This window comes from Pedobacter xixiisoli, from assembly GCF_900215335.1.
Lineage (GTDB): Bacteria > Bacteroidota > Bacteroidia > Sphingobacteriales > Sphingobacteriaceae > Pedobacter > Pedobacter xixiisoli.
Map to the genome: position 1 here is coordinate 1211099 of NZ_OCMT01000001.1, position 57422 is coordinate 1268520.

Genomic DNA, 57422 nt, shown 5'->3' on the forward strand with positions numbered 1-57422 from the left:
TATTCTGGCTGGGGATTTAACCAACTGGAAGATGAACTAGCTACCAATACTTGGATAGTTTCGGACCAATACCATCCAGATACCATTTTCTCTAACAACGAAGAGGAACTATGGAAAGAGGTAATTATCAATCTAGGACCTAAGTATGCTCATGTGAGCAATTTTCCGATAGACCCTAACTTGAATTGACAACCTTTCGTTTTCAAAAAAATATTTGTGATTTACGTTAAAATTGTATTTTCGTTTGATGATTAAATTGCTCCGAAGAATACATTTAATTTACAGCCTAGCCTGTATTCTATTTTTCTTCATACTTTTTTTACCGCTGTATTACTGGTTTACCCGCCATCCTAGGTATTACGGAATTCTTAATAAATTTAGAACCGCACATGCTTACCTTTCAGCCACATTTGCTGGTATTTTTTTTCGTTTTGAGTTTGAAAAGAAGTTGGATAAAAACCAAACGTATATTTTTTGCGCTAATCACACTTCAAATTTGGATATCATTATTATGTGTGCGTTAGCAAGAGGTAGATATCATTTTATGGGTAAGGAAGAATTGACCAAGAATCCAGTGTTGGGAATCTTCTTTAAAACAATTGATGTTGCCGTATCTAGGGCTAGTAAAATATCGTCTTTTAGAGCATTTAAGAAGGTAGGCGAAAATTTAGAGAACGGAATGAGCTTAATTATTTTTCCGGAAGGTAAGATTGATGATATTTATCCGCCAGTATTGCAAGATTTTAAAAGTGGCCCATTCCGTCTAGCTATAGAAAAAAACATTCCTATTGTACCCGTAAGTATTACCAACGTTTGGAAAATAATGTGGGACGACGGTATGAAGCACGGCAGTAGACCAGGTATTATAGATGTTTATGTGCACGAACCAATTTTAACAAGTATCTTAGCGGTAGAAAACGATGAGGTTTTAAAAAACGAAGTTTACAGTAAGATTAATAGTAAATTGTAGGTTAAAGGTTGTACGTAATAAGTTTAAGTTGTGCGTTTTGGATGCGCATTTACCAAACTTAAAACGTAAAACTTATCACAAATAAGAATGGTAATAGATAAAAACACAGTTTATAAAGTAGCTGATTTAGCTAGGATTGAAATAAAGGATACCGAGGTTGATGCTTTAACGCAGGAAATGAACAAAATATTAACCTTTATGGAGAAGCTGAACGAGCTAGATACAGAAGGTGTAAAACCTTTGGTGTATATGAATGAGGAAGCCAATGTTTGGCGTGAAGATGTGGCTAAGAACGAAATCAGTGTGGAAGATGGCCTAAAAAACTCGGCTGTACATAACGAAAGTTTCTTTATGGTACCGAAGATTATCGAGAAGTAGTTATCAGTTTTAAAACGATTAAACAGTTAAACCGATAATCATTCTTAAATTAGTTTGTAACATTGTCACCAAAGCGGTCGTCTAAACAAACAAAAAAAAGCAATGCAGAAAGAACTCATTACCATTAAAGATATTGGCCGAAAGTACGTAATTGGTACAGAGGTAATCCATGCGCTTAAATCTGTAAGTTTAACTATTAACGAAGGAGAGTTTGTAGCCTTAATGGGTCCATCTGGTTCAGGCAAATCTACTTTGATGAATATTCTTGGCTGTTTAGATACCCCAACAAAAGGAGATTACATCTTAAATGGCACCAATGTAAGTCATATGACCGACAACCAGTTGGCTGAAGTTAGAAATAAAGAAATTGGGTTCGTGTTTCAAACCTTTAACTTATTGCCTCGTTCTACTTCTTTAGATAACGTAGCGCTGCCATTAATTTACGCTGGAGCTAGTAAAAAAGAACGCGATAAAAGAGCTCAAGCAGCTTTAGAAAACGTAGGTTTAGGAAACAGGGTAACGCATAAGCCTAACGAGCTATCTGGTGGTCAGCGCCAACGTGTAGCCGTTGCAAGAGCACTAATTAACAATCCATCTATCATATTGGCCGATGAGCCTACAGGTAACTTAGATACCAAAACTTCTATCGAAATCATGGGGCTTCTGGAGGAAATCCACAGTAAAGGCAACACTATTATTTTAGTTACCCACGAAGAAGATATCGCTCAGCATGCACATCGTATTGTACGTATGCGTGATGGTTTGATAGAAAAGGACTACGTTAACGAAGATGTAATATTTGTTTCGCCACGCTTAAAAGCAATACAAGAAAGTGGTAATGATTTTGAGAATATTGTTTAATTAGATACGAGATATGAGAAGCTAGATATGAGATAAACTCATCTCAAATCTCAAATCTCAATACTCAAATCTTAAAATGAAAATTTACACCAAAACCGGAGATAAAGGGCTAACTTCGTTAATAGGAGGTACCCGAGTAGCCAAACATCATATTCGTATTGAAAGTTATGGTACGGTAGATGAGCTAAATTCTTACATTGGCTTAATAGGTTGTCAGGAAATTGACCCGCATCATCAAACAGTTTTAAAAGAAATTCAAGATAGATTATTCACGATTGGCGCTTCTTTGGCTGCCGACCCAGAAAAGTCTAAAATGAAAATCCCTGACTTATTGGAAAGTGATATCACACTTTTGGAGACTGAAATTGACCAAATGAATGATGCTTTACCTGCTTTGAAACATTTCGTTTTACCTGGCGGGAATACAACAGTATCTTATTGCCATATAGCAAGATGTGTTTGCAGAAGAGCGGAACGGTTAACCGTAGCGCTAGCTGAAGGCAGTTTTGTTGACAATAAAGTTACAGTTTACTTAAACAGATTGAGCGATTATTTGTTCATTTTAGGTCGAAAATTAGCACAAGACGCAAACGCTGAAGAGAATATTTGGCTACCACGTGTGAATAGTTGAAAAAAATATTTGCATAGCTCATTTTTTTTCACATGCTTTGCGCAAATAGAACATAGAACGAATTAATAATTATTTAAGATATGTATTGGACCTTAGAATTAGCATCGCATTTGGAAGACGCACCATGGCCTGCAACTAAAGATGAATTAATTGACTACGCTATCCGTTCTGGAGCGCCTGTAGAAGTTATTGAAAACCTACAAGCTTTAGAGGATGATGGCGAGCCTTATGAAACTATCGAAGAGATTTGGCCAGATTATCCTACCAAGGATGATTTCTTCTTTAACGAAGACGAATATTAAAAATATAAAGCCTCAATAAAAATTGAGGCTTTTGTTTTGTTAGTGCAATCGTTATTTCGACGAAGAAGAAGGAGAAATCTAACAGTTACTCATCCTGCTGTTCGGAATTTGAAATCCCGAACGCTATAACATCGGATTTGCAATCCGAAAAACTATTAAGTTACTCTTAAGAAAGATTGCTTTACAAAGCTCGCAATAACGAAAAACTCACGGAAAGCGGAGCTAAATTAGTAATACTGTACAATATTTGTCTTAAACACTACGTACTGCTGCTGCACTTGAGTGAAGACATAGAAAGTTTCTTGGTTTGGTTTTACCTTTAGCTTTTTAACCAAGTTTTCCGCCCGCTCAGGAAAGTTTCTAACAATGACGTTGCCTTGCAATGACTTTTTCTTTTTAAGTTCGTTAGGAGCCAAATTTGTTTCTATTTTAAAAACTCGGCCAATAAAGGATTTATCGAACTCCTCAGAAAAATATAAATGACTTTGTTTCCCGAGTTTCTTCAATTCGAATTGATTAGCAATTGCATTAAAAGCACCACTTTTCATTAGTGCAACATCTGGTTCGTACAAAAAACCTCCTTTCAATTCGATAGTTATATAACTCGTTCGATGGTCGTCATATAAAGGCAGCTCAATCTGCTTAATCTCGGTATTTAATGTAGTACAAACAATTTTCGGTTGTCCTGTAAATTCCTTATCAATAACCCATAATAGTTCCTTGCACTCATTCTTTACACTTACAATATGAATTTCCGAAACGTGTTTTAATTCTGTTAGACCAGCTTGAAGGTCCAAAAGAGGAGAGGTTTTAATGATGATTCTTTCGGCTTTTTTTAGCAATAAATCTAAATGCTCCACCACATTTGGCGTACAATCTGCCAGTTTGAATACTTTGCCACTTGTATTTCTTCTAGCTGGGTCTATGTATATCGTACCAAATGACTTATCTACGCTTTGCAGGTAATCCAATCCATTTACTGCTAAACAACGAATATTGGCCGCCCCTAATACTTTGGCGTTATGAGCTGAAATTGCCGATAGCTCGGTATTAATTTCGCAGCTGTAAACTTCATTTAACACTTGTGCAAAATAAAAGCTATCTACCCCAAAACCAGCGGTAATATCGATTAAAGAACTTCCTTTTACTAATTGTTGCTTATAAGTGGCTGTATCTTCAGACGAAGTTTGCTCTACGGATAAAGTGCTCGGATAAACGATATTTTCTTGATTAAACCAAGTAGGCAACTTCTTTTCCGATTTCTTCTTAGCAACAATCTGATTAGCCAACTCTGCAGCACTCAATCCATCAAAAGGAGACTTAGATAGTGCAATCTTACTCACCTCAGCATTTAAGTTGCTGTTAATATAGGCTTGCACTTCCTTTGATAATAGGGAATTGATCATAAATAGGTACTAGTGGTCAGGTATCAGTAATCAGTTTACAATTTGGATTAACCAGTTAACTAATTCAAACAGTTAACCAATTAAACAACTTCTACAATTAACCAATGTTTTTCATCACCATTTGGCAAGTATTTCTACTCTTCACTTCCAGCCAAACTTTCTTGCCTACAGTCACTCTATCAATAGTTTCTTGGTTGTAATAACGTATGGTTACCAATTCCATATCCTTATTGTATTTCACTTTAAAATCGGCAGAGAGATCATTAATTAAACTTTCAATCTTTTGCTCGTCGTTATCAATACTTATCGAAAAGCTAATAGCAGAGTTTAACATCGTATTTACTTTTACTCGGTTTCGATGGAAAATAGCGAAGATATGGCTTAAGTTTTCTTCAATAATAAAAGAGAAATCTTTTGGAGAGATGGACAACAATACCTGATTTACCTTGAAAATAAACGACGGTACGGGAAGGGTAGTAGCCTCGGCACTAATTTCTGTTCCAACTTCTTCTGGATGAATGAACGACCTTACATACAACGGTATCCCTTTGTTTTGTATAGGTTTGATGGTTTTAGGGTGGATTACTGTAGCTCCATAATAGGTAAGTTCAATCGCATCGTGATAAGATAATTGCGGAATTTTCTCTGTTTCATCAAACCACTTCGGATCTGCGTTTAAAACTCCAGGCACATCCTTCCAAATCGTCATTTTCTCTGCATCTAAGACAGCACTAAAAATAGCAGCGGAATAATCAGATCCTTCACGACCTAATGTGGAGGTAAAGTTTTCGCTAGTGTTGCCAATAAAGCCTTGCGTAAGTAAAATACCTTGTTCTAAATAACTTGGCAAATGTTTCTGTATCTCTTTGGTAGTCTTATCCCATTGTACATTGGCTTCGCGGTAATTGTTATCCGTTTGGATGTAGTTACGGGCATCTTGCCAAATACAAAAAGTACCTTGCTGATTGATATAGGCAGCCACGATTTTAGAAGAAACCAATTCGCCGATAGATACAATTTGGTCATAAAGATAATCAGCTGTATCTTCTGCATCTTCTTCTAATAACCATTCTATTTCTACAAAAGTATTAGCTACATCGTTGTAAACAGGGTTTCTGGTATCGGTAAATAATTTACTAATGATATCAAAATGGAAATCCTTTACACTTTCCAATAGTTGGTGTTTACGCTCGTCGCCGTTGATATGTGCAAAAGCCAATTCTTGCAATCTATCAGTGGTTTTATCTATGGCAGAAACTACTACAAGTAGGTTTTTAGCGCCAAAAGACTGTATAATTTGAGTAACGTTTTTTATTCCTTCAATATTTTTGATGGACGCGCCACCAAACTTGTATACTTGCATTTATTCGGTTGGAGTTAAGATAGTTTGCGGTTTAGCGATGCCGCTAAGTTCGGAAAAAGGAATTATTAATTCGGTAGTACCGTCTGCATAAGATTTAATTTCGTAAGCGTTATATAAAAATACTAAGCCTTTATCGCTTACATAAAAAGTTTTGGGTAAGGTAAACCTGCCGTTAGTAAAGAAATATCTTTTATCCAAGGGTTCGGTTGAGCTGATTTTTTCGTTGCTTCTAAAAATACGTTCACCGATTTTCAATAGTTCAGCTTTCTTTTCTGGCAAAATCAAAGAATCTAAGGTAACAGCCTTATTAGTTTTAGGATTGAAATTAATATACGAAATTATCGTATTACCGTGTGCACCACCTGCATAATCTGAATGGATATATTTTAATGCTACGTAATTGTGCAGTTGTCTAATCACCTTAATATCAATTAGTAAATACCACCATTGCGCTGTACCTGGATTTGCTACGTAAAACTCGTTATAGCCTCTGATAAAACTACCGGCAATATCATCAAATGCAGTAGGTACTTCTTCATCTCCAAAATAATGGAACACCTGGCTTTTAATGTAACTATTTAAACTATCGTTTTCAAAAACTGGATATTTTACCACTGCTTTAGCTGTATCTGCCAGTTGGTTTACCTCAGGTTTGACAAAGTTGTTACTTACCACTTTTACCGAATCATAACGATAGGTTAGGGTATCATTTTCGGCAGTAATGACGTGAGCTACTTTCTTCTCTTGATTATCACTTGTACAAGCCCACAAAAGACTGATAGCAAATAGCGGCAGGATGATTTTTTTCATAATTAATTATTTAAAGCACACTTAACTGTTCTTTGGTAAACGATGCATTTAACCATTCGCTTTCATAAGTCGCATTGTATTTATCGTAGAAATTAATGGCTGGTGCATTCCAATCTAACACTTGCCAGTTCATTCCGTTAAAGTTTTTTTCTTTGGCTTCTTGTACTACACGGTCAAATAAAAGCTTTCCGATTCCCTTTCCTCTGTACTGTTCAGTAACCAAAAAATCTTCTAAATATAAACGACAACCTTTCCAAGTTGAGTATCTCACATAAAACAAAGCCAAGCCAACAATGGTTTGCCCATCTACCGCCACAAAAGATTTCCAAACCGGATTTTCCCCGAAACCAGCTGTAACAAACTCTTCTAATGTTACCGTAACCTCCTGAGGTGCATTTTCATAAATGGCTAATTCGGTAATTAATTCTAGTAGGCGAGGGCAATCTTCAGCTATTGCTGTTCTTAACTGGATATTCATTTGTAGTTGTTTCATTTTTTGGAAATTGAATATTGGTTATTTTATTCCTGATTCTTCCAGTGCTTAATCACTCTTTTACCAAAAATATTACTGCCAATCCTTACTATGGTGCTGCCTTCTTCAATGGCTAATTTGTAATCAGCAGACATGCCCATTGAAATTTCCCTAAAGAAGTCGTCCTTTCTAAAGTAGCTTAACTTAATACCGTCAAATAAAACTTTTAGCTCGTTAAATTCGATACTGGTTTGTTTTTCTTGGGCTGTGTTAGTAGCAATGCCCATCAATCCAACAATCCTAACGTTTTTCAAAGCAGTAAATTCTTCCGAACGCAGTAGCTCGATTGCTTCATCAAAGGCTAAACCAAACTTTGTTTCTTCGTCGGCAATATAAATTTGCAACAAACAATCTATCACACGGTTGTGCTTAGCAGCTTGTTTATCAATTTCTTTAAGCAGTTTTAAACTATCTACAGATTCAATCAGTTTTACAAAAGGAGCAATGTATTTTACCTTATTGGTTTGCAAATGACCAATTAAATGCCATTCGATATCATCAGGTGTTTGCGCCTGTTTTTCCACCATTTCTTGCACTAGGTTCTCTCCAAAAACTCTCTGACCAGCTTCATAAGCTTCCATTAAAGCCTCCACTGGATGGTTTTTAGAAACAGCTACCAATTTTACACCGTCACTTTCAATTTCGTTTTTATATTTTAATAAGTTATCAGCAATGCTCATTTATCAGTATTTTTGGACGTAAAATTAATTATTACGGATGAAACCACCTAGATACATCGAATTTTTAACTGATGTATAAAAAGTTAAATCCTATTTTACGAATAAAGCCACATCTATTTTAGAACAAAACGATGCGGTTTAAGAAATAACATTTGATATATAGAAATGACTAGATTTTTGTTGCTTTTGCTAAGTGTTTTAAGCATAGCAGCCTGTAAACCAGGCATACCCAAGGATATTGTACAACCTAATGAAATGGAAAAAGTGCTGTTTGATATTCATTTAGTTGACGGTTATATCGCCAATATTCCTACTCAAGATAGTGCTAGAAAAGTAGGTGCACCGATATATAAAGGCATCTTTAAAAAATATGGTATCGATTCTGCTATGCATGCAAAAAGTATGGCGTACTATTATAATCATCCAGATTTGTTATCAAAAATGTACGACAGAATTAGCGAGAAAATGGGTAAGACCAGAGATGAGGAAGCTAAGAAGCGAGAGAAAGAAGAAAAGTTAAAAGCTGAAAAAGAACTGAAAAAGCAAAAAGCTGCTGAGGCTAAAAGAACAGATTCACTTAAAAAATTAAAGAAAGCGAACCAAATAGATACATCTAGGAAAGTTCGTAAACCGTTAAAAGCACTAATTAGCGCTCCAAAATCTACAAAAAAATAATATGTTGTACCCCGATAATTGCGAAGAGAGATTAGGATTTAACGAAGTTAGGCAATTGGTACGTCAGCATTGCCTAAGTACAATGGGACAAAACTTGGTTGACAAAATGCAAGTCATGTCTAAGTACGACCAAATTGACAAGTTTCTAAGGCAAACAAAAGAATTCAAGAGCATTCTCGAAAATCAGGAGCCGCTACAAATTAATGCCTTTTTCGATATAAAAATACTAGCAGAAAAAATTAGGGTAGAAGGTACTTATTTAGTTGAAGAAGAACTTTTTAAGATCTATACTTCGCTACAAACCGTTTTTTTTGTCATCCGTTTTTTTGATGAAAGGAAAGAGCTTTATCCAAGCTTGGAAGCTTTGTTTGAACACCTTCCGATAGAAAGAGATATCCTTCGGAAAATAGAAACTGTGTTAGATGCAAAAGGAAAAATCAAACCTAATGCATCTAAAGAACTGCTTGAAATTACAACTTCCATTGCCAAAGGCGAACAGGAAGTACGCCGTAAGATGGATGCCATCTACAAAAATGCAGTGGCAAGTAATTGGGTAGCTGACGGCAGTTTAACGGTACGTGACGGGCGAATTTGTATTCCCATTTTAGCAGAAAACAAACGTAAACTGAAAGGTTTTATTCACGATGAATCTGCTAGCGGACAAACCGTTTATTTAGAACCGGAAGAGGTTTTTACGCTCAACAACAAGCTTCGGGATTTGGAGTTTGATAGAAGAAGGGAAATCATCCGTATTCTCATTGCCACCACAGATGAACTGAGACCTTACACTCCAATTCTATTATCATACCATGGTTTCTTAACCAAATTGGATTTTGTAAGGGCAAAAGCTTTGTTTGCTATTCAGGTGGGAGGGCAAATGCCTTTGTTACTCAAAGAGCCAAAAACAAAGTTGATTAATGCTCGCCATCCTCTATTAGTACTATCGTTTGCTAACGAGCAGAATGGTAAGAGCGTGGTTCCTTTGAACATTCACATGAACGATGGAATGCGTATTGTACTGGTTTCTGGACCAAATGCAGGTGGAAAATCGGTTTGTATGAAAACCGTTGGTTTGTTGCAGATGATGCTACAAACTGGCTTGTTAGTTCCCGTGGATGAACATAGTGAAATGGGTATCTTCCATCAGATTTTTGCGGACATTGGTGATGACCAGTCTATAGAATCGGATTTGAGTACTTACAGTGCCCATTTGAACAAAATGCGTTATTTCGTAGCTCATGCCAACCCGAAAACTTTAGTACTGATTGATGAGTTTGGTACTGGAACCGATCCTCAATTTGGAGGCCCAATGGCGGAAGCCGTTTTAGAAGTGCTGAACAATAAGAAAGTTAGAGGCGTAATTACCACACACTATTCTAACTTAAAACTTTTTGCTGGTGATACCGATGGCTTAGAAAATGCTTCGATGTTGTTTGATAACAGCAAAATGAAACCTCTTTACATTTTGGATATTGGCAAGCCAGGAAGTTCATATGCTTTTGAAATTGCACAAAATATCGGATTACAAAAAGAGGTTCTAGAACTGGCTAGGCAAAAAATCGGCACTAATCAAAACAGCATTGATAGTTTGTTAGTGAATCTAGAAAAGGAGAAACGTCAGGTTCACGAAACCAAGGTGAAATTAGCTAATCAGCAGAATAAGCTAAACCAGCTCCTGTCTGAAAACGAAAAGCAGAAATCCTTTCTAGAAGAAAACAAAAAAGTACTTATTAAGGATGCCAAAGTACAAGCTCAAAACATCATTAAGGATGCCAACAGATTGGTAGAGAATACCATTGCCGAGATTAAGAAGAAACAAGCAGATAAAGAAGCTACCAGAGAAATCAGGCAAAACCTACAAAAAGGATTAGCCAAAAATGAAGTTAAAATTGAAGAGCCTAAACCTGTAATTGAGTTTGATGATAGTGAGCTAGAAATTAATGATTGGATTCAGTTACGTGGTACGGAAAGTACAGGTCAGGTATTGGAAATCAACAAGAACGATTTGGTGGTGGCTTTCGGAGACCTGCGCTCGGTTGTAAAGAGAAATAGAGTACAGAAGATTAGCAATAGGCAGGTGAAGAAATTAGTGCAACGCAGTTCTTACACTAGCAGCTTAAATGATGCAGTTAGCAGTTTTAGAGCCGAACTGGATTTACGTGGAATGCGTGGCGAAGTAGCTTTGCAGGAACTGGAAAACTACATGGACAAAGCCATTATGTTGGGCTTCCCATCAATTAAAATTATTCATGGTAAAGGCGATGGTATTTTACGCAAATTGATTAGGACGCATTTGAAATCATATAAACAGGTAGATAGAATGGAGGATGAACATTTAGATAGAGGCGGGGATGGAATTACTTATGTTCATATGAAATAGTTTGTTAACCACAGATTCACAGTTTAATTTTTAAAATAAAATTTCTGCGTATCTGTGGTTTTTAAAAAAGTATCTAGTATAAACCATGAGCATTACCGATGAAAATAAGTTACTATATCTCGATAATTTAAAAACTTATTTATCAAGCTATTCTGTCATTAGCCAAACTTCATTCGAGCTCATCAAAAGCTTGATTAAATTTCAACAATTATCAAAAAATGAAATTCTAATAGTAGAAGGAGAAATTGCAAGAAACATTTATTTCTTAGCAATTGGTGCTATCAGAGCATATTCTAGTGATGCAGATGGGCACACATATAATAAAAACCTCTTCCTAAAAAACAGAATGGTAGGTTCAATGGTGTCTTCGTTATTACAAAAGCCATCCACTTTTACCTTGCAAGCTTTAGATGAATGTACGTTACTCAGTATCAACTTTAGTAATTTTAAACAACTCATTAACCAAAATGAAGACCTAAAAAACTATTACATCGCCTATTTAGAAAAGGATTGGGTGATCGCAAAAGAACAACGAGAAGTTTCTTTAGTAATGGACAATGCAGCTATTAGATATCATAAATTGCAAGCAGAACATCCAGATATTGACCAACAAATTTCATTGCATCACATTGCTTCGCATTTGGGCATCACACCAACGCAGCTCAGCCGAATTAGAAAAGCTTTAAAAGCTCAGCAAAATCAACATATGTAAATGTTTTAAACTTACAAATGTGAGAACTTTGTCGACATGAAAATATCAACGAATTAAACATAAATAACCTTACTGCCTTATGGACAAAAGTTGCTGAGTTAACTGGCAACTACACCAAAGATAAATCACTTGAAATCAGTGCAGTAAAACATTCAGAATGGCCAAACAAAATATGGATAAAAGAAGCTTTGAATAAAGAGTTGACAAACAATTTGGCAAAGCAAATGACTTCATCTGATATCAGTTTAGTATTTCCTCATTGGGATATTTATTCGAATGAGACTTCTGAAATAATCCCAGCTATTTTCAGTCAAAAATCTGAGCAAACGGGAATGTCGCTTCAATTGAATCAACTATTTGAACTGTCAAACTTGTTAGAATTTAAACGTGTGTCTACCATAGACGACGTGACACTTTGGAGTTCCATTTATCCAAAATGTTTTGGCTACGTAATTTCGGAAGATATACTATCTAAAACCAAAGATGACATAGCTTATTATCTATTTTATTCTGACGAAGAAATTGTAGGCACAGCTATCTATTATCCGAGCCAGCAAGTTGTAGGTCTACACGGCGTAGGCATTGTTCCTAAAATGAGGAAAAAAGGTTTTGCTGAGGAAATTATGCGAATTCTTTTGAATAAAGCAATAGAAGAAGGTTTTACCCATGCTGTTTTACAAGCATCCCCATTAGGTAAAGGAATTTACAAAAGATTAGGTTTTACAGAAGATTTTATGATTAGAAATTATGGTTTAAAATCAATTTAGCTGTGTTTTATTCGTAATCACATTTTGGCTAAATTGGATTACAAATCCAAGGTTAGAGAATCGGGATTGCAAATCCAGACTAGCAATAAATCTATTTTTTGGGTACTTCAACAATTATTGGCTTACTATAGAAAACAGTAACTTTACCGTCATAATCTATTTGGTCAAGTTTAACATAATATGATTTGACCACTTTTGAAGGTGTAGTTTCCTTTTTTGAACAAGAAATAAGTACTATTGCAAATGTTGTAAAAAAAGCAAATCTTAAAAATCTATTTCGAACATTAGGTATAAGTAAAAACATTAAGAAGGGAAACATAACTGCTAAATTTATTGAAGCTACGTTATGGATTATAAATTGATACTCTTTCAATGTAGAACTATTATTGGAACCTATAACTCGACCTATCTTAACAAAATTTCGACTATCTTTTTCAGCGATATAAAGATCAAAGTGAGAATTATTTGCTTCGCTTGAAGTGCTCCAGTTTACCGTAATCTTATTCGGTTCTTCGCTTTTTAAAGCTATACTTATAAGTGAAATTGGTAAAATCTGATTTCCTCTATTTTCCGAAACACTATTATTAGGAACTTGAGCGTATCCATTTAATAGAAAGACTAAAAAAAATAAAGAAATGATTGCCTTTTTTAATAAGTTGGTATTTTTCATCGGCGCTAATTTTATCAAAAATAAAATCTTTATACAATATACTTTAATTATTTAGAACTAAAAGCTTCAGTGGTTGTTTTTCAGTAAATGTGATGGGTATGAAGAAATTACTACTAGCTGCAGGCATTTTGCTATTCATTATGGCTTGCAAAAAAGACAGGAATGATGAAGATTTGACTCCTGTAGATTTGAAAACCAAAGTGCTAGTGTCTAACCTTAACTTGCCTTGGGAAATTATTTACGGCCCTGATAACTTGATTTGGTTTACTGAAAAGGCTGGTAAGATTAGTAGGATAAATCCAAGCAACAATCAGGTTATAGCTTTGCACACCATTTCTGATGTTAGGGTACAAGGTGAGGGTGGTTTGCTAGGGATGGCTTTGCATCCAAACTTCAACACTAGTCCGTTTGTATATGTATTTTATGGTTATGGAAATCCTTATAAAAATAAATTGGTCAGGTTCAATTATGCCAATAATGCTTTAAGTAATCCACAAACTTTATTAGATAATATTCCAGCTTCTTCTAATCACAACGGTTCGAGATTATTAATTTCTGGCGACAAGTTATTTGTAACCACGGGTGATGCTGAAGACCTGAATACACCCCAAAATGTAAATTCGTTAGCTGGCAAAGTATTACGTTTAAATTTAGACGGCAGCATTCCTGCAGATAATCCTTTTCCGAACAATCCAGTTTGGTCGTACGGACATCGTAATGCGCAAGGTTTAGCAATGGTTGGAAACAAGCTATTTTCTTCTGAACATGGTCCATCTACAGATGATGAAGTTAACATCATAGAAAAAGGTAGAAATTACGGCTGGCCAACAGTGACAGGAAAATGTAATGCTAGTGGCGAAACGGCCTTCTGTAACCAAAATAATGTCGCAGAATCTATCATAGAATGGACACCGACCATTGCACCTAGTGGAATGACATATTACAATTCTAATTACATACCTCAGTTTAAAAACTCATTATTATTAGCATTTTTAAAAGGGAATAAATTAATGCAATTGAAGCTGAACGATGCACAAACTGCAATTGTTGAAACCGAAGATTTTTATGTAGGAGAATTTAGAAGGATTAGAGCTGTGACTCAATCTCCAGAAGGCAAAATTTATATCTGCACTAGCAATGGTGGTAATGCAGATCAAATTGTAGAGATATCGAAGTAGCATTATGCACAGATGCACAGATTCCAAATTTAAGTTAAGAAATCTGTGTATCTGTGGTTTCTAAAAACACAACCTCTTAGTGTAGTTTTTACAACACTTAGAACTAAATTTTGCTTTTGTAAAGCAATAAAGAAATCCTATTTTAGCCAGCACTTGCCCCGAACATTCGGGGAATACACCAAATATGATTAATAAAGTAGTAGCAAATGCTGATGAGGCAATAGCTGATATTACAGACGGAAAAACTTTAATGCTTGGCGGTTTCGGCTTGTGTGGGATTCCTGAGAACTGTATTTCTGCCTTGGTTAAAAAGGGGGTTAAAGATCTAACCTGTATTTCTAATAATGCCGGAGTTGATGATTTCGGTATAGGCTTGATGTTAAAACAACGTCAGGTAAAAAAAATGATTTCTTCTTATGTGGGCGAAAATGCCGAGTTCGAACGCCAGTTATTGAGCGGCGAATTGGAAGTTGAATTAATTCCACAAGGAACTTTAGCCACTCGTTGCTTGGCGGCTGGTTATGGTATGCCTGCAATTTTTACGCCAGCAGGTGTAGGAACCGAAGTTGCAGAAGGAAAGGAAACCAGAAACTTCGACGGTAAAGATTACCTAATGGAGTATGCTTTTGATGCTGATTTTGCCATTGTTAAAGCATGGAAAGGCGATACTGCGGGTAATTTGATTTTTCGTTCTACCAGTAGAAACTTTAATCCAGTAATGGCAATGGCTGGTAAAACAACCATTGCAGAGGTAGAGGAACTGGTAGAAATTGGAGAACTAGATCCAGATCATGTTCATACACCAGGAGTTTATGTACATCGAATTTTTCAAGGGAAGGATTATGAGAAGAGGATTGAGCAGCGAACGGTGAGGACAAAGGAACAAGGATAAAAGAGCAAGGAATAAAGACTAATCTAATCCACTTTGTGCTCTCTGTGCCTTTGTGGTTAAAAAAATAAGACAATGCTTGATAAAAATGGCATCGCGAAACGTATCGCTAAAGAAATAAAAGACGGCTACTATGTGAACTTGGGTATTGGCATTCCTACTTTGGTAGCTAATTACATCCCTGAAGGAGTTAATGTAGTACTGCAATCTGAAAATGGTTTATTGGGTATGGGGCCATTTCCTTTTGAAGGAGAAGAAGACCCTGATTTGATTAATGCTGGAAAACAAACCATTACCACTTTGCCAGGTTCCTCCATATTTGATTCGGCAATGAGCTTTGGAATGATTAGAGCTCAAAAAATTGACTTAACCATTTTAGGGGCAATGGAGGTTTCTGAAAATGGAGACATTGCCAATTGGAAGATTCCAGGTAAAATGGTGAAAGGAATGGGTGGCGCAATGGATTTGGTAGCTTCTGCAAAGAATATTATTGTTGCCATGCAGCACGTTAACAAAGCAGGAGAGAGTAAGTTGTTGTCATCTTGTACTTTACCTTTAACAGGAGTGAAGTGCATTAAAAAAATTGTAACTGAGTTAGGTGTGTTTGATGTTTTACCTGAAGGTGGATTTAAACTTTTGGAAAGAGCACCAGGTGTTAGTGTAGATGAAATTAGAAAAGCTACTGCTGGTAAGCTATATGCAGATGATGATGTGCCAGAGATGGCAGTTAGTTAGCCTCTATTATTAAACCTCGTAGGTTTTAAAAGCCTACGGGGTTTCCAATTTATGAAGTTAAAGGTTTAAAACTTCGCAAATCTTTTAAATTATTTCAACGCTTCTATAATTCCAATTACATCATTCTTGCCTAAGCCTTTGTTATGAGCATCTTGGTAAGTGTCAATCATGGCTTGCGATAAAGGAAAATCAGCACCTGCTTTTTGAGCTAGTAGGATATCCTTCAACATTAAATCTAAAGCAAATGCGGCAGGATAATTGTCATTAATTAAAAGAGGTGTTTTCACTTTGGTAGCGCCATTTCCACAAGCACTCTCATTAATGATTTCCAGCATATCCTTGCGGTTTAAGCCTAACTGCTCTGAAAACAAAACTGTTTCTGCCAATCCTTGATAAATAAGGGAAAGAAAATAATTGATGGAAAGCTTCGCAGCAACACCACTTCCATTTGCACCCAAGTGTTTGGTGAGTTTTCCTAGTTTCTCAAAATAGGGTTTAGCCCTTTCTATATCTTTTTCATCGCCACCAGCCATGATAATTAAAGTTCCTTCTTTAGCTGGTATGGTGCTACCAGCAACTGGTGCATCTATAAAACCTGCATTTTTATCTTTAATTAGTTTCGCATTTGCTAGAGAGCATTCCTGAGAAATAGTACTGCAATCTATAAATAGCTTTCCGCCTAGTTCTTCTTTTGATATTTCCTGATAAACTTGATTTACTGCATCATCATTGGTCAACATCGTGAAGATGATGTCACTGTTTTTTAACAATTCACTAATGCTTTGGCAAACTACTGCCTGTTCTTTAAAATCTTCTGTTTTGTCTAAAGAACGGTTATATACCGACAAATTATGACCTGCTTTTAATAAGTTTTTAGCCATAGGATTCCCCATATTGCCCAAACCTATCCAACCTAATTTTGTATTTTTCATTGTGTTTTTTTATAACTGCTCAAAATAAAAATATGCCCGTCATTTCGACGAAGAATGAGGAGAAATCTAGCAAGTTAGATTTCTCTCTGCGTTCGAAATGACGGGCGGAAAATAAAAAACTAGAACTATGTATTTTAGACTTACGAAGTTTTGAAAACTTCGTAAGTCTAAAGAAAATTCTAAGCTTGTAAATCGCTCATGATAGTTTTAATCTTATCATTCAGCTTTTGCTCTGTCGCTTTAAATTCCTCAGTACTAGCTAAAGGTTCGTTTACGCTGCAATAAAACTTAATTTTAGGTTCGGTACCACTTGGACGAGCAGATATAATACTACCATCGGCGGTAATAAACTGCAAAACATCTGATTTAGGGAAACCTAGGTCTTTACTTGAACCAGCTTTAATATCGGTTTCTTTATTTAATTCGTAATCTTTTAACGTCACTACAGGAGAACCGCCCAAAGTAGCAGGAGGGTTATTTCTAAATTGCTCCATCATCGCTTTGATTTCCTCGGCACCAGTTTTTCCTTTCTTAGTGATAGACACCAAATCCTCTTTGTACATGCCATACTTCACATACATCTCAATCATCGCCTCGTATAAGCTACTGCCTTTATCTTTGTAGAAAGCAGTCATTTCAGCAATAAATGCACAAGAAATCACTGCATCTTTATCACGTACCAAATCGCCAACTAAATAACCATAACTTTCTTCACCGCCCACAATAAATTGCTTTTTGCCCAAAAGTTCAGTCATAATTTTCCCAATCCATTTAAAACCGGTTAGCGTATTGAAATATTCAACACCTTTTTCATCAGCGATAGCTTTAATTAAAGGCGTGGTAACGATAGTACTCACCACGTATTCATTACCAGTTAGTTTACCTTTTTCTTGCCAAGCCGTTAACATGTAATTCACCAATAAACTTCCTGTTTGGTTACCATTTAATAACACAAACTCACCATCGGTATTTTTCACTGCGATACCTACACGGTCAGCATCAGGATCTGTTGCCAAAACTAAGTCAGCATCAATTTCTTCCGCCTTTTTCAATGCCAAGGTTAAGGCTTCTTTTTCTTCTGGATTTGGATAAACTACCGTAGGGAAATTACCATCTGGTTTGCTTTGTTCTTCCACAATAGTCACATTGGTGAAACCAAACTGTGCCAAAGCAGGTGGAACTAAAGTAATTCCGGTTCCGTGAATAGGAGAGAATACAATCTTCAAATTCTTCTGACGCTCAATCGCATCTGGAGACACAGAAAGTGAGGTAATCTTGTTCAGGTATTTTTGGTCAATTTCTTCTCCAATCAATTCTACGTTAGCATCAACTCTTTCGAATTTAACCTCATCAATACTTTTAATCGCCGCTACTTCATCCATTACCATTTTATCATCAGGAGAGGTAAACTGACCACCATCAGCACCATAAGCTTTATAGCCATTATATTCTTTAGGATTATGCGAAGCAGTTAACATCACACCGCTTTTACAACCTAACTCGCGAATTGCAAACGAAAGTTCTGGTGTTGGACGCAATGCCGAAAAGAAATAAACTTTGATCCCATTGGCTGAAAAAACGTCTGCAGTAATATTCGCAAATACATCCGAATTATTTCTACTATCGTGAGCAATAGCTACACAGATTTTTTCTCCTGAATATTTCTTCAATAAGTAATTCGCTAAACCTTGAGTAGCGGTACCGATAGTATACTTGTTTACACGGTTAGAACCAGCGCCCATAATGCCACGCAAACCACCTGTTCCGAACTCTAAATTTCTATAAAAAGCATCTGTAAGCTCCGTGTAAGCTTCTTGGTCTATTAATTTTTGTATAGCTGATTTGGTGATTTCATCATAATTACCGTTAAGCCATTGTTGAACGGTTGCATTGGTGGTTTGTTCTAATTGCATATTAATATATAAGATTAATGTCGATATAAATACAAATTTTATTCGGTAGGGTTTGGTAAATTTAAATAAATCGATATTTTATTTTGCTGATTTAGCTGAAATTAACAGTCTTTTATTTATTTTCACAACCCATTACAATAATAACAAAAATCTATATCCTATAACCTAAAAAATGAAATCATTCTGTTAGTCAGAATAAATTCACAACTAGAAAAAATGAAAATTTTAAAATTTGGTGGTACCTCTGTGGGTAGCCCAGAACGTATGAAAAAATTGTTGGACATCGTTAATCCAGCAGAAAGACAAATCGTAGTATTATCAGCAATGTCTGGTACTACGAACAGCTTGGTAGAAATTTCAAACGCGTTACTGAAGGAAGATAAGAAGAAGGGCATCGAATTAATAAATACTTTAAAGGAAAAATACGACGTTGTTGTAGCGGAACTTTTGCCAGAGAGCGCAGGAGGCGATTTTAGAGCGCAAGGGCAAGAAGTGGTAGATTATCATTTCAATTTTCTCAACTCTTTAGCTAATGATATTTTTACAGCTATTGAAGACAAAGTAGTTTTAGCACAAGGTGAGTTATTATCCACTACATTATATCACGTTTATTTGAAATCTATTGGCGTACCGTCGGTATTATTACCAGCTTTAGATTTCATGAAGATAGATGAGGATAACGAACCTGTTATTCCTTACACTACCGAAAATTTAACACCAATTTTAGAGGCTAATCCTGATAATAACTTATTTATTACCCAAGGTTTTATTTGCAGAAATAGCTTTGGTGAAGTAGATAATTTACGTCGTGGTGGTAGCGATTACACTGCTTCTTTGTTAGGTGCTGCAATTTTAGCAGAAGAAGTTCAAATTTGGACGGATATTGACGGTATGCACAATAATGACCCTCGTATCGTTAAAGGAACTAAGCCAATTGCAAATCTTTCGTTCGACGAAGCAGCTGAGTTAGCTTATTTCGGTGCAAAGATTTTACATCCGCAGTCGGTTTTTCCAGCACAGAAATACAAAATCCCTGTTCGTTTGTTAAATACGATGGAACCGCAAGCTTTTGGTACCGTAATTAGCACCGAAAGTGAAAAAGGTAAAATCAAGTCTATTGCTGCAAAGGATGGTATTACTGCAATCAAGATCCAATCGAGCCGAATGTTATTGGCTTATGGTTTCTTGCGTAAGGTTTTCGAAGTTTTCGAACGCTACAAAACGCCAATTGATATGATTACCACATCTGAGGTTGCAGTTTCTTTAACTATTGATTTTACCGATAACTTAGATAAAATTGTGGAAGAACTGAACTCTTTCGGAAGTGTTGAGTTAGATAGAAACCAAACTATTGTTTGTGTAGTTGGTGATTTTGGTGCAGAGAAACATGGCTTTGCTTCTAAAGTATTAGATGCAATAAAACACTTACCTGTAAGAATGATTTCTTATGGTGGTAGCGCTTATAATATCTCTCTATTAATTAATACTGATGATAAAGTAGAAGCGTTGAGAAGCTTACACAATAGGATTTTCGAATAGATTTTATCCCAACAAACCTTGCAGGTTTTAAAAACCTGTAAGGTTCATATTTCTATCGATAGTAGAAATAAATAAAAACAAAGATTAATATCAATACAATTGAGATACGAATTCTTCTTTCGAACTCTCTGCGGCTAATATTTCCGCGACGGTAATCAATATAGTTACCTACGTAGATAACCGTGAAAAAGAGTAGGAAGAGAAGGAGTATAAATTTCAAGATTATGTTTTCCGATAAAGATATAGCACATTTTTCGAATTTAGAAACACCATTTTATTATTACGACCTGAACTTGTTGAGAGAGACACTAAAGGTTTGTAGTGAAGCGGCTAATGCGTATAATTTTCATGTGCATTATGCCATGAAAGCTAATTTCAACGATAAGGTTTTAGCGCAAATTAAACAGGCTGGCTTTGGTGCTGATGCGGTGAGTGGTGGTGAAGTAAAAAAAGCGATCGAAAGTGGCTTTGCCAACAATAAAGTAGTTTTTGCAGGTGTAGGTAAATCTGATAGGGAAATTAACTACGCTTTAGACCAAGATATTTTCTGCTTTAACGTAGAATCTCTACAAGAGCTACAGGTAATTAATGAACTAGCAGAGAAAAAGGGTAAGGTAGCAAAAGTAGCCATCCGTATCAATCCTAACGTAGATGCGCATACACATGCGAATATTACTACAGGATTGGACGAAAATAAGTTCGGTATCAATTCTTGGGATATGCCTGCTTGTGCCGATATTTTAAGTGTTTCTGCAAATCTTGAATTTGTCGGTATCCATTTCCATATTGGCTCTCAAATTACCAATTTAGACGTTTACAAAAACCTTTGTGTGCGTGTAAATGAATTTGCTGCTTGGTTTGAAGACAAAAACTTTAAAGTTAAGGTTTTAAATGTTGGTGGCGGTTTAGGTATCGATTATCACAATCCAAACGCTCAAATTCCAAACTTTGAAGCTTACTTTAAAATATTCGCTGATTTCTTGGATATCAAGCCTCACCAAGAAGTACATTTTGAATTGGGTAGGGCGTTGGTTGGTCAGTCTTCATCTTTAATTAGCCGGGTGCTTTACGTAAAAAACGGCAAGAAAAAGAATTTCATTGTTTTAGATGCCGGTATGACTGAGTTAATGCGACCAGCTTTGTATCAGGCATACCATCAAATTGAAAATATCTCGCCAAAAACTACTGAAACAACTGTAAAATATGATGTAGTTGGACCTATTTGTGAAAGCACAGATTGCTTTGGAAAGGAAGTAGCTTTGCAAGAAACTTTTAGAAATGATTTGATTGCGATTAGAAGTACAGGGGCTTATGGCGAGGTAATGGCTTCTAATTATAACCTGCGTGATGCGATTGTAACTGTTACCAGCGAAGATTATTAGTAATTAAACATTAAGGAGTTAAGAAAGGTTAAGCCTTAATATATCTTAATTCCTTAATGTTGAAATAATTTATCGCCTTCTTCTGGCTGCAACATATACTACAACTCCTGCAAGCATTGCTATTGCTCCCACGTATGGAGGCCAGTTTACAGTTTCTTGTTTGTCAGCAGAAATTTCAATTGCGCCAACATCAACAATTTTCTCTTTTTTAGTGTAGGTAAACCCACTCCAAACTAGCATAATTAATCCAACTACGATTAATAAAACTCCTAATGATTTTCCCATAACAATGATATTTTTTTGATATGGAACAGCTTAACAAAGCTAATTGTTTCGTAACTTAATATTAGTTGTTAGTAAAGAGATGATTTTTTCAAACGGTAAATCTTCATTAGGATTGACCAATAAAATTTTCATTTTGGCTCGCTTTTCAACTAACAAATCTCCGTCATTTAATAAGTGGCCATCTACAAAACCAATATAAGGCTGTTTAAATTTCTTATGAATCCACAAGTAACATAACATTTTTCCGTTATAACAGAAAAATGGAAGTTTATACTTCCATTCTGCGGTAATGTCATCGTCTGTCGATAAGATAATATCTCTCAAACCCAGCAAGCAACTTTGAAAAGGTTCTTCTTGCTTTAAATAGAATTGATCAAGTTCGCTTAACATTACGAATAATCTTCTTCCTCAAAGAAATCGGCTAAACCACCTAGGTAATACTCATTAATGCCTTCAGTAAATTCCTTATAATCTTCTTCTGGAATATTAGTTTGTACAAATTCTAACGAAGTGCCCTTTTTGTCTGGATGAAGCTTGATAGTCACGATTGAAGGTTCATTATCTTCGCCAAAATACCATTGCTGCACAATTTTTTTGTTAGGCTCGAATTCGATGTTTTTCCCTACGATATCGCCATCCCAGAACGAAAATTCTGTTCCAGCTTCTTCTTGAAATTCTACCTCAGCACCAGTCCATAGTTGAATGCTTTGCGCCTTGGTTAAACCTAAATAAACTTCTTCAGGAGGAGCGGGCAGTAGTATATATTTTTTAAATGTTTTCATTGTTTTTTGTTTAGCGATTAGCGTTTGCGAAGTTACATTATCAATGCCATACGCTAATCGCTTATCTAGAATTATTTAAAAGCATTAAGTCCAGTCACATCCATCCCTGTAATTAGCAAATGTACATCATGTGTGCCTTCATAAGTTACCACAGATTCTAAGTTCATCATGTGACGCATAATCGAGTATTCTCCAGTAATCCCCATACCGCCCAACATTTGACGGGCATTACGGGCAATATCTAAAGCTATCTCTACGCTGTTACGTTTAGCCATCGATATTTGCTCAGCAGAAGCTCTATTTTCACTTTTTAACTTGCCCAAACGCCAAACCAATAGTTGTCCTTTTGTAATTTCGGTAATCATTTCAGCTAACTTCTTCTGTTGCAACTGAAAACCACCGATAGGCTTACCAAATTGTTCACGTTCTTTAGAATAACGTAGGGCTGTATCATAGCAATCCATAGCAGCGCCTAATGCACCCCAAGCAATGCCATAACGAGCTTGGTTCAAACATCCCAACGGACCTTTCAAACCTTTGATATCAGGGAATACATTCTCTTTTGGAACTTTCACGTTATCAAACACCAACTCGCCAGTTGCTGAAGCTCTTAAACTCCATTTATTATGTGTTTCTGGAGTGCTAAAACCTTCCATTCCTCGCTCCAAGACCATTCCTCTGATTTTACCTTCTTCATCTTTAGCCCAAACCACGGCAATATCAGCGAAAGGAGCATTTGAAATCCACATTTTAGCGCCGTTTAAAAGATAGTGGTCGCCTTTATCTTTAATGTTGCTTACCATACCACCTGGATTAGAGCCGTGATCTGGCTCTGTTAATCCGAAACAGCCCATCAATTCTCCCGTCGCTAATTTCGGCAGATATTTTTTACGTTGTTCTTCAGTTCCATAAGCATAAATAGGATACATCACTAACGATCCTTGCACCGATGCTGTAGAGCGGATGCCTGAATCACCACGTTCAATTTCCTGCATAATAATACCATAGGCAGTATAATCCAGGCCAGCACCACCATATTCTACAGGAATAGTAGGGCCAAAGGCGCCAATTTCTCCCAAACCTTTAATCAATTGTCGAGGAAATTCTGCCTTTTGCGCATAATCTTCAATAATCGGACTTACTTCTTTCTTCACCCATTCTCTAACAGAAGCACGAATTAACAAATGTTCTTCAGACAAAAGTTCGTCTACCAAATAGTAATCTGGGGCTTCGTAAAGGTCTTTTCTTGCAGATTTGCTCATTTCAAAAAGGATTTAGGTTTTTAACTGGTTACGTTCAAAGTTAGTAAAATACCTCAATCGCTAAACAAAATTTAGGTATAATTGCGTTCACAAAACTTTACAGGAAATGTACACTCAAACAGTTGCTTTAAGAGACGTTAGATGCCATGCACTTCATGGATTTTATCCAGAAGAACATTTGATTGGCTGCATTTTTATGGTAGATATTGAAGTCACTTTTGAACCTAATGATGATACCGAAAACTTAGACAAAACGGTAAACTACGAAGTGCTCAACAAAATCATCCTTAGTGAGATGGCTAACACACAAAAACTTCTGGAAACAGTAGTAAAAAATATTTTGGATACAGTAAAAAAGAGCTATCCATTTATACTTACAGCAAAAGTGGGCATTAGAAAAATGAACCCACCTATGCCTGGCCAAATAGGGCATTCGTTTGTGCAATTGAGTTATAGTCAAATTTAAGCTTCTAACTTCGTTATAGTTGCTCAAAATCAATCATTTTGTTTCTTTCCTTATCAGGAATAACTGCTGGACTTTTAGTGTCGTAATCGTAAACCACACAAACGGTTTTTCCTTTGCTACAAATAACTTCTTCACCATTCTTGATCTTAACGATGACGTATTCTAAATCGAAACTGGTGTTACCAATGCGAGAAGTGCGTACGTAAACACTTATCTTATCTCCTAAATGCAATGGCTTTACATAGGTATTTTCTGCCTTTCCAATTACCACACCGGTTTTTTTCCAATCCCATTGGATAGCTTGCTGCCAATATTTAGTTCTTGCAATTTCCATGTAGGTAAAATATACTGCATTATTTACGTGACCCATCATATCTAGATCGGTAAAACGCATTTCTAAGTCTGTTCGATACTTGAAAACATCGGTCTTTATCTCTAAATCTGACTTTTTGTCATTAGTTATTTCTTTTTTACGCCAAAATGTCTTAAAAATCATATTGTTTCTCGATTGGAATGTAGTTTGAATAAGAGTGAATAACAGTTAAAAATTAAAAAAATAAAAAGGAGATATAACATGAGCTTAGTAAAATTCAACAACAGAACTAGAAACACAGCACCTTACTTTAACAACGTATTTGATTCATTGTTTAGCGATGCATTAAATAAAAACTATGGTGTAAATAAAATGCCATATGTAAATATTTCAGAAACTGCAGATAGTTATAAAATTGAGCTTGCAGCACCTGGTTTAAACAAAGAAGATTTTAAAATCGAATTAAAAAAAGATAACCTTTCTGTTTGGGCCGAGAAAAAAGTAGAACAAACTGAAGAGCAAAAAAATTACACTCGCAAAGAGTTCAACTATTTATCATTCGCTAGGTCATTCGTATTACCAGAAGGTATTGATGCAGAGAAAATTAATGCAGAATACTTAAATGGCATTTTGAATATCACCATTGGTAAAAAAGAACAAGCTAAAGACGATCATAAAGAAATTGTAGTTTCATAATACAATGGTTTGATTAACCCAATGTGGGTTTGGTTTAAGGTTACAAGGGCGCATTGAAAAATGTTGCCCTTGTTTTATTAATAGCCAAAAATCCACAGACTTATCATTATTTCGGGTTTTCATTATTAAGTTTAAGTAAAATCATTGTTGATACTTGTAAAAAAATATCTGTGCATCTGTGGCTAATATTGTTTAGAACAAAACCAAATTAACAGCGACAACTAGGCTAATTAACCGTTTTTATTAATTTTGCAGCATGCAACAAGAAATCATCGACATCAAGCGTAAGGCACTCAAGATAAATCTGAATCCTAAAATCTACGGCACATTTGCAGAAATAGGTGCAGGACAGGAAGTTTCGAGGGCATTTTTTAACGTTGGTGCCGCATCTGGTACCGTTGCAAAAACCATATCAGCTTATGATATGACTTTTAGTGACGAGATTTATGGTGCCGAGGAATCTGGAAGGTACGTAAGTCAGAACCGATTAATTAAGATGCTCGACCACGAATATTCTTTGTTGATTGAGCGTTTAAAGGGAGACAAACATGGTGATAAAACCTTCTTCGCCTTTGCTAATACCGTTACTACTTTAAACTACAAGCGCACAAATGACCCTCACGGTTGGGTTGGTTTGCGTTTTCAAAGCGAACCAGGTGGCTTGCCGAATGAAATTTATTTCCACGTTCGTTTGTTAGATACCGATGTGCAAATGCAGCAACGTGTATTGGGAATGATTGGTGTAAACTTAGTTTACGCCGCTTTTTATTATGCAAACGACCCGAAAAAAATGATTGAATCTCTAGTGGACAACTTAAACGTTGGCTCGGTAGAAATTGATTTGATTTCGGTACAAGGTCCTGATTTTAAAGACATCAATAACTTATTGCTTAACTTATACTTGATTGTTAAAGATTTCTCAACCGCTGCAATATTTGATTCAGACTCACATCCTCGTCAGGCGAAAGATTTGTTGTACAAGAAAGACGTAATGATTTTACGTACCAAATATGGTCAAAAATCAAATCCTAACTTTAGTTTATTTAACAAAGCAGCCGACCAATTTAAACTGGTAAACAAAGTTGACGACAGCAATTTAATTGTAATGATTGAGGTTTTAATCACAAACGTTTTAACCGCTGCACAGGAAACTCCAGATGATATTGATTTAGAAGTGGTAGCAAAAAGAGCAGAGGAGATGTGCAAAACAGGTAACTTCGTTATCGTTTCTAACTTTACACGCAAAAATAGATTAGCAAAATATTTGGATAGATGTAGACCGAAAAGTGTGGGTATGTCTACCAACATCAACAACTTGAAGTTCGTTTTCAACTCTGCAAATTTTGGAGAAAACTACACGGGTCACTTGTTAAGCTACGTAAATGATATGTTCAGCAGAAATGTAAGATTGTTTGCTTATCCTTTCTTAGACAAAAAAAGTAATACTGTAATTACGACCAAAAATATGCCTGTATCTACAGAAGCCAAACCTTTGTTCGATTTCTTGATTTTGAATGGTTACATTACCGATATTGATCATTATAGCGAAGGCGAAGTAAAAACAGTTTAATGAAAAGCAATAAGGATAATTTGGCAGAGAAAAGCAGTTTACACATTAGAAACAAGCATAAATCTCGTTACGATTTTAATAGCTTAAAAATAGCTCTTCCCGAACTTTCCGAATTTGTATCCATTAACAAATATGGAGACGAATCGATAGACTTTTCCAATCCTAAAGCTGTTAAAACAATAAACAAGGCTTTACTAAAACATTTCTATCAAATTGATTTTTGGGATATTCCCGAAGGATATTTATGCCCACCAATACCAGGTAGAGCCGACTACATTCATTATGCTGCCGACTTGTTAGCATCTTCTAACGAGCAGCACATCCCAAAAGGCAAAAAAATTAAAGTGCTAGACATTGGTGTAGGAGCAAATTGTGTTTATCCAATTATTGGTCACCAAGAATATGGCTGGCAGTTTGTAGGTTCCGATATTGATGATATTGCCGTTAAATCTGCAAAAAACATCGTTGAGGTAAATAACACGTTAACAAAGTCTATTGAAATAAGGCTGCAGACATCTAAAGCGGATATTTTTAAAAGCTTAATTCGTAAGGAAGAGAAATTTGACTTGACGATTTGTAATCCTCCCTTTCACGCATCAGCGGAAGAAGCAAATGCAGGCTCACAACGAAAGAACAGAAATCTGGGAAATAAAAACTACGCCAACCCAGTCTTAAATTTTGGTGGTAAAAATACCGAATTATGGACTAAGGGAGGTGAAATTGCTTTTATTGGAAAAATGATTGACGATAGTAAACTATTCAAAAATCAATGTCTGTGGTTTACAAGCTTGGTTTCTAAAAGCGAAAACTTAGGCGGAATTTACGCTATGCTAAATAGGGCAGAAGTAGCAGAAGTAAGAACCAGCGAAATGAGTACGGGAAATAAGATCACCAGAATTGTAGCTTGGACCTTTATGGATGAAGCACAACAAAAGAACTGGGTTAAAGGCTGGTAATTTATTTCGCACCTTAATTTAAGCTATCAAATTAAGCTTTAGCATTTAACGTCGTCACCCTGATTTTTTTGGTCTGTTAAGAAAAAAAGATGCTGAAATAAATTCAGCATGACGTTTGGAGCAAAGTTTATCTTCTAACCTTTACTATACAAATCCTTAAAAACAATCCCCATCTGCAAATCAGGATTTTCTAATGCTTTAAAGCCAAATTGTTGGTACAATCCATGAGCGTCCAACGTACTTAGTCCGTAAGTCCTCAATCCCTGTAAATCTGGGTGAAATAACATTAGCGACATCAGTTTTTTAGAAAGTCCCAAACCTCGAAATTCTTCTTCCACATAAACATCACACAAATAGGCAAAAGTAGCTTTGTCGGTAATCCAACGAGCAAAAGCAACCTGCTGCTGCTCCTTATAAATACCAAAGCATAAAGAATTAGCTATCGATTTTTGTACCAGTTCAAAAGGAATACCCTTAGCCCAATAAGATTGCTTGCTTAAGTAAAGATGTACTGCTTTTACATCTACCAAGTTGCGGTCATCTGAAAAGACAAACCCGTTTTCTTTAATTTCCATTTTTTTAAGTGGTCAGGCATCAGGTATTAGGTGTCAGTTTTAATACTTCAAAAAACAATTAACCATTAATCACTAATAATTAATCATTAAAGCTAGTTCCTCATATTTATAAACTGCAAAGGCTGTCCAAAATCTTCACCTCTGCAAAGTTGGATTACTTTCTGTAAATCATCAATATTCTTGCTTTGCACACGCACTTGATCATCCATCATCGAAGGCTGTACTTTAAGTTTACTGTCTTTGATTTTAGCTACAATTTTCTTTGCTGTTTCTCGGTCAATTCCTTCCTTTACCGTAATCTCTTTTCTAATCATATTGCCGGAAGCAATAGTTTCCTTACCAAAATCCAAACTATTTGCATCTAAATGTTGTTTCATCATTCGAGAGATAATCGAATCAATGATTGCTTTCAAACGCATATCATCCTCAGTTACAATGGTAATGAGATTTGTTTTCTTATCCAGCTCGATAGTACTTTTAGAAGTATTAAAATCGTATCTGTTTAAAATCTCTTTTTTAGCATTATTGATGGCATTGTCTAAAGTTTGTCCATCTATTTTACTTACTATATCGAAACTTGGCATATTGTTGTGCTTAGTTGAAAAGAATTGATAAATTTATTTAAATACAAAAAAACGCAAAAAATAGGATATCATCATCATTTGTTAAAATTAAGGATGATTTCTTCACCTTCTAAAACCTAAACGCATGGCAAATAAATCAAAAACATCAAAAAGGGCAGTAAAAAAGGCTGCTAAAAAACAATTAGAACAAAGCTTAACTGAGAAATTCTTAGAAGCCATTAAAGGGTTAGGGCATAATGCCGAATCTTTAGGTGCCGATGTGTCAAAAGCCAGTAAAGCTGTTGCTAAAAAAATAGCGAAAACTTTTACAGAAGTAAAAGAAGTAGTTGGAAATAAGATTGAAGACATTACTTCATCGAGTAAAGACAAAGCAACTAAAAAAGTTAAAACAGTAAAAAAAGGAACAAAAAAGGCAGGTAAAACCGTAGATAAAGCTGCAACTAAAATAGTTAAGAAAGCAGTAAAAAAAGCAAAACCGATAGTTAGTAGTGTAAAGGTAGTAGCATTAGAAACTGAAGAGAAAGTAGCGAAAGCAGTTAAGCCGCCAGTAAAAAAAGCTACGGCAGCGGCTAAAACTGCAGTTAATAAAACCACAGAAAGTGTAGCTACGGCCGCTAAACCAGTAGTTAGAAAAACTACCACAACTGCTAAAGCTGTAGTAAATAAGATTGCAGATAAAGCATCTGAAGCTAAAGAAGCAGTGGCGAGAAAAGCTGTAATACAGAAGGAACCTGCAAAAGCTGGTGCAACAGGAACCAAATCAAGAGCTACTACAGCTAAAAAAACCAATGTTAAATAATTGATTTTTATTAATATCCAATTAATGATAAATTAACATTAAATTTTTCAATTTGGAAATCCTTTAAAAGTTTTTGAAAAACTTAACTACATAGAGACATAAGGATAAATTATAATAGATTAGTTGGGAAATAATGAATTTTAAACTTATTTAATCTATTTTTCTATGTGTCTATGTGGTCATAAGAAATAAGACTACTTATTAAGGATTTTTTTAATTTACCTAATGGCCAAAAAGAAGCTTCCGTTTTTAAATAGAGAAATAAGTTGGTTATACTTTAACGAACGTGTGTTGCAAGAAGCGGCAGACGAAACTGTGCCTCTAATTGAACGTATTAAATTCCTTTCTATTTTTTCTTCAAATTTGGATGAATTTTACCGCGTTAGGGTAGCTTCTTTAAATCGATTGGTTAATTTGAACGAAAAAGCGAAGGCTTTATTGGGATTTAACCCTAAGAAGGTACTAGATGAAATTAAAAACATCGTTGTAAAACTAGAACGTCGTTTTGAGACACTTTTTCAGGATATTTTAATTACTGAACTTGCACAAAAACGTATCTTCATACTCAACCATACTCAGCTTAACGTAGCAAGAGGGGAGTTTGTTCGTCAGCATTTTAGAGATAAAATTCTTTCGAATCTGGTTCCGATTATGATTGATATAAACAAGCCATTTCCTGAATTGAAAGATAGGGCTTTGTACTTTTTCGTTCAGCTTTCTAACAATTCTGGCAAGAATAAAAAATATGCAATTTTAGAACTACCAGATAGCATTTCTAGGTTTTTGGTACTTCCAGAAACTAATGATTTAAAGTTTATCATCCTTTTAGAAGATATCATTAAGTATTGTTTAGACGATATTTTTTATGTGTTCAGCTACAAGGAAATCCAAGCCTACTCCATCCAATTAACGAGAGATGCTGAATTGGATATAGATAAAACAGTTAGTGATAAATTTATAGAAGAACTTCGCAAAAGTATTGATAAACGTAAACGAGGAAAACCTATGCGTTTGCTTTACGATAGTGATATGCCTTTCGATATGTTGAGCTTTTTGGTAAGCAAGCTAAAAGTAGGTGCAGATGGTTTAATCCCTGGTAATAAATACCATCGTTTTGGCGACTTCATAGCATTTCCTAATGTTGGCGCTAAAGATTTGGAATATCAACCGATGGTGCCTTTGAAAGTTAAGAACTTGCATAGAACAGAAAGCCTTTTTAAGAAAATTGCTGAAAAGGATTTTGTAGTTCACTTGCCCTATCAATCTTACGATTACATCATCTTATTTTTAAGAGAAGCCGCAATTGACCCTAAAGTTACCGAGATAAACATCACACTGTACCGTTTGGCAGAGAACTCTAAGGTCATCAATGCGCTAATTAATGCGGCGAAAAATGGCAAAGTTGTAAACTGTTTGGTAGAATTGAAAGCCCGTTTTGACGAAAGTGCTAATATTTTCTGGACCAATCGTTTGATGGAAGAAGGCGTAAATGTAAACTACGGTTTAACGGATTTCAAAGTTCACTCGAAAATCTGTTTGGTTAAACGCATCGACAAAAGAAAAACGACCTACTACGCCAATTTAGCCACTGGAAATTTCAACGAAAAAACTGCCCGTATTTATTGCGACCACAGTATTTTTACTGCAAAAACAGAAATCACTTCTGAATTAGTTAAATTATTTGGAGCCTTAAATAAACGTACAGTGGCTAAAGGATTTAAACATTTAATTGTTTCTCCAATAGACTCTAGAAATAGAATTTACAGCTTAATTGATAGAGAAATCAAAAATGCTAAAGCTGGTAAAGCTGCTTATATGATTATTAAAGTTAATAGCTTAGCAGATGAGGGTATCATAGAAAAGCTTTATGAAGCGAGTAATGCCGGTGTACAAATAAAGTTAATTATTAGAGGTATTTGCTGTTTAGTGCCTGGAGTAAAGGATTTCAGCGAGAATATTACCGTAATTAGTATTATAGATAGATTTTTGGAACATGCCCGTATCTTCATTTTTGGAAATGGAGGCAAAGAGGAAATGTTCCTTTCATCAGCAGATTTAATGTCACGTAATTTTGAACATCGAGTAGAAGTGGGTTTCCCAATTTTAGATGATGAGGTAAGGCAGGAAATTAAAGACATTATCGACCTTCAATTACAGGATAATGTGAAAGCAAGAAATATCACTAAAGCAAACGACAATAGATATCATAAAAACAGATTAGCTAGCAAAGTAAGAGCTCAATTTCAATCTTACAGTTATCTAAAAAATAAACATCAATAAAATGCTCAGATACGCCGCCATAGATATAGGTTCTAACGCAGTACGATTATTAATAGCCGATATTACCAATAACGACAAAAGTAATTTCAAGAAAAACACTTTGGTTCGTGTACCCTTACGTTTGGGTGATGATGCATTTTTAGACCAAGAACTATCAGAAAAAAAGATTGAAGACTTGGTAAAAACGATGGTCGCTTTCAGGAATTTAATGGATGTGTATAACGTTACAGATTATTTGGCTTGTGCTACATCCGCAATGCGTGAAGCTAAAAACGGGAAGCAGGTTATTGAAAAAATAAAGGAAATTGCTAATATAGACATAGAAATCATTGAAGGTCAACGTGAGGCGAGTATCATCTATTCGAATCATATTGAAGAAAACTTAGATATTAAAAAAAGCTATCTATATATTGACGTTGGTGGTGGAAGTACAGAGCTTTCTGTATTTGTAAATAAGCAACCTATCGCTTCTAAATCTTTCAACTTAGGCACTATTCGTATCCTAGATAATCAAGACAAGGAAGAAACTTGGAATGAAATGAAGGAATGGATTAAGGAACATACAAAAGAACTAAAGCAAGTTGTAGGTATTGGAACTGGTGGAAATATCAATAAATTGTTTCGCATGAGTGGTGAGAAGGACGATATGCCGTTATCTTTCTTAAAATTGAGGAATATGTACAACGAGTTAAATAGTTATTCTTTGAAGGAACGTATTTCTATTTTAAGATTAAATCAGGATAGGGCAGACGTCATTATTCCAGCTTGCGAAATCTATTTAACGGTAATGAAATGGGCGGGAATCAAACAGATTTTTGTTCCTAAAGTTGGTATGGTTGATGGAATAATCAACTTATTACTAGAAGAGAATTTATAAATCTTAAACGTCATTTCGACGAAGAATGAGGAGAAATCTATCAATTTTATTTTGCAAGTTGCTAGATTTCTCTCTGCGTTCGAAATGACGGAATGTTTACTGTTATTTCTTAACTAAACTCGCAGCAGCCTCATCCACAAACCATTGCAAATCACCGTTTACAGGGCTAATTAATTGAGATGGATAATTTGCGAAATCTTTCTCTTCCCCAAATACTTTAGCTAATGCTTCAGCTTTGTTCTGGCCAAAAGTGATAAATACCACGTGTTTAGCTTGGTTAATCAACGGAGCAGTTAAGCTCACACGATTGGTATTCAGTTTTTCTACCCAAACACTAGCAACGCTTAGCTCTTCATTATTAACTAAGGTTGTATGAGGGAAAATAGAAGCAGTGTGCGCATCATCGCCCATGCCCAGTAGAATCAAATCGAAGATAATAGCAGAGTCTGAGAAATGCTCATCTAATTTATTCTTGTAGTCAGCAGCGGCTTCTTCTGGAGATAAATTGGTATCCACATAAAAAATGTGACCATCCTTCAGTTCTAAATTATCGAAGAAGCTTTCTTTAGCCATTAAGCCATTGTAATCTTTCTCAAAAGGTAGTACTGTTCTTTCGTCACCAAAAAAGAAATAGGTTTTATCCCAATCAATTTTGTCTTTGTAAGTAGTTGATAAAAGGTGGTATAATCCTTTAGGCGAACTTCCGCCAGTTAACACAAAATCAAAACGACCTTTTTCGGCGATTGAGTTATTGGCAACCTCAATTACGTACTGAGCTAATTGCTCATTTAATTCGGTTTGGTTGTTAAATATATTTAGTTTCATTATTCTTTCATTTATCGTCATTTCGATGAGGAGGAACGACGAAGAGAAATACAGCAGTTTTATAATTTAGGTGTTAGATTTCTCCTCATTCTTCGTCGAAATGACGGTTGTGGTGCTTAATCTTTAATTGGCAACGTAAACCAATGAAAACCATCTTTAGCAATTAATGCTTCGGCATCTTCTGGTCCCCAGCTGTCTGCTGCATAATTAGGGAAACTTAACGATGTTTTATTTTCCCAAAGATGAATAATAGGCATTACCAATTCCCAAGCAGCTTCTACCTGGTCGCCACGCATAAACAAAGTTTGATCGCCAGTCATTGCATCTAACAACAAAGTCTCATAAGCTTCTGGCGAATCATTCTCATAAGTACCTTTGTAATTAAAAACCATATCTACCGGATTAAGTACCATATCCAATCCTGGGCGTTTAGATTGTACTTGCAATCTGATACTCGCTTCGGGCTGGATGCTGATAATCAGCCTATTTTGTTGCCAAGTTTCGGCCACATTGTTCGAGAAGATATGATGAGGCACATCTTTAAACTGAATGGTGATGATTGATGAAGTTTGGTTCATCCTTTTACCAGTACGTAGGTAGAAAGGAATACCTTGCCAACGCCAATTATCAATAAAGAATTTCACTGCAGCAAAAGTTTCCGTGTTAGAATGGGCATCTACACCTTTTTCAGTACGGTAACTTGGTACTTCTTTGCCTTCAACCCAACCTTTACTGTATTGACCACGAACGGCATGCGCACCAATTTCTTCTGGTTTAAATGGACGAACGGCTCTTAACACTTCCACTTTTCTATCTCTAATCTCATCTGCATTGAAAGAAATAGGAGCTTCCATGCCAACCAAACAAAGTAACTGTAATAAGTGATTTTGAATCATATCACGCAAAGCACCTGCACCTTCGTAATATCCACCTCTATCACCAACACCTAATTGTTCGGTTACAGAAATTTGAATGTGCTCGATGTAATTTCTGTTCCATAACGGCTCGAATAACGAGTTCGCAAAACGGAAAGCCATCATATTTTGAACCGTTTCTTTACCTAAATAGTGGTCAATTCTATAAATCTGTTTCTCGGTAAAAATACCACTTAACAATAGATTTAATTCTTTGGCACTGTCTAAATCGTGTCCAAATGGTTTCTCAATTACTATCCTACAATTGTCTTCGTTACCAGTAAGTTTATACTCGTGTAGGCACTGTGCAATTAAAGGAAATAGGTTAGGGGCTACTGCTAGATAGAAAATAACTTGCGTTTTCTCACCAAAATCAGCTTGATACTTTTCAATTTCTACTTTAAGATTTTCAAAAGTCTGCTGCGATTTTACATCTATAGAACTGTAATGGATATTCTTGCTGAATACATCCCATTTATCTTTTTTCACCTTTCCATTTCTCGAGAACTCATTAACGCTATTTAATAGTTCTTTCTGGTACTTTTCATCTGTAAATGCTGTTCTGCCAGTTCCAATAATTGAAAACTGTGCAGGCATATAACCTTCGGTGTATAAATTGTATAAAGCTGGTGCTAACTTGCGTTTGTTTAAATCGCCGGTACCGCCAAATATTACAAATATGGTTGGATTAAGTTTACTTGCTTTTTTCATTTGAGTGGTTATTCTAAACATTAAGAAGTTAAGTTTAATTAAGTCCTTAATTATTCTTCATTCCTTAATGGTTGAAACTTTTTTGATTTTTAACTTTCTACTTTTAACTTATTTTCCGTTCCATTCAGCGTGAAATACCCCTTCGCTATCAATGCGCTCAAAAGTATGTGCTCCAAAATAATCACGTTGTGCTTGAATTAAATTAGATGGCATTCTACCCGTTTTCAAAGTATCGAAATAAGTAATAGCAGCCGCATAACAAGGTATCGCAATACCAGTAGAAATAGCAGAAGCAATTACATTTCTAGTATCTTTTAATCCAGCTTGAAGTTTTTGTTGGATGGATGCGTCTTGATATAAGTGCTGTAAGTTAGGTTGCTTTTGGTAAGCCTCGTAGATATCCTGTAAAAACTCTGCACGAATAATACAGCCACCTCTCCAAATCTTCGCAATTTCTGCCATGTTCAATTCATAACCATATTCTGCAGACGCTTTCCATAACAAGTGCATTCCTTGCGCATAAGCCGAAGCCATTGCAAAGTAGAATGCTTCTTCTAACTGATCTTCAAAACCTTCCTTATTTTCAATTTGTGCAGCTTTGCCGAAAGAACCTTCCAATTCCACACGTAAATCCTTCAATTTAGAAAGATTCCTTCCTGCTACCGAAGCATCAATGGTATTTAAAGGAACTTCTACGTCCATTGCAATTTGCGAAGTCCATTTTCCGGTACCTTTAGATTTGGCTTGGTCTTTAATTTCATCAACTAATAAATTGCCAGTTTTTTCATCTTTAAATAGAAAAACATCTTTAGTGATTTCCATTAAGAATGACTTTAAACGACCGTTATTCCATTTCTCGAATACCTGTTGAATTTGAGCATTATCGTAACCTAAACCATTTTTGAGGATGTCGTAAGTTTCGGCCAATAATTGCATAATGGCATACTCGATACCGTTGTGCGTCATTTTCACAAAATGACCGGCAGCACCAGGACCAATGTAGGCGACACAAGGTTCGCCGTTTACTTTTGCAGAAACTGCTTCCAACAAATCTTTCACTACAGCATAAGCCGCTTTTTCGCCTCCAGGCATTAAACTAGGTCCGAAACGAGCACCTTCCTCGCCACCGGAAATTCCCATTCCAAAGAAATGGAAACCTTTTTCTTTCAATTCTTGTGATCTTCTGGTTGTATCTGTATAATATGAGTTTCCACTATCAATAATGATATCGCCTTCGCTTAATAAAGGTGTAATTTCTGCAATCACATCATCCACAATCTTACCAGCAGGAACCAATAAAATAATGGTTTTTGGAGATTGCAGGCTGTCAATAAAATCTTCAACCTTGGCAAATCCTTTTAGGTTGTGCGCTTTACCTTCTTCTTCCAATAAAGCAAGCATCTTCTCGCTCTTATCGTGTCCGGTAACCGAAAAGCCGTGGTCGGCCATATTTAATAACAAGTTTCTGCCCATGGTTCCCAAACCAATCATGCCGAAACTGTAGGTGCTATTCGTAGTGCTCATGTATATGTGATTATTATTATTGGTATTTTTAATTAGATTGTTGTTAGTCGTGAAGATTCGTGCAAACCAAAAACTTCTCTTTAATCTTCCAAAGTTTAGCGCCACCCTTAATCCCGTCTTGGTTAGATACGATTTTAATGTTGTGGTCTAATTTAAAATTGATATTTGCAGAATTTCCACCGCCAATGTAAAGTACATCGTAGTTGAAAACAGTTTTATATATTTCGATGATATATTTTAATCGTTTGTTCCATTCCTCTTTACCTACTTTTTCGAAACCTCTCTTACCGATGTATTCATCATAGCTTTCTCCTTTAGTGATAGGCAAATGTGCCAATTCGAAGTGGGGCAGTAAATCTCCATCGAAAAGTAGGGCAGTACCGAAACCAGTTCCCAAAGTGAATACAATTTCTAAGCCTTTACCTTTTACAATGCCCAATCCTTGCAAGTCGGCATCATTAACTAACCGTACTGGCTTGTCAAACAACTGGCTAATCTGGTCTGCTAAATCTACATTAGACCATTTGTTTTCTCCTAAATTAGGTGCTGTTTGTACCACACCATCCCTAACGTAACCAGGAAAGCCAACAGAAATTTTCTCGAAATCCTTTAAATCAGCAGTTAGTTTTTTAATAGTAGCAATTACCTCGGCAGGACCAGCATTTTTCGGAGTAGATTCGGATACATAATCAGTGATGATTTTACCATTGTCATCCAAAATACAAGCTTTAATATTTGTTCCGCCAATATCTATAGTGAGTACATTTCCTTTTTTTGAGATTTTCTTTACCGACATAATTGTCTCTTTTATTTAGGTGCTAATCAAAGATAGCTAGTTTATAAAGGGGAAAAGTTATTTTAAAATCAAATTTCATTGTTTGCTTCAAATTCGAATTCGATTAATTTAGGCACATTGTTTACCATTGAACCTATGATCTTTTTAGTGATGATATCTTCGAAATAGAGTGCTTCTTTAGCTTTGATCTGCTTCTTTAGATTACAATAAATGTACAGGCATTTAATCCAATTGATGGCTTTCTCTTTGTCTTTCCAAAGTTGTGGATATAAAGAAACCACATTACCGTTAAACTGTATCAGCTTTTTTTCTAATAAACCTTTAACATTTGCCAATATTTTAGCGTTTTGTTCAGCCGAATTGATAGGTGCAGAATGTTTCTTGTTTGCGTAAAACATGTGGCTAATTTACTAAGAATTAATTTATAATTTACTCATAAAAGCTATTGTTTAGCCATAGATGCACAGATTTTTTAAATTGAAATTAGCAATTGAGATATGAAATTCTAATTCTATATGATTAATAAAATTCATGAAATAATAATCTGTGCATCTGCGGCAAAAATCAATCTCTGTTCTTTCTGAAAATGATTTTTCGTAGCTGTAAAATGCCATTGGTTAAATGATGTTTCTTAGGCGTAAAAAATGGCAAGCTTAAAACTGATAGGAGTGAGATGCCCGCCGAAGCTCCAAGTGCACCGCCATACCCATTAAAAAAGCTACTGGTATTGAGATAGATAATTGCGAATACCAAACCTGATATCGCCAATTTAATGTAACTATCAACGATTTTTTTGGAGACCATACCGATAAAGGAACCTCCAATGAATACTACAGGAATATTTTTTGATAAATCTGCATCTATCCAATTTGGAAAAAAATAAAATATTAGCGCCACTAAAAGCGATAGCAAAGCTGATGACCTTACCGGACCTTGTTTGAGCTTATGATTTACATAGAAAGTAAGCATTGCTGCAATAATTGCCGCAGTTATAATAATAAATGAGGTCATTTCTTAAATAGTAAAAAGAAGATAAATGAGGTAATGGTAACTGCTGTAAAGGCAACTGTACCAAGTTTACCCCCCAAACCATTAAATAAACTCTTAGAAACTAACAAAAGTACACCAGCAAAGAACGAGGCAGCCAGTACAAAATAAACAGAAGAAGCGATAGCTAAACTCGTCATACCGATAAATGCTCCACAGTAGAAAGTGGCCGGCAGTTGTTTCAAATAAGTAGATTGCTTGTTTAGTAACGGTATAAATGAAGCGATTGTGCCTACAATGCCAGCAGAAATTACTGGTCCCAGATGAAAACCATGATTTAAGAAGTAACAGGTTAATGCTCCAGCAGGTACCCAAAGTACAATAAGTACATGCTCATATAAATTAGTTCGATGATGTATTGGGGCTTTGATGTAGGAAATCAACACCAATAAACAAAGAAAGATAATGATAAAAGGAGTGTAGTTACTCTGAAGCCTTTCGATAAAAATTGCTGAAAGGAAAAGCAATTGGATAATTAACGTGAGAATGATTATGAAGGTTCTAACCTTTTTTCTAGCCATTGATAAAGTTACTAGTGTGAGTTACGAATTATGGGCTGACTTGACCATATATATCACTACTCATCTCTAAATAAAAAAACGAAACCAAAATCCACAAAAAAAGCCCATTAAATAAATAAGGGCTTGTTTTGTTTTTTATTTCCGGCGGAGAGCGAGGGATTCGAACCCCCGGACCTGTTACAGTCAACAGTTTTCAAGACTGCCGCATTCGACCACTCTGCCAGCTCTCCGCTGCAAAAGTACAAACTCTGATCAATTCTGCAAACTTTGATTAAAAAAATGTTAAATAAATTTAAACAAGCCGAGGTAAGCCACAGATACACAGATTAAATCCATTTTAAAATTGTTTTAGATTAAATTAAATAGGGAAGGATTAACAATATTTTAAGTAAAAGTCGGAAACGATTTACAGATTTTACTAAGTATGAAAAACGCTAACAGTGAATTTTCGGTAGGTATTTTTCACAACCTAACATTTCTACTAATTAAAATTCAGGTTAGCTTTTAAATAGAATGCAGTTAAGATTATTGATTTGGTTTGAAAAAAAACTATGCATCTGTGAAAAAAAGGCTTTGAAACAAAAAAAGTGGCTTCGAAACGAAACCACTTTTTGATGCGGAGAGCGAGGGATTCGAACCCCCGGACCTGTTACAGTCAACAGTTTTCAAGACTGCCGCATTCGACCACTCTGCCAGCTCTCCGCTGCAAAAGTACAAACTCTGATTAATTCTACAAATTAAAGAATAGGTATTTTGAAAACTTTGTTTTAATCACTTCGTTATCAGTCTGAAAAAATATTTCAAGTACAATAATTCCTTAAAAAAAAGTATCAAATTATGGGTAAAAACCTAAGTCTATGATTTAGAAACAACATGATTTAGATGAAGATTTCTTCTAGAAAAAACTGAGAAGCTTATAGAATTTAAAATCGCAAGCCTAGAATGCTATTTTATTTTGAGAGTTTACACCACCATATTTATTATGATAACCTGTAATGAAAATACTTCTTGGTAAAAAAGTAGACAGACTTCTTAAGTTTTAAAACTTAAGAAGTCTAAAAGAACCGTATTCATTGCTTTTCAAAAAGAAGTTAATCTATTTATTGCTTTTAAAAAGATTGAATCTAGGTCTAATGATTTTTACACTTCTTTTAGACAAATCTACACTTGCATTTAATTCAAAACCTATCAATAAAATAAGCGAATTGAGGTAAAGCCAAATCATCACCACCATTAAAGTTCCAATAGAACCATAAAGCTTATTGTAGGCGCTGAAATTATTGATATAGAACGAAAATCCCCAGATGGTTAGGAAAGCTAAAATGGTAGCGAGCCAAGAACCTGCACTAAAAAACTTCCATTTTTTGGCATGTGCGGGACCGTAGCGATACAAAATAGATACGTTAATGAAATACAATATACCTAAAAGTGCCCATTGCGTGAACTGTATAACGTAAATAGTTAAATTTCCATCGTAGTTCATTTCTTTTTTTAGGTAGTTGATGGCGATTACTCCAAGTGTCATCGCTGCAATGCACACGATCATAGATAACACTAAAACCATGGTTAAAATTAATGCCACCAATCTTCTTTTTAGGAGCGACCTAGTTTCTACAATTAATGATGATTTATTGAAGGCAATCATCAAATTATGCACGCCATTGGTAGCAAAAAACATGGATAGGAAGAAACCGATAGACAATAAGCTTCCATTTTGGATATTCACGATATTATCTATAGTGGTTTCTAAAGCATCGAATGCATTGTTAGGCAGAACCAAAGCTAATAAAGACATTAATCCTTCCTGAAAACCAATACGTTTTGGAATGTATGGGATTAACGTAAACAAGAAGATAATGCCAGGAAAAATGGCCAACATGAAATTGTAGGCTAGGGAAGAAGCTTTGTTCACCAATGCTTCTTTTCCAACTTCGCGAAAGAAAAACGTAGCAACGGTATATAAAGGTAAAGGGCTAAATCCAGGCAGTACGCAAACTTTAGTCCACTCAATTAACATTGAGTAAGGTCTAAACTTTAATAGATATCTGTGTAGCCACTTCACTTAGCAGGGTTAATCGTTTAATTGGTTAATTGTTTAAAATGTTATCCCGACTTTACAGACTGCATAAGTTCATTCTAAAATCGTACTTCTAAAATCGTAAATTAAAAGTATTGTCTTACGTTTTTCATGAAATTCTCTGGCGGATGACAAGGCCTACGAGTTTCCTTATCAACAAATACCAAAGTAGTTTTACCGATATTTATTAGCTCTTTTGCTTCGTTGTAAATCTCATATTCTACATGTAAACGTACTGTAGGGAGTTCTTTTACAATAGATTTTATCGTTAAAACTTGGTTATACAAAGCAGGTTTCAGATACTTAGATTGCAGTTCCAAGATAGGCAGCATTACGCCATCTGCTTCCATAGAAGCATAGGTCATACCAGAACAAGCTTCAAAGCATTCTGTACGGGCTATTTCGTAATATTGGGCATAATTACCATGGTAAACCACGCCCATTTGGTCGGTCTCTGCGTATCTAACTTTTACTTGTGTTTCGTAAGTGAACATTATCTAAATATATTTCTCTTATTTAAGGCTTCTCTGTATTTCTTCGCGTTAATGTTATGCTCTTGTACCGTTGCTGCGAAATTGTGGTATCCAGAAAAATCTTCTTTAGCACACATATACAAGTAGTTGTTATCTTCTTTATTCAATACGGCATCAATAGCGTTGATACTTGGCATATTGATTGGTCCAGGAGGCAAACCCGCATATTTGTAGGTGTTATATCTCGAATCTACCCTTAATAATTCGCCAGTAACACGTTTAACTGTAAAATCGTTATTAGCAAAAATAACTGTAGGGTCTGCTTGTAGTAAAATACCTCTTTCCAAACGATTAAGGTACAAACCAGCAATGGTTGGCATTTCTTTATCGTAAAGTGCTTCAGCATCTACAATAGAAGCTAAAATAGTTACTTTGATAGGATCCAAACCTAAAGCCGCTGCCTTTTTTCTACGTTCATCGTTCCAAAACTTCAAATACTCGGCATTCATTTTTTTGAAGAATTCTTCTCTAGAAACACTCCAATACATTTCGTAAGTATTAGGAATGAACATGGTATAAACCGTTTCCGTAGTAAAACCGAATTTTTCTACGTAAGCAGCAGAATCTAACAAACGCATGAAAGCTACGGAATCTGGCTCTAAATTTTTAGCTAACAAACTAGCTAAACCTTCAATTTTCCTAATATTTTGGAACTTTAATTTAACGGCTTCCTGATTTCCGGCTTTTAACATATTAATCAGAGCACGGTTATTCATACCTTCTTTTAAACGATACTTACCAGACTTTAAAGCACCTTGTAAATTCATTTTTTCTGCAGCTTCCCAGAAAGTACCGATATCATTTAATACATCTTTATGGCGAAGGTCAGTTACCAAGTCTTCAAATACGTATCCAGTTTTAACATACAAATATTTTTCATTAGCAGTTACATTTGGCGAAAAATATAGACTGTAAAACTTGTAGCTAAAATATCCACCAACTGCTAAAATAACAGCTAGTATAGCCAATACAATTTTGTTTCTTTTCTTATTCGTTTGATTTGTGCTCATTGTTGTTATGGTTTGTTTGATAGCGTTAAATTAATAGGGGTACCGATACGTACTTTAGTAACACTATCTGCAGTTAATGGAAACTGAGAAATGATTACCGCATTTGCTGTATCCGTAATTTCACCTTCGTAGGTAATGGTTCCGATAGTTAGCATTGCACCTTTTAGAGAGAACTTGGCTTCATCAATAGTTAAACCAGTTAGATTTGGTAGTTCTACTTCTTCGCTGCCTCGTCCATCGCCTAGCACTAAGCTAATTCTAGAACCTTTAGGCAAGCTTTCGCCAGGTCTAATTTGTTGACCCCCAAACAATGCTTCCAACACTACGTCTCTAGCTACGTCTGGTTTATAAGTAGTATCGCCCAATTTCAAACCGTAGCTTTCTATAATAGATTTAGCTTCACGAAGTGATTTCATCTCGATATCTGGAAACCTTACATTGGGCGCTAGATTGGTATTAACAGTTAAATAAATTGTCCTGTTATCCTTCACAAAAGTTTCAGGGTCTGGGTCTTGGTCGGTTACAATTCCTGGCGGTTGGTCTTGAATATAAACAGAGTCGATTTCGTAACGCAAACCTAAGCCTTCCAATTTACTGATAGCATCTTCGATTTTAAGCCCTTTTAAGTTTGGTACGTTTAAACCATCGCCGTGCTTGGTGTAATAGCGAAGACTAAAAAATGCGATTAATAGCAAACCAAAAAATGTACAAATCGCAGAAATTAGATTTCTTCTGAACGATTTGGTTTTAAGGTACTCGGTAAAGTTGCTCATTAGCAGTATCTGTTTTTATAATTGAAGCCCAAATTTAGCTTAAAAAAATATTTATCGTGAATTAAAAACAAATCTATCTATTTTTGATTTTGAAAATGGGCAATTAGCCAGTTAACCAACCTTAAATAATTATGAAACTATCATGATTTTTTAAACCACACAGTGGGATAAATAAATCTGGTAGCTTCATCTAATTGAAAATAAATTTATACAGATGAAAAAAACTATTGCATTACTAACAGGAGGAACAACAGGAGAGTGGGTTGTATCTGTTAAAAGTGCTGCAACTATTGCTCAAAACATTGATACTAGCAAATACGAAGTATATAAAATTATGCTTACCGAAAACGGTTGGTTTTATGAACCTGCTGATTCGGTAAAAATTGAGGTTGATAAAAATGATTTTTCCTTAAATATCAAAGGAAAGAAAATCGTTTTTGATGGTGTCTTTATCGTTATCCACGGTTCTCCTGGCGAAGACGGCAAGCTGCAAGGTTATTTTGATATGATTGGAATTCCTTACACTACTTGCAATGCGCTAACGAGTTCGATTACGATGAACAAAGGCTACACAAAAGCAATTGTTGATGGAATCAAAAACCTAAACATTGCGAAATCACTACAGCTTTTTAAGGAAAACTATAGTGTTGACGAGGTTAAAACACAACTTAAACTACCATTATTTATAAAGCCAAACAATGGTGGAAGCAGTATTGGTATGAGTAAAGTTAAACACTTTGACGACTTACAGACTGCACTTGACAAGGCTTTTAATGAAGACACGCAGGTTTTAGTAGAGGAATTTGTGGAAGGAAGAGAGTTCTCTATTGGCGTTTTTAAAACCAAAGGAAAGATAGTGGTATTGCCAACTACCGAGGTAAAAACCAAAAATGAGTTCTTTGATTTTGATGCTAAATACACTCCTGGCGTTACCGACGAAATTACACCTGGCGATATGACAGCCGAGGAGAAGGCTAGGGTAGAGCAAATTGTTGCCGATGTTTATGTAAAACTAAACTGTCGTGGCATTGTGCGTATTGATTACTTCTTAGAACATAATACAGGTAAATTTTTCTTCATAGAAATCAATACCATTCCAGGGCAAACCGCTACGAGCTTCATCCCACAACAAGTGGCTGCAATGGGCATGAAATTGCAAGATTTTTATACGCAGGTATTAGAAGAAACTATATAGGGTACAGGTATCAGGGCTTAGGAATCAGTACCTAAGGATTCACAGGTATTAACCAATTAATCATTATTGTCATTCTGAGGTACGAAGAATCTACTACTGTAATAGAGATTCTTCGCTATGCTCAGAATGACAGATTTTAACGCTACACAGCGGTCTTTTTCCAATTACCTCTTTTGAAAATAATATAAGAAGCAATGGTAATCCCCACTTCTGCTACCGGAATGGCAATAAAAACTCCAGTAGGTCCCATGCTTAAATGTTTAGCTAAGAAATAAGCAAAAGGAATTTGGAAGAACCAAAAAGCCACAACATTGATTTTTGTAGGTGTCCAAGTATCTCCAGCTCCGTTAAAAGCGCTGACTAATACCATTCCAATTCCGTACAAAACAAAACCAAAACTTAGTATCCTTAACGCCTCACTCGCCACTGCAATCACTTGTAAATCCTCTGTAAAAAGAGACGCGAATAAGTGTCCGCAAGTTAAAAATAGCACCATTACTACAGCCATAAAAATCACTGAGTATTTCATAGTGACAAATACTGATTTTTCTGCTCTATCCATTCTACCAGCACCCATGTTTTGGCCTACCAATGTAGCTGCAGCATTACTTAATCCCCAAGCAGGTAACATAAAGAACATCATTAACCTTAAAGCTGTTTGGTAACCTGCCGAACCATGGTCGCCGCCGGTAGTAGCTACCAACTCTGCTAAAAAAATCCAGCTACAAGAAGCAATTACGAATTGTAAAACTGCCGGAGAAGCAATTTTTAAAATAGCTTTAATTTGTTCTAATTGAGGTTTAAGATAAGCCAGCTTCACTTTTAAGTTACCGCTACCCTTTGCCAAATGATAAATCTGGAACAATACACCTGTACTACGGCCAATAGCTGTAGCCAAAGCCGCACCTGTTAATCCCATAGCGGGTATCGGTCCAAATCCACGAATTAAAATTGGACAGAGCGAAATGTTGATGATGTTAGCTAACCACAAACTTTGCATGGCTATCGCAGCATTTCCCGCACCTCTAAAAATACCATTGATCAAGAACAGTAACATAATGACAATGCTGGTTCCCATCATGATTCTTACGAAAGTTACTCCTTGCGATGCAGTGCTTTCTGTAGCACCCATCAACAATAAAATATCTTTTGCGAATATGAGTCCCGCTAAGCTGATGGCAACAGAAATAACCACTGCTAAACCAATAGTTTGCATGCCAGCCCTAGAAGCGGCTTCTGGATTTTTCTCACCAATTCTACGGGCTACAACAGCTGTGGCCGCCATTCCTAACCCCATTGCTAAGGAATAGATAATTGTAAGTACGGATTCTGTTAAACCCACAATCTGAATAGCCTCGGCACTATTGGGTAAGTGTCCTACAAAGTAAAGGTCTACTAATACGAATACCGATTCCATCATCATTTCCAACATCATCGGAATGGCCAAAAGCACAATTGCCTTTCTTATGCTGATAGAAGTATAATCGATTTCAGCACCCTTAAAAGCCTGAACGAGTACATTAAAAAAATTAGACAAACTTGATTTTGTCTCGATTGGTTGTGACATATATAAAATTAATAAAAAGGAATTACCATGAGATGCTAAGAGTTAGCATCAATAATTGTTTTATGATGTAAGAGCCCTTGCTTGCTTAAGCTATTCTGATACGGGCTGCAAAAAACTTCATGGTTCGTGAGATTTTGATAAACAAATCTAACGAAAAAGTCGAACAACGAAAAATAACTTTTTCTCTTCGAAAACGAGAATGATATATTAGTTGCTAAAAGGATTTTAAATTGTAACCTAAGGATTCCTACTTTCGTCGTAGCGGCGTGAAGATTTAAATACTGTAGGCCTCTATCATTTCTGGCGTAACCTTACAAGAACGCTGCGTTTTCAAATCAATCATTACATATTCAAAAATACCGTCTGAAGCTACTTTTCCCGTTTTTTTGTTAATGATTTCGAACTGCACATTACTGCCCTTTTCGTTCATTTCCAAGATACCAGTTCTAATCAACATTTGGTCGCCCATTTTTAACGGACGTTTAAAAGAGATTGTCACTTTTGCCACTACCCACCCAAATCCCAATTCTTCAAACTTCTCCCAACTCATTCCATAGAATTTATCCATTTGTTCGTAACGAGCAGCTAATACGTAATCTAAATACTTGCTGTTATGTACATGGTTAAACATATCAATATCATCTGGACGAACGGTTAACTCACTTTCGAAGATGCTAAACTGGTTTTGTATCATTGTACAAATGTAGGTGTTTCGTTGGTTTGTTGTTTGGTTTTTTAGATCGCAAGTCATACAGCGTTAAATCAATCAACCGTAAAGTTTTCCGCTATTCAACTATTGACTATCGACCATTAACTATCAATCTTACAACAATTCGACAATTAAACAATCTATCAATTAAACAATAAAACGTACTTTTGCCTAAATCTTAAGGAGAAATACTTTGCAATCGTTAGATATACTTATACAAAACAAAAACTTAGCTCAACCATTAAAAGATATCGCCATCAAAGTAAAAGAGGGTGTACGTATCAGTTTCGATGAAGGCGTTTATTTATACGAACATGCCGAATTAAGCTATTTAGGAGTAGTCGCTAATTATATTCGCGAGCGAAAACATGGAGATAGAACCTATTTCAACAGAAATTTCCATATCGAACCAACTAATATCTGTGTTTACGATTGCAAATTCTGTTCTTACAGCAGAATGATTAAACAACGTGAAGAAGGCTGGGAAATGGAAGTTGACGGCATGATTGATATCCTTAAGAAATACGATGACGAGCCTGTAACCGAAGTCCACATTACAGGTGGTGTAGTCCCAAAACAGAACCTAGATTTCTATGCTAGCTTCTTCAGAAAAGCGAAAGCACATCGTCCTGATTTACACATCAAAGCACTAACCCCTGTAGAGTATTACTATATCTTCAAAAAGGCAAAATTGAGCCACTATGATGGAATGAAATACTTACACGAAGCAGGACTTGACTCGATGCCAGGAGGCGGTGCGGAGATTTTCCATCCAGAGGTAAGAGAGAAAATTGCCCACGATAAATGTAATGCAGAACAGTGGTTGGATATTCACGAGCAATCTCATAAGTTGGGAATGCGCTCAAACGCAACTATGCTTTATGGACATATCGAGCAGTTTTGGCACCGAGTAGACCACATGGAACGCCTACGTCAGTTACAAGATAAAACTGGTGGTTTCCAAGCTTTCATTCCATTGAAATTCAGAAACCAAAACAACCAAATGAGCGATGTAGCAGAAGTTTCTGTAGTAGAGGATTTACGCAATTACGCCATTGCACGTATCTACATGGATAATTTCGAGCATATCAAAGCTTATTGGGCAATGATTAGTAGAGAAACTGCACAATTGAGTTTAAATTTTGGGGTAGACGATATTGATGGGACTTTGGACGATACTACCAAAATATATTCGATGGCTGGTGCAGAAGAACAAACACCTGCAATGAGCACCAAAGAGTTGGTAGAGTTGATTAAAAATGTGAAGCGTAAACCTATTGAGCGAGATACTTTGTATAACGTAGTTACAGATTACACTGACCACGTTTTTGAAGGTGAAGTGAAAGCGGCTTACTATAAACTGCCAGTAGTAAATTAATTATAAATGAGTAAATTTTAAATGGCTGAATCTTTCGATGTTCAAGCATTTAAAGTTTTAACTAAATCCTGTAAACCTAAAATCCTAAAATCTTGGCTAAAGAACTTTACATCATCCGTCACGGCGAAACCGAACTTAATAGATTAGGAATAGTACAAGGAAGAGGCGTTAATGCCGATTTAAATGATACTGGAATTGCACAAGCAGCTGCGTTTTTCAATAAGTACAATTCAGTTAAGTTTGACAAGGTATATACTTCATCTTTAGTTAGAACACATCAAACAGTTAAAGGCTTTATTGATTTAGGTTTACCTTGGGAGCAATTAGATGATTTAGATGAATTAGCTTGGGGAGAATGGGAGGGGAAACCCAATACAGAAGAGGCTAGAGAAGCTTTTAGGGCGGTAGTGAGAGAGTGGCAATTGGGTAATTACGATGCTAAATTTGGTGGTGGCGAAAGTCCTAACGAAGTGGCTGCACGTATGGCGAAGGCAATTACACATATTAAAAACCAAAGCAATGAAAATATCGTACTTATTTGTATGCATGGCAGAGCAATGCGTTTAATATTATGTCAGTTACTTAATAAGCCCTTTAGTGATATGGAAGAATTTCCGCATTCGAATACAACTTTATACCGCCTACAATATGATGAGGAGAAATTTACGCTACTCGATTCCAACAACATCTCACATTTAGAACAATTATAATTCGTTTTGGAGAAGATTAAAATTTCTGCCGTTTCTTATACCAATACCAAGCCGTTCATTTACGGTATACAACACTCTCCAGTATTAGAACAAATAGACCTAAGTTTAGACATCCCATCGGATTGTGCTAAAAAACTCATAGAAAATCAAGTAGATATAGGCTTAATTCCTGTTGCTGCCATTCCTTTCGTACCGAACGCTCAAATTATTAGTTCGTTTTGTATCGGTTCTATTGGTGCCGTAAACTCGGTATTTATCTTTTCAGATGTTCCCGTACAAGAGATTAAATCCGTTAAGTTAGATCCACAATCTCGTACTTCCAACAATTTGGCGAAAGTTTTATTGAAGAACCATTTTAAGGTTGGAGTAGAATTTACCATCGACCAATATGCAAAAACAGATGCTATTGTTTTAATTGGTGATAGAACTTTTGGGCGTAAGGAAGACTTCAACTATGTATATGACATGGGGCAAGAGTGGATGCAATTCACTGGACTTCCATTTATGTATGCGGCTTGGGTTGCAAACAAACCTGTTTCTGAAGCTTTCTTAGAAGAATTTGATATCGCCTTAGCAAAGGGTATTGCCAACATACCAACGGTAATTACACAACTGCCAGCTATAGATGGTATTGATATTTCAGATTACCTGCTCCACAAATTAAACTTTGAGCTTACTGAAGAGAAACTACAAGCCAAAGACATTTTTTTAAAATTAATTTCACAATTGGATTAGGGATATACCTTAGTTAGGTTACTTATATATAACCGGTATAGATATTTCAAAAAATTATATGGATAAAACCTTATTTATCAGTATAAATTCCGATTAAGCAAACGGTAATCAAAAGCTAAATTGATAGCGTTAAGATTACAAGTTAACCTCTCCAAAATTATTTGCTCTAAAAATTAATTTCTAAGTTCAGATTTAAACCTGAAATGCTTAGAAAAATTGATGCAGTTTGGCTTCGCCTTTCTATGTCATTTATTTTTGCCTAGTAAACATTTTTTTAATCCATATGAGAAAAACATCTGCAACCACTCTGAAAAACGCTCTTTTTATTATCCTTCTAACTTGTTCTACAACCCAAATTCTGAATGCTGCCCCAAGTAAACATTCGAATAAATTAAAAGTAGAATCTACCATGTTAACATCAAACGAAGGTAAACTACCCAATGAAAAAACCACTAAAATTGCTGCTTTCAACATTATTGTACAGTCTAACCAAACCATCTTAAGTTGGTCTACCATTGAAGTAAAAAATGGCAAATACTTAATTTACAGAAGCGAAGACGAACACAATTTTGTTAAAATTGGAGAAAAGGAAATCGTTGCAAATGCCAACGAACCTGCGCTTTATATCTTTCATGATGAAGCACCTGCCAAAGGTTTAAATCATTACAAATTAATGCAGCAAGACCCTAAGGGAACCTTAAAAGAGGTTGCTAGCAAACAGGTATTTCTAGATACTAGAGAACCAAATGCGCTTAGCAACATTCCCACTCCTAAAATAAATAGGATTTAATTTAAAAGAAACGACAGAACCGCCTACGCTATGCTTAGACTTTAGCGTGGACGGTCTGTTTCCTTAATTAATTATTACTTTTCTAAACTTTAATGGTGATACTGTGCTAGTAAGTATTTAATTAAATCTGTGGTAGAGATAATCCCAACAATTTTTCCTTCATCCAATACTGGCAGTGCATGAAATTCTACCTTACTCATCATATCTGCCACTTCCTTTACCGTATCGTGAACATCTACCGTAGTAGGATTATGAACCATCACCTGTTCGGTTCTTAGCATTTCGAAAACCGTTTCATCTACATTCTCTTGACCTTCGTAAATATCTGCAAAGCTGAGCCTTAGAATATCAGTTTTACTGATGACACCTACCAAGCTTCTTCCAGATACAACCGGCAAATGCTTGATATTATTCTCTTTAAGTAAAGTACTGATATGTTTTAAACTATCGGTAACATGAGCTATAACCAAATTCTTGGTCATTATTTCGGAAATTGGCACACGTTGTTTCATATTTGATGTGGTTTAAATTGTTAATCAAATATGAATAGGTTTAGCACGAATTTTAGTAACGTCGGTCACAATTTAAGGTGATAGTTTTTAAGGTTTAATAGAATAGCCACAGATACACAGATAATTCTCTCTATTATGTTGATTAAAATAAATCTGCGTATCTGTGGCTAAAGACAATTAAGAAACTATGCGATATGGCTATAATAATCAACCCGTTGCATAAAATCATTTAAATCAAAAGGCTTGTTGATATAGCTGTCTGCATCGCATTTTGATTTAACCTTATTCAGGTGGTTATTTCCAGACATCATCATCACTGGGATGCGATGAGTTCTAATGTCTTTCTTCAATTTAGTGCAGATATCAAGTCCGTTCGCATCTGGCAAGATAACGTCCAATACAATCATATCTGGTGTGTGCGCTTGCATTTCCTTCCAAAAGGCATTTGCATTTTTACACACTTTAACCTCATAGAGTTCTTCCACTAACAAAAACTCAATGATGTCTGCAATGTTGGCATTGTCTTCCAACACATAGACGCATTTTTTGTCTGTTGCTTCCATAACTATAAACTTTAGTTTGATATATAAACGTAGCTTATAAATCAGTAGTTTATGTTATTTGTCCACATGTATAGAGTTATCCACTTTCAGTATCAAATACTTAGGTAACATAATTCACAAAAAAGGTCCGAGAATTAACCTCGAACCTAATATAATTTTGATATTTTAGTATTACTTAACTTTCTGTGGTTTTTGCTTTTTTAGCCTTAGCTGGAGCTTTTTCAGCAGTAACTTTCTTTTTAGGAGCTGCTTTTACTTTCACCTCTTTAACTGGAACATCGTCGGTTTCGGCTTTCTTTTTAGCAACTGCCTTTACTTTTACTTCTTTAGCCGGCTTAACTTCTGCTTCAGCCTTCTTCTTCGGTGCAGCTTTTGCTTTTTTAGCCACAGGTTCTTCAGCTGCAACTGGGGCTTTCTCAATTACTGGTTCAGCTACCTTTGTAGCAAGGTAAGTATCTAGCACTTGTCTTAAATAAAGGTCTGGCTTTGGCATATTAACAACGGTTCCAGGTTCTTTATCCTGGTTTTGTTTAATATAAGCTGACTTAATCTTACCCCAATCTTTAGAATAAAGTTTGATAAACATCTCTACAAACTCGTCGTGGGTATATTTCTTAGGCAACCTACCTAACACTACTTGTATCTTTTCTTCTTTGCGATGTAAAATTGCCATGTTATGTTTTTAATGTTCGGCAAATATAGTTAATAGTATCTGCCTTTGAAATAACGCAGAAGCTTGATTACACACTATTGTTAAATTAATGTTAGCTTTTATGTATTTTAGCGGGATGATATTATCAGCAAAACAACAATATTCTATAGTAATCCTTCCTCCAAAAGAAGGAATTGACTACGTAGCTGATTTAAAAAATCAATTGAATAAAAAAATAGGATGGTACAATAGCAGAAACGCAAAGGCTCACGTTACCATCTGCGAGTTTACTGCCGATATAGATGAATTAGAGGATGTGATCAGCGATTTAAGAGAAATTGCTAGTTGCGAAAAGCCACATCATTTAGTATTTGATGGCGTAGATAGTTATGCAAATGGCGCTGTATATCTAAAACCCAATTTGCAAACTAAGGTTCCTTTAACGCAGTTGATGGTTAGAGTGCAGAAAAATCTAGGCGTTACCAATCAATACAAAAGCAAATCGCCACATATGTCTATTGGCCGGAAAATGAACGAAGAGAATGTGGAAATTGCCTTGAATATGTTTGCTGACGCCAAACTTGAATTCAATTGTGCTAATTTGGTCTTAAGGAAATTCAATCCTAAAATAAAGCAATACGATATTTTCTTAGAGGATTTTGATTTTTTAGGCTTACCATGCAAAGAAGAGGCTCAACAAAGCTTATTTTAACTTGGATTTTAATATTTCTCTTTGTTCTCTTTGATAATACTTAAAAACTTAGCGTTAAAAAAATAACGTAAAGAAAGAACAGAGTTTCGTTAAAGGCACAAAGTCTTTCATATTCTCATTTATTACCCAAGCCCGAGTTATCTAAACCTGATGGAAATGGCAGCCCCGAAGAATGAGGGCTATAATGAACAGCAGGACTTACGCTGATAAATGCTTGTATTTTGCTTTTCGAAAAATTAAATATACTATATACTGCTTTTTAGCTCTCCAAGTCCCAATATTTCTCAACAAAAACTTCAAGGCTACGGCTCAAGATGCTATCTTTACGGTTTAGTAAATTTTTAAGATTTTGGCCAAAGCAAAAGAAACCGTTACCCCATTAATGCAGCAATACAATACCATTAAGGCGAAATATCCTGGTGCGTTATTGTTATTTAGAGTAGGAGATTTTTACGAAACTTTTGGTGAGGATGCCATCAAAACGGCCCAGATTCTGGGCATTGTTTTAACCAAGCGTGGTACAGGGCCAAATGGGGCATTGGAATTGGCTGGTTTTCCGCATCATTCTTTAGAAAACTATCTTTCGAAATTGGTTAGGGCAGGGCAAAGGGTGGCGATTTGCGACCAGCTGGAAGATCCAAAAATGACCAAAACTATCGTAAAACGTGGAGTTACCGAGTTGGTTACACCTGGCGTTGCGTATAGTGACAATATCCTTAACCAAAAATCTAACAATTATCTTGCTGCTGTTTACTTTGAAAAAACAGGGATGGGGGTAGCCTTTTGTGATATTTCTACGGGAGAGTTTCTGGTAGCACAAGGCAGCGCAGAGTATATAGATAAGCTTCTACAGAGCTTTAAACCTACAGAGGTAGTTTTCCAAAAAAGTAAACGCAGCGATTTCACTAGCCTATTTGGAGATAAGTTTTACACCTTTCATATAGACGATTGGGCATTTACAGAAGATTACGCTACGGAAGTTTTAACGAAACATTTCGAGGTTAATTCCCTAAAAGGATTTGGCGTAGACAAGCTGACTGCAGGTATTGTGGCCGCTGGTGTAATACTTTATTACTTAGGCGAAACTGAACATAGAAATCTTCAACACATTACTTCTATTTCTCGTGTAGAGGAAGAAAAATACATGTGGCTAGACCGTTTTACTATTAGAAATTTGGAACTGGTAAGCTCGGCCAACGATAATGCTGTAACCTTATTTGAGGTTTTAGATGAAACTTGTACACCAATGGGTGCAAGGCTGCTACACAAATGGATTATCATGCCTTTGAAGGAATTGAAGCCAATTCAGGAACGTTTGGGCATGGTAGATTACTTAGTTAAAAACGAAGTGCTTGCCGATGAACTATTGCAACACATTAAACCCATCGGCGATTTAGAGCGTTTGATTTCAAAGGTTGGCCTACAAAAGGCAGGTCCGAGGGAATTGTTGCAACTAAAACGTGCTCTAACGCATACCGAAGAGATTAAACGTTTAGCCGAAGCAAGTAAAAACCCATATTTAGAGGTTTTAGCTTCGCAGTTAAATCCTTGCAATACCATTAAAGATAAGCTAGAAAAAGAATTACAACCTGACCCGCCAGCTTTATTGGTAAAGGGAAATGTAATTGCGGATGGCGTTGATGAAGAACTCGACAGATTGCGTAAAATTGCTTTTGGCGGCAAAGAGTTTTTGGTAGAAATTCAACGTCGTGAGATAGAAAATACTGGAATTCCATCTTTAAAAATATCTTTTAACAATGTTTTTGGTTACTATTTAGAAGTTACGCATACGCATAAAGATAAAGTTCCAGAAAGCTGGATTCGTAAACAAACTTTGGTTAACGCAGAGCGATACATTACTCCTGAACTAAAGGAATATGAAGAGCAAATTTTAGGTGCCGAAGAAAAAATACAAGCTATCGAGGTTCGTTTATATAATGAATTGATGTACCAAGTGGCTCATTTCATTAAACCGATACAATTAAATGCCTATTTGGTAGCTCAGTTAGACGTTCTGTTGTGCTTTGCTCAATTGGCAACTAAAAATTATTACACCAAACCGGAACTTAACAACAAAAAAGAGCTAGATATTAAAGGTGGTCGCCACCCAGTAATTGAGAAGCGTTTGCCTGTCGGGGAAGAATACATTACTAACGACGTGTATTTGGATAACGACACGCAGCAAATCATGATGATTACGGGTCCCAATATGTCGGGTAAGTCGGCAATTTTACGCCAAAGTGCTTTAATTGTTTTGATGGCGCAAATGGGTTGTTTTGTACCAGCGAAATCGGCTACGATTGGTATTGTAGATAAGATTTTCACAAGGGTAGGTGCATCGGATAATCTTTCTAGTGGAGAAAGTACGTTCATGGTTGAGATGAATGAAACCGCTAGTATCTTGAACAATATTTCAGACAGAAGCTTGATTTTATTGGATGAAATCGGTCGTGGTACGAGTACATATGATGGTATTTCTATTGCTTGGGCTATTGCGGAGTATCTGCACGAGCATCCAACGGCAAGACCTAAAACCTTGTTCGCCACGCACTACCACGAACTTAACGACTTGGAGAATACCATGAGTCGCATCAAGAACTTTAACGTTACCAGTAAAGAATTACAGAACAAAATCATCTTTTTACGTAAGTTAGTTCCTGGTGGTAGCGAACATAGTTTCGGTATTCAAGTAGCAAAAATGGCGGGCATGCCATCTAGGCTGATTGGTAGGGCTAACGAAATTTTGAAACGTTTAGAGATTGATAGAACCGAAGGACAAAGTATTAAGGATAGTATCAAGAAGGTTCAAAACCAAGCTTACCAATTACAAATGTTTGCTATTGACGACCCTGTATTAGTAAAAATCCGTGATTCGCTGAATAACTTAGATGTAAATACGCTAACTCCGGTAGAAGCGTTATTAAAACTAGACGAGATTCAAAGATTGATAAAGAATTAAATTTGTTATTGGTTACGAGTTACGGGTTATGAGTAGCTGCGTACAATTTTTAGAAAAACGAAGTTAGATATGCAGGCAGTAAGAAGAAGTTATTTATTATGGGCATTCACAATATTATTAACCATTCTCGCATCCTGCGGTTCTAGACGACATACCAGCGATACCAAAGCTGCTCGTGCTGCCGATGCGATGGCAAACCTGAAAAGCAAACCGCTTCATCGTTTTATCAATAGTTGGACTGGCGTTAGGTATAAATTAGGTGGACTAGACAAAAGCGGTATCGACTGCTCTGGCTTTGCGCTTTTGCTTCAAAGAGACATCTATGGCAAATCACTTCCTCGTAGGTCAAGAGACCAAGCAGATGCTATCAAAAAAAGAAGTTTAGATAATTTAAAGGAAGGTGATTTAGTATTCTTCGCCTTTGGTGGTCGCGAGGTAGACCATGTTGGCGTATACTTAAACAGCGGCTTTTTTGTACATGCATCTACCACTAGAGGAGTAATTATAGATGATTTGACCTTACCTGTTTACCAAAGAGCTATTGTTAAAACTGGAACCTTGAACTAATGAGACAATCTTTATTTATAATCATCGCTCTGCTAATTTTCACATTAACTACTAATGCACAAGAAGTTAAAAAAGTAGGAGACACCGTTAATACGATTCAGCTAACCAGCACTAAGGGTGATGTATACAATCTCAACAATCATAAACTGAAGGGTGCCATCGTTGTATTTATGACGCCAAGCTGCGACCATTGTGTTGCTTACGAAAAAAGGGTATCTGCTTTGCATGAAACTTACAAAAAGAAAGGTTTTCCAGTGGTTGCAATTGGTCCTTATGGCGATAATGAGAAAGATTACCCTTATGATGCGATGTTAGCTATGAAGAAATTAGCGGAAGAGAAGATGTTTAGCTTTCCTTACTTAGCGGATGAGAAATTCAAATACACTTGGTTGTTCGAAATTAAGCAAACACCAAAAGCAGTTATTTTAAAGAAACTTAAAGAAGGTTATTTGGTTACTTATATCGGTAACATAGATAATGAACCAGACGAAA

The 57422-nt window shown here is 35.9% G+C and carries 62 protein-coding genes and 2 tRNA genes (2 of these 64 running past the window's edge); 31 read left to right on the forward strand and 33 right to left on the reverse strand.

Going from position 1 to position 57422, the window contains the following annotated elements:
• From CRO54_RS04675 to CRO54_RS04700, 6 genes are all read left to right on the forward strand, one after another.
• Positions 1–189: the end of a YqgE/AlgH family protein gene (locus CRO54_RS04675; protein ID WP_097129220.1), read on the forward strand. Its footprint begins 375 nt before the window's first position; only the last 189 of its 564 coding nucleotides appear in the window; its start codon lies off the left edge, out of view; the stop codon is at positions 187–189.
• 58 nt (positions 190–247) lie between these two features.
• The gene (locus CRO54_RS04680) at positions 248–970 is read left to right on the forward strand and encodes a lysophospholipid acyltransferase family protein (protein ID WP_097129222.1); all 723 of its coding nucleotides are present in this window, start codon (positions 248–250) and stop codon (positions 968–970) included.
• 87 nt (positions 971–1057) lie between these two features.
• Positions 1058–1348 carry an Asp-tRNA(Asn)/Glu-tRNA(Gln) amidotransferase subunit GatC gene (gatC, locus tag CRO54_RS04685; protein ID WP_097129225.1) on the forward strand — a complete coding sequence of 97 codons (291 nt, stop codon included), beginning with the start codon at positions 1058–1060 and terminating at the stop codon, positions 1346–1348.
• A gap of 102 nt (positions 1349–1450) precedes the next feature.
• Positions 1451–2209 carry an ABC transporter ATP-binding protein gene (locus tag CRO54_RS04690; protein ID WP_097129227.1) on the forward strand — a complete coding sequence of 253 codons (759 nt, stop codon included), beginning with the start codon at positions 1451–1453 and terminating at the stop codon, positions 2207–2209.
• Positions 2210–2285: 76 nt separating this feature from the next.
• Positions 2286–2840 (forward strand): cob(I)yrinic acid a,c-diamide adenosyltransferase, encoded by a 555-nt coding sequence (locus tag CRO54_RS04695; protein ID WP_097129229.1) that lies wholly within the window; start codon positions 2286–2288, stop codon positions 2838–2840.
• An 80-nt stretch (positions 2841–2920) separates the two neighbouring features.
• Positions 2921–3142 (forward strand): DUF2795 domain-containing protein, encoded by a 222-nt coding sequence (locus tag CRO54_RS04700; protein ID WP_097129232.1) that lies wholly within the window; start codon positions 2921–2923, stop codon positions 3140–3142.
• Positions 3143–3369: 227 nt separating this feature from the next.
• Here the strand turns inward: CRO54_RS04700 and CRO54_RS04705 are convergent, their stop codons facing one another.
• The 5 genes from CRO54_RS04705 to CRO54_RS04725 all read right to left on the reverse strand — a co-directional run bounded on the left by CRO54_RS04705 (position 3370) and on the right by CRO54_RS04725 (position 7933).
• Positions 3370–4548: a THUMP-like domain-containing protein gene (locus tag CRO54_RS04705; RefSeq protein WP_097129235.1), complete on the reverse strand. Its 1179-nt coding sequence runs from the start codon at positions 4546–4548 to the stop codon at positions 3370–3372.
• Positions 4549–4645: 97 nt separating this feature from the next.
• On the reverse strand, positions 4646–5911 hold the full coding sequence (locus CRO54_RS04710; protein WP_097129238.1) for an aspartate kinase: 1266 nt from the start codon (positions 5909–5911) through the stop codon (positions 4646–4648).
• A complete protein-coding gene (locus CRO54_RS04715) occupies positions 5912–6721 on the reverse strand; it encodes a DUF3298 and DUF4163 domain-containing protein (protein WP_097129241.1) in 810 nt (269 codons plus the stop codon).
• Between the two features lie 10 nt (positions 6722–6731).
• Positions 6732–7199, reverse strand: a complete 468-nt coding sequence (locus CRO54_RS04720; protein WP_097129923.1) for a GNAT family N-acetyltransferase — start codon at positions 7197–7199, stop codon at positions 6732–6734.
• 41 nt (positions 7200–7240) lie between these two features.
• Positions 7241–7933, reverse strand: coding sequence for a YggS family pyridoxal phosphate-dependent enzyme (locus CRO54_RS04725; RefSeq protein ID WP_097129244.1), 693 nt, complete (start codon positions 7931–7933; stop codon positions 7241–7243).
• 165 nt (positions 7934–8098) lie between these two features.
• Here CRO54_RS04725 and CRO54_RS04730 point away from each other — a divergent pair, with 165 nt between their 5' ends.
• The 4 genes from CRO54_RS04730 (at position 8099) to CRO54_RS04745 (ending at position 12467) form a co-directional block, all read left to right on the forward strand.
• Positions 8099–8608 carry a DUF4296 domain-containing protein gene (locus CRO54_RS04730; protein WP_097129246.1) on the forward strand — a complete coding sequence of 170 codons (510 nt, stop codon included), beginning with the start codon at positions 8099–8101 and terminating at the stop codon, positions 8606–8608.
• Between the two features lies 1 nt (position 8609).
• Positions 8610–10988 carry an endonuclease MutS2 gene (locus CRO54_RS04735; RefSeq protein ID WP_097129249.1) on the forward strand — a complete coding sequence of 793 codons (2379 nt, stop codon included), beginning with the start codon at positions 8610–8612 and terminating at the stop codon, positions 10986–10988.
• Between the two features lie 85 nt (positions 10989–11073).
• The gene (locus tag CRO54_RS04740; protein ID WP_097129251.1) at positions 11074–11700 is read left to right on the forward strand and encodes a Crp/Fnr family transcriptional regulator; all 627 of its coding nucleotides are present in this window, start codon (positions 11074–11076) and stop codon (positions 11698–11700) included.
• A gap of 224 nt (positions 11701–11924) precedes the next feature.
• Entirely contained in the window at positions 11925–12467 is a 543-nt protein-coding gene (locus CRO54_RS04745) for a GNAT family N-acetyltransferase (protein WP_097129254.1), read from the forward strand.
• A gap of 91 nt (positions 12468–12558) precedes the next feature.
• Here CRO54_RS04745 and CRO54_RS04750 read toward each other — a convergent pair whose 3' ends face one another.
• Complete coding sequence (locus CRO54_RS04750) at positions 12559–13137, reverse strand: hypothetical protein (protein WP_097129256.1); 579 nt, start codon at positions 13135–13137, stop codon at positions 12559–12561.
• Positions 13138–13235: 98 nt separating this feature from the next.
• Here CRO54_RS04750 and CRO54_RS04755 point away from each other — a divergent pair, with 98 nt between their 5' ends.
• The 3 genes from CRO54_RS04755 (at position 13236) to CRO54_RS04765 (ending at position 15939) form a co-directional block, all read left to right on the forward strand.
• Positions 13236–14315 carry a PQQ-dependent sugar dehydrogenase gene (locus CRO54_RS04755; protein ID WP_097129924.1) on the forward strand — a complete coding sequence of 360 codons (1080 nt, stop codon included), beginning with the start codon at positions 13236–13238 and terminating at the stop codon, positions 14313–14315.
• A 184-nt stretch (positions 14316–14499) separates the two neighbouring features.
• Positions 14500–15207 carry a CoA transferase subunit A gene (locus tag CRO54_RS04760; protein WP_097129259.1) on the forward strand — a complete coding sequence of 236 codons (708 nt, stop codon included), beginning with the start codon at positions 14500–14502 and terminating at the stop codon, positions 15205–15207.
• Between the two features lie 72 nt (positions 15208–15279).
• Positions 15280–15939, forward strand: a complete 660-nt coding sequence (locus CRO54_RS04765) for a CoA transferase subunit B (protein ID WP_097129261.1) — start codon at positions 15280–15282, stop codon at positions 15937–15939.
• An 89-nt stretch (positions 15940–16028) separates the two neighbouring features.
• Here CRO54_RS04765 and CRO54_RS04770 read toward each other — a convergent pair whose 3' ends face one another.
• Both CRO54_RS04770 and CRO54_RS04775 read right to left on the reverse strand, forming a co-directional pair.
• Complete coding sequence (locus tag CRO54_RS04770) at positions 16029–16871, reverse strand: NAD(P)-dependent oxidoreductase (RefSeq protein ID WP_097129264.1); 843 nt, start codon at positions 16869–16871, stop codon at positions 16029–16031.
• Between the two features lie 179 nt (positions 16872–17050).
• Positions 17051–18784 carry a phospho-sugar mutase gene (locus tag CRO54_RS04775; RefSeq protein WP_097129267.1) on the reverse strand — a complete coding sequence of 578 codons (1734 nt, stop codon included), beginning with the start codon at positions 18782–18784 and terminating at the stop codon, positions 17051–17053.
• Between the two features lie 216 nt (positions 18785–19000).
• On the opposite strand from CRO54_RS04775, the gene CRO54_RS04780 reads away from it, so the two are divergent.
• Together CRO54_RS04780 and lysA are read left to right on the forward strand one after the other, a co-directional pair.
• On the forward strand, positions 19001–20323 hold the full coding sequence (locus tag CRO54_RS04780; protein ID WP_097129269.1) for an aspartate kinase: 1323 nt from the start codon (positions 19001–19003) through the stop codon (positions 20321–20323).
• 224 nt (positions 20324–20547) lie between these two features.
• Positions 20548–21705: a diaminopimelate decarboxylase gene (gene lysA / locus CRO54_RS04785; RefSeq protein ID WP_097129271.1), complete on the forward strand. Its 1158-nt coding sequence runs from the start codon at positions 20548–20550 to the stop codon at positions 21703–21705.
• A 69-nt stretch (positions 21706–21774) separates the two neighbouring features.
• On the opposite strand, the gene CRO54_RS04790 is transcribed toward lysA, so the two are convergent.
• From CRO54_RS04790 to CRO54_RS04805, 4 genes are all read right to left on the reverse strand, one after another.
• Positions 21775–21990: a hypothetical protein gene (locus CRO54_RS04790; RefSeq protein ID WP_097129274.1), complete on the reverse strand. Its 216-nt coding sequence runs from the start codon at positions 21988–21990 to the stop codon at positions 21775–21777.
• A 39-nt stretch (positions 21991–22029) separates the two neighbouring features.
• Positions 22030–22380, reverse strand: a complete 351-nt coding sequence (locus tag CRO54_RS04795; protein ID WP_097129276.1) for a DUF1801 domain-containing protein — start codon at positions 22378–22380, stop codon at positions 22030–22032.
• A complete protein-coding gene (locus CRO54_RS04800; protein ID WP_097129278.1) occupies positions 22380–22772 on the reverse strand; it encodes an SRPBCC domain-containing protein in 393 nt (130 codons plus the stop codon). The genes CRO54_RS04795 and CRO54_RS04800 overlap by 1 nt, the downstream gene beginning before the upstream one ends.
• 71 nt (positions 22773–22843) lie before the next feature.
• Positions 22844–24034, reverse strand: coding sequence for an acyl-CoA dehydrogenase family protein (locus CRO54_RS04805; RefSeq protein WP_097129280.1), 1191 nt, complete (start codon positions 24032–24034; stop codon positions 22844–22846).
• Positions 24035–24140: 106 nt separating this feature from the next.
• On the opposite strand from CRO54_RS04805, the gene CRO54_RS04810 reads away from it, so the two are divergent.
• Positions 24141–24500: a dihydroneopterin aldolase gene (locus tag CRO54_RS04810; RefSeq protein WP_097129283.1), complete on the forward strand. Its 360-nt coding sequence runs from the start codon at positions 24141–24143 to the stop codon at positions 24498–24500.
• A 13-nt stretch (positions 24501–24513) separates the two neighbouring features.
• On the opposite strand, the gene CRO54_RS04815 is transcribed toward CRO54_RS04810, so the two are convergent.
• Positions 24514–24996, reverse strand: a complete 483-nt coding sequence (locus CRO54_RS04815) for an acyl-CoA thioesterase (RefSeq protein ID WP_097129285.1) — start codon at positions 24994–24996, stop codon at positions 24514–24516.
• Positions 24997–25074: 78 nt separating this feature from the next.
• Here CRO54_RS04815 and CRO54_RS04820 point away from each other — a divergent pair, with 78 nt between their 5' ends.
• The 3 genes from CRO54_RS04820 (at position 25075) to rlmF (ending at position 28035) form a co-directional block, all read left to right on the forward strand.
• Positions 25075–25509, forward strand: a complete 435-nt coding sequence (locus CRO54_RS04820) for an Hsp20/alpha crystallin family protein (RefSeq protein ID WP_097129288.1) — start codon at positions 25075–25077, stop codon at positions 25507–25509.
• A 256-nt stretch (positions 25510–25765) separates the two neighbouring features.
• Entirely contained in the window at positions 25766–27079 is a 1314-nt protein-coding gene (locus CRO54_RS04825) for a nicotinamide mononucleotide adenylyltransferase (RefSeq protein WP_097129290.1), read from the forward strand.
• Positions 27079–28035, forward strand: coding sequence for a 23S rRNA (adenine(1618)-N(6))-methyltransferase RlmF (gene rlmF, locus CRO54_RS04830; protein ID WP_097129292.1), 957 nt, complete (start codon positions 27079–27081; stop codon positions 28033–28035). Before CRO54_RS04825 ends, rlmF begins: the two co-directional genes overlap by 1 nt.
• Before the next feature lie 134 nt (positions 28036–28169).
• On the opposite strand, the gene CRO54_RS04835 is transcribed toward rlmF, so the two are convergent.
• Together CRO54_RS04835 and CRO54_RS04840 are read right to left on the reverse strand one after the other, a co-directional pair.
• Positions 28170–28610: a GNAT family N-acetyltransferase gene (locus CRO54_RS04835; RefSeq protein ID WP_097129293.1), complete on the reverse strand. Its 441-nt coding sequence runs from the start codon at positions 28608–28610 to the stop codon at positions 28170–28172.
• A gap of 92 nt (positions 28611–28702) precedes the next feature.
• Entirely contained in the window at positions 28703–29194 is a 492-nt protein-coding gene (locus CRO54_RS04840) for a YajQ family cyclic di-GMP-binding protein (protein ID WP_097129295.1), read from the reverse strand.
• Positions 29195–29318: 124 nt separating this feature from the next.
• On the opposite strand from CRO54_RS04840, the gene CRO54_RS04845 reads away from it, so the two are divergent.
• The 3 genes from CRO54_RS04845 (at position 29319) to CRO54_RS04855 (ending at position 33150) form a co-directional block, all read left to right on the forward strand.
• Positions 29319–29993: a hypothetical protein gene (locus CRO54_RS04845; protein ID WP_097129298.1), complete on the forward strand. Its 675-nt coding sequence runs from the start codon at positions 29319–29321 to the stop codon at positions 29991–29993.
• Between the two features lie 225 nt (positions 29994–30218).
• Positions 30219–32273: a polyphosphate kinase 1 gene (gene ppk1 / locus CRO54_RS04850; protein WP_097129301.1), complete on the forward strand. Its 2055-nt coding sequence runs from the start codon at positions 30219–30221 to the stop codon at positions 32271–32273.
• A gap of 1 nt (position 32274) precedes the next feature.
• The gene (locus CRO54_RS04855) at positions 32275–33150 is read left to right on the forward strand and encodes a Ppx/GppA phosphatase family protein (protein ID WP_097129303.1); all 876 of its coding nucleotides are present in this window, start codon (positions 32275–32277) and stop codon (positions 33148–33150) included.
• A 102-nt stretch (positions 33151–33252) separates the two neighbouring features.
• Here CRO54_RS04855 and pgl read toward each other — a convergent pair whose 3' ends face one another.
• The 13 genes from pgl to CRO54_RS04920 form a co-directional block, all read right to left on the reverse strand.
• Complete coding sequence (gene pgl, locus CRO54_RS04860) at positions 33253–33975, reverse strand: 6-phosphogluconolactonase (RefSeq protein ID WP_097129926.1); 723 nt, start codon at positions 33973–33975, stop codon at positions 33253–33255.
• 116 nt (positions 33976–34091) lie between these two features.
• On the reverse strand, positions 34092–35600 hold the full coding sequence (gene zwf / locus CRO54_RS04865; RefSeq protein ID WP_097129306.1) for a glucose-6-phosphate dehydrogenase: 1509 nt from the start codon (positions 35598–35600) through the stop codon (positions 34092–34094).
• Between the two features lie 108 nt (positions 35601–35708).
• Positions 35709–37124 (reverse strand): NADP-dependent phosphogluconate dehydrogenase, encoded by a 1416-nt coding sequence (gndA, locus tag CRO54_RS04870; RefSeq protein ID WP_097129309.1) that lies wholly within the window; start codon positions 37122–37124, stop codon positions 35709–35711.
• A gap of 43 nt (positions 37125–37167) precedes the next feature.
• Complete coding sequence (locus CRO54_RS04875; RefSeq protein WP_097129311.1) at positions 37168–37920, reverse strand: ROK family protein; 753 nt, start codon at positions 37918–37920, stop codon at positions 37168–37170.
• Between the two features lie 68 nt (positions 37921–37988).
• Positions 37989–38318, reverse strand: coding sequence for a hypothetical protein (locus CRO54_RS04880; RefSeq protein ID WP_097129313.1), 330 nt, complete (start codon positions 38316–38318; stop codon positions 37989–37991).
• Positions 38319–38484: 166 nt separating this feature from the next.
• Complete coding sequence (locus tag CRO54_RS04885) at positions 38485–38931, reverse strand: hypothetical protein (protein ID WP_097129315.1); 447 nt, start codon at positions 38929–38931, stop codon at positions 38485–38487.
• Positions 38928–39488 carry a hypothetical protein gene (locus CRO54_RS04890; RefSeq protein ID WP_097129317.1) on the reverse strand — a complete coding sequence of 187 codons (561 nt, stop codon included), beginning with the start codon at positions 39486–39488 and terminating at the stop codon, positions 38928–38930. Before CRO54_RS04890 ends, CRO54_RS04885 begins: the two co-directional genes overlap by 4 nt.
• Positions 39489–39633: 145 nt before the next feature.
• Positions 39634–39718, reverse strand: a tRNA-Ser gene (locus tag CRO54_RS04895).
• A gap of 387 nt (positions 39719–40105) precedes the next feature.
• Positions 40106–40190, reverse strand: a tRNA-Ser gene (locus CRO54_RS04900).
• Between the two features lie 394 nt (positions 40191–40584).
• On the reverse strand, positions 40585–41550 hold the full coding sequence (locus tag CRO54_RS04905; protein WP_097129319.1) for a YihY/virulence factor BrkB family protein: 966 nt from the start codon (positions 41548–41550) through the stop codon (positions 40585–40587).
• A gap of 101 nt (positions 41551–41651) precedes the next feature.
• Positions 41652–42059, reverse strand: coding sequence for an acyl-CoA thioesterase (locus tag CRO54_RS04910; RefSeq protein ID WP_097129321.1), 408 nt, complete (start codon positions 42057–42059; stop codon positions 41652–41654).
• Positions 42059–43108, reverse strand: a complete 1050-nt coding sequence (gene mltG / locus CRO54_RS04915; protein WP_097129323.1) for an endolytic transglycosylase MltG — start codon at positions 43106–43108, stop codon at positions 42059–42061. Before mltG ends, CRO54_RS04910 begins: the two co-directional genes overlap by 1 nt.
• 5 nt (positions 43109–43113) lie before the next feature.
• A complete protein-coding gene (locus CRO54_RS04920) occupies positions 43114–43881 on the reverse strand; it encodes a PASTA domain-containing protein (RefSeq protein WP_097129326.1) in 768 nt (255 codons plus the stop codon).
• A gap of 214 nt (positions 43882–44095) precedes the next feature.
• Here CRO54_RS04920 and CRO54_RS04925 point away from each other — a divergent pair, with 214 nt between their 5' ends.
• Positions 44096–45076, forward strand: coding sequence for a D-alanine--D-alanine ligase (locus CRO54_RS04925; RefSeq protein ID WP_097129328.1), 981 nt, complete (start codon positions 44096–44098; stop codon positions 45074–45076).
• Positions 45077–45218: 142 nt separating this feature from the next.
• On the opposite strand, the gene CRO54_RS04930 is transcribed toward CRO54_RS04925, so the two are convergent.
• Both CRO54_RS04930 and CRO54_RS04935 read right to left on the reverse strand, forming a co-directional pair.
• Positions 45219–46643 carry an MATE family efflux transporter gene (locus tag CRO54_RS04930; protein ID WP_097129331.1) on the reverse strand — a complete coding sequence of 475 codons (1425 nt, stop codon included), beginning with the start codon at positions 46641–46643 and terminating at the stop codon, positions 45219–45221.
• 274 nt (positions 46644–46917) lie between these two features.
• Positions 46918–47337 carry an acyl-CoA thioesterase gene (locus CRO54_RS04935; protein WP_097129929.1) on the reverse strand — a complete coding sequence of 140 codons (420 nt, stop codon included), beginning with the start codon at positions 47335–47337 and terminating at the stop codon, positions 46918–46920.
• 208 nt (positions 47338–47545) lie between these two features.
• Between CRO54_RS04935 and mqnE the strand changes: the two genes are divergently transcribed.
• The 4 genes from mqnE (at position 47546) to CRO54_RS04955 (ending at position 50965) form a co-directional block, all read left to right on the forward strand.
• Positions 47546–48730, forward strand: coding sequence for an aminofutalosine synthase MqnE (mqnE, locus tag CRO54_RS04940; protein WP_097129333.1), 1185 nt, complete (start codon positions 47546–47548; stop codon positions 48728–48730).
• A gap of 92 nt (positions 48731–48822) precedes the next feature.
• Entirely contained in the window at positions 48823–49440 is a 618-nt protein-coding gene (locus tag CRO54_RS04945; RefSeq protein ID WP_097129335.1) for a histidine phosphatase family protein, read from the forward strand.
• A 6-nt stretch (positions 49441–49446) separates the two neighbouring features.
• The gene (locus tag CRO54_RS04950; RefSeq protein ID WP_097129337.1) at positions 49447–50175 is read left to right on the forward strand and encodes a menaquinone biosynthetic enzyme MqnA/MqnD family protein; all 729 of its coding nucleotides are present in this window, start codon (positions 49447–49449) and stop codon (positions 50173–50175) included.
• A gap of 409 nt (positions 50176–50584) precedes the next feature.
• Positions 50585–50965 carry a hypothetical protein gene (locus CRO54_RS04955; RefSeq protein WP_138765749.1) on the forward strand — a complete coding sequence of 127 codons (381 nt, stop codon included), beginning with the start codon at positions 50585–50587 and terminating at the stop codon, positions 50963–50965.
• 89 nt (positions 50966–51054) lie between these two features.
• Here the strand turns inward: CRO54_RS04955 and CRO54_RS04960 are convergent, their stop codons facing one another.
• The 3 genes from CRO54_RS04960 to CRO54_RS21115 form a co-directional block, all read right to left on the reverse strand.
• Positions 51055–51477, reverse strand: a complete 423-nt coding sequence (locus CRO54_RS04960; protein WP_097129341.1) for a CBS domain-containing protein — start codon at positions 51475–51477, stop codon at positions 51055–51057.
• Positions 51478–51662: 185 nt separating this feature from the next.
• Positions 51663–52040 carry a response regulator gene (locus CRO54_RS04965; protein WP_097129343.1) on the reverse strand — a complete coding sequence of 126 codons (378 nt, stop codon included), beginning with the start codon at positions 52038–52040 and terminating at the stop codon, positions 51663–51665.
• A gap of 175 nt (positions 52041–52215) precedes the next feature.
• Positions 52216–52713: a hypothetical protein gene (locus CRO54_RS21115; RefSeq protein WP_179747333.1), complete on the reverse strand. Its 498-nt coding sequence runs from the start codon at positions 52711–52713 to the stop codon at positions 52216–52218.
• A gap of 88 nt (positions 52714–52801) precedes the next feature.
• Between CRO54_RS21115 and CRO54_RS04975 the strand changes: the two genes are divergently transcribed.
• The 4 genes from CRO54_RS04975 to CRO54_RS04990 form a co-directional block, all read left to right on the forward strand.
• Positions 52802–53404, forward strand: a complete 603-nt coding sequence (locus CRO54_RS04975; RefSeq protein WP_097129345.1) for a 2'-5' RNA ligase family protein — start codon at positions 52802–52804, stop codon at positions 53402–53404.
• 349 nt (positions 53405–53753) lie between these two features.
• Positions 53754–56363, forward strand: coding sequence for a DNA mismatch repair protein MutS (gene mutS / locus CRO54_RS04980; RefSeq protein ID WP_097129347.1), 2610 nt, complete (start codon positions 53754–53756; stop codon positions 56361–56363).
• 69 nt (positions 56364–56432) lie between these two features.
• Positions 56433–56930 (forward strand): C40 family peptidase, encoded by a 498-nt coding sequence (locus tag CRO54_RS04985; protein WP_097129349.1) that lies wholly within the window; start codon positions 56433–56435, stop codon positions 56928–56930.
• Positions 56930–57422 carry the 5' portion of a redoxin domain-containing protein gene (locus tag CRO54_RS04990; RefSeq protein ID WP_097129351.1) on the forward strand. Its footprint extends 68 nt past the window's final position, so only the first 493 of its 561 coding nucleotides appear in the window; it begins with the start codon at positions 56930–56932; the stop codon falls past the right edge of the window. The genes CRO54_RS04985 and CRO54_RS04990 overlap by 1 nt, the downstream gene beginning before the upstream one ends.

Bases quoted from the DNA above. Each gene is read 5' to 3' on its own strand.
- CRO54_RS04680 (WP_097129222.1), top strand. From the start codon at position 248: ATGATTAAATTGCTCCGAAGAATACATTTAATTTACAGCCTAGCCTGT.
- gatC (WP_097129225.1), top strand. From the start codon at position 1,058: ATGGTAATAGATAAAAACACAGTTTATAAAGTAGCTGATTTAGCTAGG.
- CRO54_RS04690 (WP_097129227.1), top strand. From the start codon at position 1,451: ATGCAGAAAGAACTCATTACCATTAAAGATATTGGCCGAAAGTACGTA.
- CRO54_RS04695 (WP_097129229.1), top strand. From the start codon at position 2,286: ATGAAAATTTACACCAAAACCGGAGATAAAGGGCTAACTTCGTTAATA.
- CRO54_RS04700 (WP_097129232.1), top strand. From the start codon at position 2,921: ATGTATTGGACCTTAGAATTAGCATCGCATTTGGAAGACGCACCATGG.
- CRO54_RS04705 (WP_097129235.1), bottom strand. From the start codon at position 4,548: ATGATCAATTCCCTATTATCAAAGGAAGTGCAAGCCTATATTAACAGC.
- CRO54_RS04710 (WP_097129238.1), bottom strand. From the start codon at position 5,911: ATGCAAGTATACAAGTTTGGTGGCGCGTCCATCAAAAATATTGAAGGA.
- CRO54_RS04715 (WP_097129241.1), bottom strand. From the start codon at position 6,721: ATGAAAAAAATCATCCTGCCGCTATTTGCTATCAGTCTTTTGTGGGCT.
- CRO54_RS04720 (WP_097129923.1), bottom strand. From the start codon at position 7,199: ATGAATATCCAGTTAAGAACAGCAATAGCTGAAGATTGCCCTCGCCTA.
- CRO54_RS04725 (WP_097129244.1), bottom strand. From the start codon at position 7,933: ATGAGCATTGCTGATAACTTATTAAAATATAAAAACGAAATTGAAAGT.
- CRO54_RS04730 (WP_097129246.1), top strand. From the start codon at position 8,099: ATGACTAGATTTTTGTTGCTTTTGCTAAGTGTTTTAAGCATAGCAGCC.
- CRO54_RS04735 (WP_097129249.1), top strand. From the start codon at position 8,610: ATGTTGTACCCCGATAATTGCGAAGAGAGATTAGGATTTAACGAAGTT.
- CRO54_RS04740 (WP_097129251.1), top strand. From the start codon at position 11,074: ATGAGCATTACCGATGAAAATAAGTTACTATATCTCGATAATTTAAAA.
- CRO54_RS04745 (WP_097129254.1), top strand. From the start codon at position 11,925: ATGACTTCATCTGATATCAGTTTAGTATTTCCTCATTGGGATATTTAT.
- CRO54_RS04750 (WP_097129256.1), bottom strand. From the start codon at position 13,137: ATGAAAAATACCAACTTATTAAAAAAGGCAATCATTTCTTTATTTTTT.
- CRO54_RS04755 (WP_097129924.1), top strand. From the start codon at position 13,236: ATGAAGAAATTACTACTAGCTGCAGGCATTTTGCTATTCATTATGGCT.
- CRO54_RS04760 (WP_097129259.1), top strand. From the start codon at position 14,500: ATGATTAATAAAGTAGTAGCAAATGCTGATGAGGCAATAGCTGATATT.
- CRO54_RS04765 (WP_097129261.1), top strand. From the start codon at position 15,280: ATGCTTGATAAAAATGGCATCGCGAAACGTATCGCTAAAGAAATAAAA.
- CRO54_RS04770 (WP_097129264.1), bottom strand. From the start codon at position 16,871: ATGAAAAATACAAAATTAGGTTGGATAGGTTTGGGCAATATGGGGAAT.
- CRO54_RS04775 (WP_097129267.1), bottom strand. From the start codon at position 18,784: ATGCAATTAGAACAAACCACCAATGCAACCGTTCAACAATGGCTTAAC.
- CRO54_RS04780 (WP_097129269.1), top strand. From the start codon at position 19,001: ATGAAAATTTTAAAATTTGGTGGTACCTCTGTGGGTAGCCCAGAACGT.
- lysA (WP_097129271.1), top strand. From the start codon at position 20,548: ATGTTTTCCGATAAAGATATAGCACATTTTTCGAATTTAGAAACACCA.
- CRO54_RS04790 (WP_097129274.1), bottom strand. From the start codon at position 21,990: ATGGGAAAATCATTAGGAGTTTTATTAATCGTAGTTGGATTAATTATG.
- CRO54_RS04795 (WP_097129276.1), bottom strand. From the start codon at position 22,380: ATGTTAAGCGAACTTGATCAATTCTATTTAAAGCAAGAAGAACCTTTT.
- CRO54_RS04800 (WP_097129278.1), bottom strand. From the start codon at position 22,772: ATGAAAACATTTAAAAAATATATACTACTGCCCGCTCCTCCTGAAGAA.
- CRO54_RS04805 (WP_097129280.1), bottom strand. From the start codon at position 24,034: ATGAGCAAATCTGCAAGAAAAGACCTTTACGAAGCCCCAGATTACTAT.
- CRO54_RS04810 (WP_097129283.1), top strand. From the start codon at position 24,141: ATGTACACTCAAACAGTTGCTTTAAGAGACGTTAGATGCCATGCACTT.
- CRO54_RS04815 (WP_097129285.1), bottom strand. From the start codon at position 24,996: ATGATTTTTAAGACATTTTGGCGTAAAAAAGAAATAACTAATGACAAA.
- CRO54_RS04820 (WP_097129288.1), top strand. From the start codon at position 25,075: ATGAGCTTAGTAAAATTCAACAACAGAACTAGAAACACAGCACCTTAC.
- CRO54_RS04825 (WP_097129290.1), top strand. From the start codon at position 25,766: ATGCAACAAGAAATCATCGACATCAAGCGTAAGGCACTCAAGATAAAT.
- rlmF (WP_097129292.1), top strand. From the start codon at position 27,079: ATGAAAAGCAATAAGGATAATTTGGCAGAGAAAAGCAGTTTACACATT.
- CRO54_RS04835 (WP_097129293.1), bottom strand. From the start codon at position 28,610: ATGGAAATTAAAGAAAACGGGTTTGTCTTTTCAGATGACCGCAACTTG.
- CRO54_RS04840 (WP_097129295.1), bottom strand. From the start codon at position 29,194: ATGCCAAGTTTCGATATAGTAAGTAAAATAGATGGACAAACTTTAGAC.
- CRO54_RS04845 (WP_097129298.1), top strand. From the start codon at position 29,319: ATGGCAAATAAATCAAAAACATCAAAAAGGGCAGTAAAAAAGGCTGCT.
- ppk1 (WP_097129301.1), top strand. From the start codon at position 30,219: ATGGCCAAAAAGAAGCTTCCGTTTTTAAATAGAGAAATAAGTTGGTTA.
- CRO54_RS04855 (WP_097129303.1), top strand. From the start codon at position 32,275: ATGCTCAGATACGCCGCCATAGATATAGGTTCTAACGCAGTACGATTA.
- pgl (WP_097129926.1), bottom strand. From the start codon at position 33,975: ATGAAACTAAATATATTTAACAACCAAACCGAATTAAATGAGCAATTA.
- zwf (WP_097129306.1), bottom strand. From the start codon at position 35,600: ATGAAAAAAGCAAGTAAACTTAATCCAACCATATTTGTAATATTTGGC.
- gndA (WP_097129309.1), bottom strand. From the start codon at position 37,124: ATGAGCACTACGAATAGCACCTACAGTTTCGGCATGATTGGTTTGGGA.
- CRO54_RS04875 (WP_097129311.1), bottom strand. From the start codon at position 37,920: ATGTCGGTAAAGAAAATCTCAAAAAAAGGAAATGTACTCACTATAGAT.
- CRO54_RS04880 (WP_097129313.1), bottom strand. From the start codon at position 38,318: ATGTTTTACGCAAACAAGAAACATTCTGCACCTATCAATTCGGCTGAA.
- CRO54_RS04885 (WP_097129315.1), bottom strand. From the start codon at position 38,931: ATGACCTCATTTATTATTATAACTGCGGCAATTATTGCAGCAATGCTT.
- CRO54_RS04890 (WP_097129317.1), bottom strand. From the start codon at position 39,488: ATGGCTAGAAAAAAGGTTAGAACCTTCATAATCATTCTCACGTTAATT.
- CRO54_RS04910 (WP_097129321.1), bottom strand. From the start codon at position 42,059: ATGTTCACTTACGAAACACAAGTAAAAGTTAGATACGCAGAGACCGAC.
- mltG (WP_097129323.1), bottom strand. From the start codon at position 43,108: ATGAGCACAAATCAAACGAATAAGAAAAGAAACAAAATTGTATTGGCT.
- CRO54_RS04920 (WP_097129326.1), bottom strand. From the start codon at position 43,881: ATGAGCAACTTTACCGAGTACCTTAAAACCAAATCGTTCAGAAGAAAT.
- CRO54_RS04925 (WP_097129328.1), top strand. From the start codon at position 44,096: ATGAAAAAAACTATTGCATTACTAACAGGAGGAACAACAGGAGAGTGG.
- CRO54_RS04930 (WP_097129331.1), bottom strand. From the start codon at position 46,643: ATGTCACAACCAATCGAGACAAAATCAAGTTTGTCTAATTTTTTTAAT.
- CRO54_RS04935 (WP_097129929.1), bottom strand. From the start codon at position 47,337: ATGATACAAAACCAGTTTAGCATCTTCGAAAGTGAGTTAACCGTTCGT.
- CRO54_RS04955 (WP_138765749.1), top strand. From the start codon at position 50,585: ATGTTAACATCAAACGAAGGTAAACTACCCAATGAAAAAACCACTAAA.
- CRO54_RS04960 (WP_097129341.1), bottom strand. From the start codon at position 51,477: ATGAAACAACGTGTGCCAATTTCCGAAATAATGACCAAGAATTTGGTT.
- CRO54_RS04965 (WP_097129343.1), bottom strand. From the start codon at position 52,040: ATGGAAGCAACAGACAAAAAATGCGTCTATGTGTTGGAAGACAATGCC.
- CRO54_RS21115 (WP_179747333.1), bottom strand. From the start codon at position 52,713: ATGGCAATTTTACATCGCAAAGAAGAAAAGATACAAGTAGTGTTAGGT.
- CRO54_RS04975 (WP_097129345.1), top strand. From the start codon at position 52,802: ATGTTAGCTTTTATGTATTTTAGCGGGATGATATTATCAGCAAAACAA.
- CRO54_RS04985 (WP_097129349.1), top strand. From the start codon at position 56,433: ATGCAGGCAGTAAGAAGAAGTTATTTATTATGGGCATTCACAATATTA.